This window comes from Luteococcus sanguinis (assembly GCF_039527675.1).
GTDB lineage: Bacteria > Actinomycetota > Actinomycetes > Propionibacteriales > Propionibacteriaceae > Luteococcus > Luteococcus sanguinis.
On sequence record NZ_BAAAKI010000004.1, the window covers coordinates 386,441 to 442,235 of the forward strand.

The following is a 55,795-nucleotide window of genomic DNA, read 5'->3' on the forward strand; positions in this document are numbered from 1 at the left end:
TCCAAACCATCCATCCCTGTCCGAACCGCGCCTGCCGCTGGGCAGGCAACGAGTGTGGGAGCATGCCACTGTGCCCAAGACCTCCAATTCCACGGCCACGTCGACGGTGACGACCTCCGGAGAGGGCCTCCAGCTCCGCGGGATCACGAAGCGGTTCGGGAGCCTCGTCGCCAACGACCACATCGACCTCGACATCCGTCCCGGCGAGATCCACTGCCTGCTCGGTGAGAATGGCGCGGGCAAGTCGACGCTGATGAACGTCCTCTACGGCCTGCTGCAGGCCGACGAGGGCGAGATCACCGTGGACGGCCACCCCCTGCACCTGACCAACCCGAAGCAGGCGATGGCCGCCGGCATCGGCATGGTGCACCAGCACTTCATGCTGGTGGAGGTCTTCACCGTCGCCGAGAACATCGCGCTGGGACGCGAGGCCGGGACGGCCGGCATGCTCGACATGAAGAGCGCCAAGCAGCACGTCCGGGAACTCTCCGACCGCTACCGAATGGCCGTCGACCCCGATGCCGTCGTCGAGTCTCTGCCGGTGGGCATCCAGCAGCGCGTGGAGATCCTAAAGGCGCTGGCCAACGACGCCAAGTACCTCATCTTTGACGAACCGACCGCGGTGCTGACGCCGCAGGAGATCGACGAGCTGATGGCCGTCATGCAGGCATTGCGCGACGAGGGCAAGGCCATCGTGTTCATCACCCACAAGCTGCGTGAGGTGCGCGCCGTCGCGGACCAGATCACCGTCATCCGTCGCGGAAAGGTGGTGGGCCAGGCCGATCCGACGATGACCGAGGCGCAGCTGGCCGAGATGATGGTCGGCCGCGCGGTCAGCCTCACCGTCGACAAGCAGGCTCCCCGGCTGGGCGAGACCCGGTTGTCGGTCAAGGACCTGGTCGTGGCCAACCCCGCCGGCGCCGTGATGGTCGACCACATCGACTTCGACGTGGCTGGGGGAGAGATCCTCTGCGTCGCCGGGGTGCAGGGCAATGGCCAGACCGAGCTCGCCGAGGCGATCCTGGGCACCACCCCGGTCAAGAGCGGCACGATCCTGGTGGACGGCCGTGACGTCTCGGGCATGAAGCCTGCCGACACCATCGAGGCCGGTCTCGGATTCGTGCCAGAGGACCGGCAGAAGGACGGTTTCGTTGGCTCCTTCAGCGTCGCCGAGAACTTGGTGCTGAACCACGTGGACGAGTACTCCAAGGGATTCGCGCTCGACCTCAAGCGCCTCCGCGAGAATGCCGAGAGCAGGGTCAAAGAGTTCGACATCCGTACCAATGGCATCGACCTGCCCGTCAGCAGCCTCTCCGGCGGCAACGCCCAGAAGGTGGTGCTGGCCCGCGAGCTCTCGCGCCCGCTGTCGCTGCTGGTCGCCAACCAGCCGACCCGCGGCGTGGACGTTGGGGCCATCGAGTTCCTGCACGAGCGCATCGTCGCGGAACGGGACCGTGGCACCGCCGTGGTCATCGTCTCCACCGAGCTGGACGAGGTGGAGTCGCTCGCCGACCGGATCGCCGTGATGTACCGCGGCAAGATCGTCGGCATCGTGCCGCAGGACACACCCCGCGAGGCGCTGGGCCTGATGATGGCCGGCGTCCCCACCGAAGAAGCGCTGGCTGCGGCCAGCACGTCCAGCGCCCAGGAGGGCGCACCGCAGACTGGCCAGCAGATCGACACCGAAGGAGCAGCTCGATGAGTGCGAGCCCGTCCCGCCGACCGGCGGTACGCATCAACTGGGGCGAGGTGACGACGATGGTCGCCGCCTTCGTGCTGGCCTTCCTGGTCGGCGCCCTGTTGATGGTTTTCAGCGACCCGGACGTCAGCTCGAAGTGGGCCTACTTCTTCTCCCGTCCCAGCGATGCCCTGAGCGCCTCGTGGGACAAGGTCAGCTCGGCCTACGGTGCCCTGCTGAGGGGTTCGCTGGGCAGCTGGAAGGCCTTCACCGACACCACGGCCTCCGCGGCCCCGTTGATCTGCGGCGGCCTCGGCCTCGCGGTCGCCTTCCGCTCCGGCCTGTTCAACATCGGTGCCCAGGGCCAGGCGATCTGGGGGGCCATCGCGGCGGCCTGGGTCGGCTTCCACTTCACGGGGCTGCCGATGCTCGTCCACCTTCCGATCGCCATCATCGCGGGCCTTCTCGCCGGTGCCATCTGGGGCGGCATCGCGGGTTGGCTGCGGGCAGCCACCGGCGCCCACGAGGTGATCGTGACGATCATGCTGAACTACGTCGCCAGCCTCACCCTGGCGTGGCTGCTCGGCACGCACTACTTCCTGCGCCCAGGCCGCAGCGACCCGATCGCGCCCGAGGTGCAGTGGACCGCCACCTTCCCCCGGGTGGAGGGTGGGCAGCTCCACCTCGGCTTCTTCCTCGCCCTGCTCGCGGCCGTGGCGGTGTGGTGGGTGATGGAACGCTCCAGCATCGGTTTCCGGCTGCGTGCCGTCGGCGCGAACCCCCACGCGGCAGCCACGGCCGGCATGAGCGTTTCACGCTCGACGGTCGTCGCCATGCTCATCTCGGGAGGTCTGGCGGGCCTGGCCGGTGTCCAGGCGGCACTCGGCCCCGGTGACTTCGGTCTGCCCACCCCGCTGTCCGCGGGTCTGGTCGGTTCGATCGGTTTCGACGCGATCACCGTCGCCCTGCTGGGGCGCTCCAAGCCGGGCGGCGTGGTGCTGGCCGGTCTCCTCTTCGGGGCCCTGCACGCCGGGGGCCTGGCGATGCAGTCGCAGGCCGGGACACCACTGACCCTGACGACCGTGCTCCAGGCGCTGATCGTCATGTTCGTCGCCGCACCGCGGCTCGTCCGCACGCTCGTGCCCTTCCTCAAGGCACGACGCAACCGGCCTGCTGAACTGGTGGGCGGCGCGTCCGCGCAGGGCGGTGTGTCGGCATGAGCACCACCCCCGACAAGGAAATCACCATGACCTCGGCGACCGAGCTGAACCGACTGGCGCAAGAGACCACCGGCGAGCACGGCGAGGTGGTGCTGCGCACCACCGAGAGCGCCGCCAACCGACGCAGCCGCATCACCACCGGCATCCTGATCACCGTCCTGGGCCTGCTGCTGCTCGGCTTGTCGTTGACGGCCAAGGGTTCGGCCCGGTTCGCGCTTTCGGACGCCTTCGATGCCGTCCAGCTGCCCACCTTCTCGCTGCCCGGCCTGGCCACTGTCCTGGTGTGCGGTGCGCTGGCCACCCTGGCCGGGGTGGGCTATCTGTCCGGACGACTGCATGGACGCCTGCCCGCGCTCGCCGGGACCGTCGCCGGGCTGGCCGTGATGATCGGCTTCCTGGCCTGGGCCGCAGCCGGACGCGACCTGCCCTTCCCGATCTCCAACCAGCTGAACGGCACCTTCGCCATCGCCACCCCGCTGGTGCTGGGCGCGCTGGCCGGCGTGTTGTGCGAGCGGGCTGGCGTGGTCAACGTCGCCATCGAGGGCCAGATGCTCGTCGGCGCCTTCGCCGCCGCCGTCGTGGGCTCCACCACGAAGTCGATCCCGGCTGCGGTCATCGCCGCCGTCATCGCCGGCGTCGCCATGGCCGCACTACTGGCGCTGTTTGCCATCACCTACCTGGTCGACCAGGTGGTGCTGGGCGTCGTGCTCAACCTCTTCGCCGTGGGCATCACCGGCTTCCTGTTCGACCAGCTGATCCAGCCCAAGAGCTCGACCCTGAATGCCGCGCCCCAGATGGAGACCCTCGCCATCCCCGGGTTGTCGGAACTGCCCTTCTTCGGCCCGGTGCTCTTCCGGCAGACCGCGCTGGCCTACATCGCCATCGCGTCGGTGGTGCTGGTGTGGTTCCTGCTCTACCGCACCAAGTGGGGCCTGCGGGTGCGCGCCGTCGGCGAGCACCCCAAGGCCGCCGACACCGTCGGCATCTCGGTGACCCGGATGCGCTGGTCGGCCGTGCTGGCTGGCGGCGTCTTCGCCGGACTCGGCGGTGCCTTCTTCACCGTCGGCTCCACCGGAGCCTTCAGCAAGGAGATCACGGTCGGCAACGGCTTCATCGCCCTGGCCGCGGTGATCATGGGTCGCTGGCACCCCGTGCTTGCCGCGATGATGGCGCTTTTCTTCGGTTTCGTGACGCAGATGGCCTCCCAGCTGTCGGCGCTCAACACGCCCGCTCCCAGCCAGTTGCTGCTGATGCTGCCCTACCTCGCCACGATCATCGCCGTCGCGGGTCTGGTCGGCCAGGTGCGCGCGCCGGCCGCCGATGGCGACCCCTACGTGAAGGAAGGGCACTGACCGTGGCGGACGCCGTGGTCAAGGTCGACTGGGACGCCCTGCGCGCCCGCGCCCGGGACATCGTTCAGCAGGCCTACGCGCCCTACTCGAACTATCGAGTCGGTGCCGCGGCACTGGTCGACGACGGACGTATCGTCGCCGGTTGCAATGTGGAGAATGCCGCCTACGGCGTCGTGCTCTGTGCCGAGTGTGGGCTGGTCAGCGAGCTGGTCGCAGGGGGCGGGGGGCGCCTGGTCGCGTTCACCTGCTGCAACTCCGAGGACGACGTGATCATGCCCTGTGGCCGCTGTCGCCAGCTGCTGTGGGAGCACGGCGGCGCCGAACTGTTGGTCGAGACGCCCCTGGGCATCCAGACCATGTCCCAAGTGCTCCCGCAGGCCTTCGGGCCCGAGGCGTTGGCCGCCGTCCGCGACTGAACCCGCCCTGCCGGGCTGGCACAATGACCCGGTGATCACCGCTGCAGCAGATGGCTCGTCCCTGTCGAACCCCGGCCCGGCCGGCTGGGCCTGGTACATCGACGACGACCGGTGGGCAGCCGGTGGCTGGCCCCGCGGCACCAACAACATGGGCGAACTGATGGCCGTGCTCAACCTGCTGCAGCAGACCGACCAGGTGCGCGACGAGCCACTGCACGTGTTGTGCGACTCCCAGTACGTCATCAACGCGGTCACCAAGTGGATGGGCGGCTGGAAGCGTCGGGGCTGGCGCAAGGCCGACGGCAAACCGGTGATGAATGTCGAACTGTTGCAGGAGATCGACCGCGCCATGGCCGGGCGTGTGGTTACCTTCGAGTGGGTCAAGGGCCATGCCGGCCACGCCATGAACGAGGCCGCCGACGAGCGCGCGCGCGCCGCTGCCACCGCCTACCAGCGGGGGACTGCCGTCGACCACGGCCCCGGCTTCGGCGGCCTGGACGCCTTCAACGCCGCCCAGTCATTGGACGTCGCGCCCACCCCTCCCCAACCGGTCGAGATCGACCTGTTCAGCTTCGACGAGCCCGTCTCGGTCGACGACGCGGACGACGTGGTGGCGCTGGAGCAGGCGCTGCTGAGCGACGAGGTGCGCTCTGACCACGCCCGGGTGGAGGCCCTCCTGCACCCCGACTTCACCGAGATTGGATCGTCCGGACGCCTGTGGAGCCGGGCCCGGATGCTCGCGACCATCGCGCCGCTGGAGAACCGGACCACCTTCGAGCTGGTGGGAACCGACCGTCTGGCCGATGACCTGCTTCTGGTGCGCTGGCGCTCCCGGGCCAAGGCGTCGGTGGTGTTGCGCTCATCCATTTGGCAGCGCACGCCAGCCGGTTGGCAGCTGCGCTTCCGTCAGGGCACGCCCGCCGACCTGTGACCCCACCGACCTGTGACCCCACCGACCTGTGACCCCACCGACCTGTGACCCCACCGACCTGTGACCCCACCGACCTGTGACCCCATCGACCTGTGACGCCGCCGACCTGTGACCCCGCCGACCTGTAGCGAAGCTCTCAGATCTCCTGGAGCCGCTTGCGGATCGCCTTGAAGGCGGTCTCGCCCATGTCCTCGCGCCCGCCCTCCAGCCAGGTGACCGTGTTCGCGTCCGTGCTCAGGACGACCTTGCCGTGGGCATCGCCGTTGCCGGCGGTCTGGTCGAACTGCACCCACTGGCTCTGCTTGACCGGGTTCGTGTACGTGTAGTCCTTGTCCTTGCAGCCCTGCAGGGTCTCGGCCAGTTTGGTGAAGGCCGCGGTGGCTGCCTCAGGGTTCTCGAAGCGCCAGGTCATCGCGCCCCAGCCCCGGTCGGTGCCCGCGACGACGATCTGCTGCGAGGCCTTGACCGCGGCGTTGGCCTGGTTCACGCAGTCGGTGTCACCCTGGAAGGAGTCCTGCCCAGCCTGTCCCTCCCCGGCCAACTGGTAGGCGCCCGCGCCCACCTGCAGCGCCGGGTCGTAGAGCTTGCTGACATCTCTCACTGAATCCGGGCCGAGCGGCGAACCGTGGCGCTTCATCAGGTAGACACCGCCACCCAGCACCAGCGCCAGCGCCAGGAGCGAGGCGATGATCGTCACCCACGGCACCCGACGGGTGCGGGTCGCCACCTGGGGCGCCACCGATCCGTGGTGCTCGTCGGGCAGCGTCTCGGTCACCGTCCGCTGGATGGCGACCCCGGAGGGCTGCCAGCACTCGGCCGGCGCCGGGGTGGGAAAGCCGTAGCCGTCGCGGTAGAACTGCCACTCGGCGGGGGCGGGCGGCCAGGTCGGGTCGGGACGCCAGCCGCGCGGGGGCAGGAAACCTGCCGGCGGCTGCGGCCAGCTCGGCGGTGTGTGGAAGGTGATGGGCCTCACGCGCTCTCTCCTCGTCGTCCCCTCGAGTGCCGAGGCTACCAGCGCGCGGCGATAGGCTGTCCCCCATGTGTGCACACGTCCTCGCCGCCGTCGCGTGGCCCTATGCCAATGGGCCCCGACACATCGGCCACGTCTCCGGTTTCGGTGTCCCTTCTGATGTCTTCGCGCGGTACATGCGAATGTCGGGCCACGACGTGCTGATGGTCTCCGGGACGGACGAGCACGGCACCGCGATCCAGGTGAAGGCCGACTCCGAGGGCCTGACCGCCGAGCAGACTGCCGACAAGTACCACCGGATCATCGCCGAAGACCTCCAGGGCCTCGGGCTGAGCTATGACCTCTACACCCGCACCACCACCGACAACCACCGCCAGGTGGTGCAGGAGATGTTCACCGTCCTGCACGACAACGGCTATGTCGTGGCCAAGAAGGAACTCGGCGCGATCAGCCCGTCCACCGGACGGACGCTGGCCGACCGCTACATCGAGGGCACCTGCCCCTTCTGCGCCTTCGACGGCGCGCGCGGCGACCAGTGCGACAACTGCGGCCGCCAGCTCGACCCGGCCGACCTGAAGAACCCGCACAGCCGGATCAACGGCGAGGTGCCCGAGTTCGTCGAGACCGAGCACTACTTCCTCGACCTGCCCGCCTTCGCCGAGGCGCTGGGCCAGTGGCTGCAGACCCGCCAGGAATGGCGTCCCAATGTGATGAACTTCTCGGCCAACTTCGCCAAGGAACTGCAGCCGCGCGCCATCACCCGCGACCTCGACTGGGGCATCCCGATCCCGCTCGAGGGCTGGTCGGACAATGCGATGAAGCGCATCTACGTCTGGTTCGACGCGGTCATCGGCTACCTCTCCGCGTCCATCGAGTGGGCCAAGCGCTCCGGCGACCCGGATGCCTGGCGCACCTGGTGGAACAACGAGGAGGCCCGCAGCTACTACTTCATGGGCAAGGACAACATCGTCTTCCACTCGGTGATCTGGCCGTCCATCCTGCTGGGCGTCAACGGCGAGGGCGACAAGGGCGGGCGGACGTCCGACTGGTTCGGCACCCTCGACCTGCCCACCGAGGTGGTCAGCTCCGAGTTCCTGACCATGCGCGGTTCCAAGGTCGCGAGCTCCCGCGGCGCGTCCATCTTCGTCGGTGACTTCCTGCGCGAGTTCGGCCCCGACGCGCTGCGCTACTTCATCGCCGTCGCCGGCCCGGAGAACCAGGACACCGACTTCACCTGGGACGAGTTCGTGCGCCGGGTGAACTTCGAGCTGGCCAATGAGTGGGGCAACCTGGTCAACCGCTCCATCTCGATGGCGCACAAGAATGTCGGCGCCATCCCGGCCGCCGGCGAGCTGACCGAGGCCGACACCGAGCTGCTGGCCGCCTCCAAGGGTGCCTTCGACACCGTCGGCGCGCTGCTGGACGCCTGCAAGTTCAAGGCAGCCATCACCGAGTCGATGCGCATCGTCTCCTTGGCCAACAAGTACCTCTCCGACCAGGAGCCGTGGAAGCTGAAGGACGACCCGACTCGCCGCGACACCGTGCTGCACGTCGCGCTGCAGGTGGTCAGCGACTGCAACACCCTGATGACGCCCTTCATGCCGCACGCGGCCCAGAAGGTGCACGAGGCGCTCGGCGGCACCGGGGTGTGGGCGGCGCAGCCGCAGCTGGTCGAGGTCACCGAGACCCGCGAGGACGGCTCCACCAAGACCTATCCGACGCTGCAGGGTGACTACGCCACCGAGGCCGCGCACTGGGCCAGCGAGCCCATCGAGGCCGGACGGGAACTGTCCAAGCCGTCCCCGATCTTCGCCAAGCTCGACGACAAGCTGGGCGAGACCGGTCCGGAATGGGCACCGATCACGACCGCCTGACCGCAGGGGAGGACGACCACCCACCGGCCGTGGCAACGGCGCGCGCCAGCTGGCGCCGGTGGTGGTGGTTGCCCGCGGTCGTGGCCGTCCAGAAGTTGCTCTTCTGGGGTGTTGCGGCGGACCTTGACCGGGGCCGCTGGTTCGACAACCTGTTCAACTGGGACGCCTGGTTCTACCTGGACATCGCCGAGAACGGTTACCGGACGACCGAGTTCATCGACGGACGTCTGGTGCGCACCACGATGGCCTTCTTCCCGCTCTACCCGATGCTGGGGCGCGCGCTGTCCTGGCTGCCCGGCGTGGGGCTCCGGCCCGCGATGGTTGCCATCGCCTTCGTCTCCTGCCTGGCGGCGGTGTGCGGCATCTTCCGGCTGGGGGAGGCACTGCACTCGGCGCGGTTGGGTGCTGTCTGGGCCTTGGGCTGGGCAGTGGTCCCACGCGGTTTCGTGGCTGCGATGCCCTACTCGGAGCCGATGTTCACGGCCTTGTCGGTGTGGGCCCTCGTCCAGCTTGCTCGCGGGCGCTGGTGGACGGCGGCGGTGCTCTGCGCGCTGGCTGGCGCCACCCGGTCGACGGGCATCTCGACCCTGGTCGCCGTGGGCGGCGCCATCCTGGTCGCCCTGCTGCAGGTGCTCTGGGCTCGTGTTCGTCGTCGTCCACCCGGCCTGGTGGGCTGGCTACCGGGAACAGTGCGGTTCCCCTCGGCGTGGACGCTGGTGGGTGCGGGTCTGCTCTCGGCGCTGGGGACGGCGGCCGTGCTCGCCCACGTGGCTGCCCTCACCGGGTCGTGGCAGGGCTACTTCGTCGCCCAGCGCGAGTGGGGAATGGTGATGGGCAACCCGATGGCAACCGTCCACCAGTGGTGGTTGGTCATCAACGGCCCGACCCTGCCCCAGCGCGAGACGGTGAAGGCGGTCGCCTATGCGCTGCCGGCGTGGACGGTCTTGATGGTGGCGGCCCTGGTGGGGGCCTGGCGACGTCCGTCCTGGCGTCCGGTGGTCGCGCAATCGCTGGTGCTGTTCGCGCTGATGGCCTGCGCCCAGGCCTACTTCAACTCCAAGGAGCGGTACCTGCTGCCCGGCGTCGGCCTGCTGCTGCCGCTGGCCTGGCTGCTGGCGGTGAGCATCGAGCGTGCTCCGGTGGGTGTCCGCCGCTGGTGGACGGGTTTCCTTGCGCTGGCCTGGTTCGTCGCGGCGGTCGCCTGGGCGGTCTTCGGCGGGACGATCGTCACCTGGTCGGTCACCTCCCCCTGAGCCGTCTGGACGACCTACGCGGGTATTGACCCGACCCGGCCGAGACCGACGTCGTCCACCCGTCGTGCGGTCGGTTTCGACCCGATCAGGCCGGTTCCTGCGCCCGACATAGAATCACCCGGTGACTCCCGCCCTGCAGCCCACCCGAGCGACCCGCGCCTGGGAACCGACCCGGGTGCTGCGCGGGGACGTCGACTCCGGTCGCCGTCTCTTGGAGGGTCTGGGCAGCGTCGTCGTCCTGACCGGTGCGGGGATGTCGACCGAGTCGGGCGTGCCCGACTACCGTGGCCCGCGGGCGCAGCGCGCCACCCCGATGATGTACTGCGAGTTCCTCGCCGACGTCGAGAACCGACGCCGCTACTGGGCTCGCAACTACCAGGGCTGGGCCCACCTCGGCCAGGCCCACCCGAATGCCGGGCACCGGGCCCTGGCCCGCTGGGAGGCAACCGGCGCCCCGACCCGAGTGGTGGGACTGGTCACGCAGAACGTCGACGGGCTGCACGAGGCAGCCGGGCAGCAGCGAATCGTCACCCTGCACGGGCGCGGCTCCGAGGTGGTCTGCCTCGACTGCGGCCAGGTCACCGCCCGTGCCGATCTCCAACCCCGGCTGGCGGCGCTGAACCCCGAGGTCCAACCGCGCATGGACATGGGGCACGCGGAACTTCGTCCCGACAATGACGCGGTCGTCGAGGACTGGCACGACTTCGCCATCCCCGAATGCCTCGCCTGCGGGGGAGTGTTGAAGCCGCACGTCGTCTTCTTCGGCGAACCGGTGCCCAAGGTTCGCGTCGCGCAGGCCTTCGACTGGTGTGACGAGGCGGACGGCCTGCTGGTCGCCGGCTCCTCGCTGACCGTGATGAGCGGGCTCAGGTTCGCGCGGTTCGTGCACAAGCAGGGAAAGCCGGTGGTCATCGTCAACCATGGCGCGACCCGCGCCGACGAGTTCGCGACGCTGCGCCTGGACGACTCGACGTCCGCGGTGCTCAGCCGGTGGGCTGTCTGAGTTCGCGGTTCCGGCGACGCCGCACCCAGAACGGGGGCACCACCAGCCGGTGCTGCAAGACCACCCGTAGCAGCACCGCTGAGAAGGCCAGCATCAGCACCACCGACAGGATGGAGGCCTCCAGCCCGAAGACGCCACCGGACAACAATTCAGGACCCTTCGCATAGGAGCGGACGAAGCCGTCCCCGTCCCGGGTGGCCCCCGAGATCGCCGACCCCAGGATCGGGCCCTGCATCACATTCCAGGCCGCGTGCACACCCATCACCACCCACAACGAGCGCGTGACAGCGTAGAGCAGGCCGAACATGATGCCGGCCTCCAGCGCGATCGCAACCGCGCCCCACACCGTCCCCTCGGGATTGCTGAGGTGGACCCCGCCGAAGACCGCTGCCGAGATGGCCAGCGCCACCCAGGTGCCCAGCCAGCCCTCGACGAGCCGGTACAAGATGCCGCGGAAGATGATCTCCTCCGCGATGCCGGCGCCCAGCCCGACCATGGCGAGCATCTCCCATGGCGAGTAGTGCGGGTTGAATCCTCGGACCTCCCGAGCGCCCAGGGCCACCGCGAGCCCGAAGACCAGCAGCATCGCCAGTGCCCCGATCGCCAGCCCGGTCAACACCCCGCCGACCCGCGATGGGGCCAGCTCGAGCGGGTGCCGGCGCCCCTCCAGCAGGCAGACCACCACGTAGGCGACCACGGCGGCGATGATCTGCGCGAAGGAGTAGAGCCAGCCGATCTGGTCGACGCCGGCCGCCGACATCAGACCCACCACCCCGAGCGAGGCGGCGACGAAACAGCCGGCGAAGACCAACAGCCGCACGATCCAGCTGCGATACCAGGGCAGCGGCGGTCGGGGCTGGTCGGCGGGAAGCCCGGTGACGTCGGGAACGATCACCTCGATGCCGGGCAGCGGACGCACGACGGGCGTGCTCATCTGGGACGCGCCGTTCACCGGGCCGTCACCGCCCGCACCATCAACTCCCGCACCATCAACTCCCGCACCATCAACTCCCGCACCAAGGCCTCCGCGCGATGCATCGAGCGGGGCTCGAACCCCAACGCACGTGCCCGGGCGCGCAGGGCCGGTTCGTCGCGCCACAGCATCATGCCGCGGCGAACCAGCACCGCTGGTGGCTTGCGGTGCTGCTTCAGGTCGCGGCGCAGCCTGCGGGAGAAGTTCAGGTTGCGCGGTCGGTCCAGCCAGACGGGCACGACGGGCAGCGCCGCCGTCTGGCAGTGCGCCAGCAGGTCCACCGCGAAGATGCCCTCCGCGATCACCACGGGACAGCCGCCCAGGTCAACGGTGTGGGTTCCGGTGCGCCGGCTCTGCGAGATGGAGTACTCGGGGACGATCGCGCGTCCGGTCGCGGCCAGCTGCTGCAACGCCCGCAGCGCCGCCTGGGCGTCCCAGGTCGCCGCGTCGTCCCAGTCGATTCGTCCCTCGCGGCGCGGCAGGTCTGGATGTTCCTCGTCCAGGTAGAAGTCGTCCAGCCTCAGCTGAGCGGCGCCGGTCACCCGCGCGAGCCGTGACTTTCCACTGCCCGAGGGGCCGGCGAGCAGGATGACGGTCGTGGGCATGGCCGACAGCATAGGGCGCCAGCGCTCCGGGCCGGGGCCGGGGCCGGGGGCAGGTCACCAGCCCCCGCCACCGCCGCCACCGAAGCCGCCACCGCCACCGAAGCCTGATCCGCCCGATTTGGCGCTGTCGGAGGCCGCTGCGCTGGCCGCCGACTGCATCGACTGCGTGATGACCTGATCGAAGCCTCCCATCGCCATGAAGCCGTAGTGATGGCCGATGTACCAGCCACCCTCGGGGAAGTCGTAGCGTCCCTGGGCCGCCAGGTCGCGGAAGATCTTCGTCCAACGGTCAGCGACGCCGAAGGTGATGGCCCAGGGCAGGTAGCGGCTGAAGATGTCCTCACCCTCCTCCCAGCGCAGCTGGTCAGCCTCGGCGGTCCGCAGGTACAGCTCGAAGCCGCGCGCCTGTTCCAGCACGGCCGAACCCTCCGGGGTGCGGTGCGGCAGCTGGGACGAGAAGGCGGCCAGGGCCAAGCCGGGAACCACCACTGCCAGGCCCAGCAGCCCCCACCCGAACTCCGCGAGAACCGCCCCGAGCACCAGACCGGCGAAAGCCAGTGCGAGGCCGAGCACCAGGCCCTTGGTGCGGACCGCCTGTGGGGACTGGGGGAACCAGCCACGCCCAGAGGTGACCTGCTCGTAGAGACGGTTGCGTGACTTGGGCATCGCCTTGGCCCACTTCGCGCTGGACAGGGTCTTGGTGTTCACCTCCTCCCGATTGCGCAGGAAGTCCTCGCGGACCTTCTTCTCCCACGGCTCCAGCGCGTCGCGCCCCGCGCCGCGGGTGCGTCGGAGGGTGAAGGTCTTCGCACCGGTGGCCTCGATCTGCAGGTGCCCGCGCACGGCGAGGTCCACCAGGGTGGCGGTGACATCGCGCTGGTCCGCGCGTTCGTCGATCAACGTCCCCACCTCACCGGGACGGGTGCCGGCCGGGGGAGCGAAGGCGACCGCCACCTCCTGGCGGCGGCCCGTCGTCGTCCCAACGGCCTGCCCGGCCACCGGCGCCAGACCAGGGGTGAGGCCCTCGTACACCTCGTCGCGGCTGTTGCGGCGCACCCGGAGTGCGACGAGCAGCGAACCCAACAGCGCACCGAGGGCGGTGACGCCAGCGGTCAGCGAGTTGACGGTGAAGGTGTTGCCGAGGTGGTACCGCTTGGACAACCGCGGTTCGGCGCCCACGAAGGTGCCGATCGGCGCGCCCGCCACGACCTGGACGCCCTGCTCCTTGGCCAGCGGCCCGGCGGTGTAGGTGACGGTGCGACCCGAGGCAGACGCGGTGCAGGGCGTCGTGTACTTCTTGCCGGAGAAGCAGGAGGTGCGAGTGGGGGTTGCTGGCAGGGTGATGGTCGCTTTCGCGGCGCGGATCGGCACCTGCCAGCCGCTGCCGACGACATTCCAGTTGACCTCGTCGAGGTTGCTGGTGGCATTGGCGGGGTCGACGACGCCATGGATCGTGTAGTCGACCAGATAGCTCTGGACGCCAGACACCTTTCGACGCTCGGAGCCGATCCGGAGCTTCAGCAGCCCGCTCTCGGACGAGGTCTCGAGGTCTGCTGGCGCCCCGGTGGGAGAGGTGACATTGGTGACGTCGATGTCGATCCGGCGCCAGTGGTCGTCGTCCCCGGGGACTCTCATCCGCGTCACGAAGTAGACGAAGGGCCCGTGGCCGGCGTCACTGGCGAAGTCGAAGTCGATCCGCGTGGTGGCCTTGCCGGTTCCGGACTGGTCGAAGGTGACGGTGGTCTCGTAGCGGTCGACCGCCCACGACGAGGGGACGTCGTCGTCCGCCCGTGCGACGCCCGGTGCCATCACCACGACCAGCGAGCCCAGTAGCGTGCTGACTAGGAACTTCCTGATGATCCCCATACCGCAAGGGTATGCGAGAACCGGCCCAGATCAGCCCTGCACGCCCAGTGCCTGTGCCATCTCGGCGCGCACCTGGGCCAGCATCTGCGTGGCGCGCGCCTTGGCGTCATTCAGGTCGGCGGCCGACTCCTCGGCGCTGACGCGGGCCTCGAGGTAGCACTTCAGCTTGGGTTCGGTGCCCGAGGGACGAGCCACGACGTGCACCCTCGCGCCGGTGAGCTCGATCGCGTCCGTCGCGGGCAGGTCACCGGTGGGCTGCGAGAGGTCGCGGACCTCGACGGGCTCACCCAGCAGCGTGGCCGGCGGGTTGCCGCGCAGCTTGGCCATCGCGTCCCGGATGATCTGCAGGTCGGCCACCCGGACGCTCAACTGCCCGGTCGCGTGCACGCCGTGGGTGCGGGAGATCTCGTCCAGTCGTTCGGGCACCGACGATCCGGCGGCCTTGAGCTCGGCGGCGATCCGCAGGATGTTCACCAAGGCGGTGATGCCGTCCTTGTCGGGCACGACCGTGGGGTCGCAGCAGTAGCCGATGGCCTCCTCGTAGCCGAAGCCGAGCCCGGGAACCCGTCCGATCCACTTGAAGCCGGTCAGGGTGGTGGTGAACGGACGTCCGGCGGCGCGGGCCATGGTGCCCAGCAACGTGGACGACACGATGGAGTTCGCGTAGACGCCCTCGACGCCACGGCGCAGCGCATCGTCCCCGAGCAGGGCGCCCAGTTCGTCGCCGGTCAGCATCCGCCAGCCCTCGCCGAACCTGGCCGCTGCGGCGCAGCGGTCGGCGTCGGGATCATTGGCGACCACGATGTCGGCGTCGGAGTCGGTGGCCAGCTGGATAGCCAGGTCGATCGCGCCGGGTTCTTCGGGGTTGGGGAAGGCAACGGTGGGGAAGGCCGGGTCGGGCTCCACCTGCTGCGCGACCGCGATGCCCTCGGTGAAGCCACAGGCCCGCACCACCTGGTCGACGACGCGGGCGCCGACGCCGTGCATGGCGGTGTAGACCCAGGTCAGCTCGCGCGGGGCGCCGACCGGCACCAGCTCGGTGGTGCGCGCGACATAGGCGTCGATGAGCTCCTGCCCGATCATCCGGTAGTCGCTGGTGCGGGCGATGTCGGCCAGCGGACGGGCGGCGACCTCGGCGATCTGCGCGGCGATCTCGACGTCGGCCGGTGGGACGATCTGCGAACCGTCACCCAGGTAGACCTTGTAGCCGTTGTCGGCGGGTGGGTTGTGCGAGGCGGTCACGACGACGGCGGCGACGCAGCCGAAGTGCTTGATGCCGAAGGCGACGACCGGGGTGGGGGTGGGGGCGTCGGTGAGGACGGCCTCGAAGCCCGCGGCGGCCATGATCTCGGCGGTGTCGGCGGCGAAGACGTCGGAGTTGTACCGAGCGTCGTAGCCGATCAACACCCGTCCGGACGTGTGACCCTGCGCCTTGAGCCAGTTCGCGAAACCGGCGGCGGCCTGGGAGACGACGACCCGGTTCATCCGTCCCGGGCCAGGGCCCAGGGCAGCGCGCAGACCGGCGGTGCCGAAGGTCAGCGGTCCGGCGAAGGCGCTGGTCAGCTCCTCGGCGGCATCCTGGTCACCAGCATCGGCGCGTTCCAGCAGATCGCGCAGGGCGGTGGCGGTGGCGGCATCGGGGTCGTCGTCGGCCCAGGCGAGGGCGCGGGAACGGAGGTCGTCGGTGATCATCTGGTTCTCCTGTGCAGGGTTGCCCGGCGTCAGCGCGCGGACATTCGTGGTGTGGTCCTGGTTGTGGTCAGGCCACCGTGACATGCGGTGGCTGCGCTGGCTCAGAGGCGGGCGAGCAGGGCGTTGAGCAATTCGGTGAGACGGGGTCCGGCGGCCTTGCCGGCGGCCAGCACCTCGGCGTGGTCCAGCAAATCGGCCTGGATGCCGGCCGCGAGGTTGGTGACCAGCGAGATGCCCAGCACGTCCATCCCGGCCTCCCGGGCGGCGATCGTCTCGATCGTGGTCGACATTCCGACCAGCGTCGCGCCGAGGATGCCTGCCATTCGCACCTCGGCGGGGGTCTCGTATTGCGGCCCACGGAACTGCGCGTAGACGCCGGTGGGCAGGCTCGGGTCGACCTCGCGCGCCAGCTCGACCAAGCGCGGTGTGTAGGCATTCGACATGTCGATGAAGGTGGCGCCCGCCAGCGGGGTCTCGCCGGTCAGGTTGAGGTGATCGGTGATCAGGACGGGCTGGCCGGGTGCCCAGCTCGTGTCGAGGCCGCCGCAGCCATTGGTCAGGACGATCATCTCGGCGCCGAGAGCGGCCGCGGTCCGCACGCCGTGGACGACGGGCGCGACGCCACGCCCCTCGTAGAGGTGGGTTCGCCCGGTGAGCACCATCGCCACCTTGCCGTTCGCGGTGCGGGCGATCCGCAGGGCGCCGCCGTGGCCGGAGACGACGGGCTTGCTGAAGCCCGGTACCGACGACAGGTCGACCGTGACGACCTCTTCGCCCAATGACTCGACGCCCTGGTTCCAGCCCGAACCCAGCACGAGGGCGACGTCGACCTTCTCGACCTGGGCGGGGCGCAGCAGGACGGAACGGATGTGCTGGGCGGCGCTGCCGGCCGCGGCCCGTGGATCACTGAAGTCGATGGTCACGGGCCCAACTGTACGCAGCACCAGCTGGCGACCGGCGCTCCCGGCTGCGGGGTCGGGCACCCAAAAGTCTGGAAGAATGAGCTTGTGACCAGAGTCGTGATCATTGGCGGAGGCCCCGGCGGCTATGAGGCTGCCCTTGTCGGTGCGCAGCTCGGGGTGGAGGTGACGCTCGTCGAGGCAACCGGGATGGGCGGTGCGGCCGTCCTGACCGACTGTGTCCCGTCCAAGACGCTCATCGCCACCGCCGAGGTGATGACGATGATCGAGAACTCCGCCGAGTTGGGCCTGAAGATCTTCAGCGGGGAGGACGAGAACGTCGCCTCCTCGGTACACGTCGATCTTGCTGCCCTGAACCAGCGCGTGCTGGCCCTGGCCAAGGCCCAGTCTGACTCGATCCGCGCCAAGCTGGACCGTTCCGGCGTCCGCGTCATCCATGGCTGGGCCCGGCTTGACGGGCCGCAGGCCGTCATCGTGGAGGCCGAGGGAACCTCCGAGCGCATCGAGGCCGACATCGTGCTGCTGGCCGTGGGGACGACGCCCCGGGAGCTGGACACCGCGAAGTGCGACGGCGAGCGCATCCTGAACTGGAAGCAGGTCTACAACCTGTGCGAGCTGCCCGAGAAGCTGATCGTGGTCGGCTCCGGTGTCACCGGCGCCGAGTTCGCCAGCGCCTATGACGCGCTGGGCGTCGACGTGGTGCTGATCAGCTCCCGCGACCAGGTGCTCCCGGGTGAGGACTCCGACGCCGCCGGCGTGCTGCAGGCCGTCTTCGAGCGCAAGGGCATGGAGATCTACTCCCGTTCCCGCGCCGTCGCCGCCCGCCGCGAGGGCGACGAGGTCGTCGTCAGCCTCGAGGACGGACGTGAGGTGCGCGGCTCGCACTGCCTGATGGCCGTCGGCTCGATCCCGAACACGGTTGGTATCGGTCTGGCGGAGGCGGGCATCGAGCTTGCCCCCAGCGGACACATCCAGGTCGATCGTGTCTCCCGCACCACCGCCCGCGGCGTCTACGCCGCGGGTGACTGCACGGGCGTCTTCGCCCTGGCGAGCGTCGCCGCCATGCAGGGACGCATCGCGATGTGGCACTCGCTCGGCGATGCCGTGCAGCCGCTCGAGCTCGGCTCGGTCAGCTCCAATGTCTTCACAGCCCCCGAAATCGCGACCGTCGGCATGACACAGAAGCAGATCGACGCCAGTGGCCTCAAGGTGGCCAAGGTGACCCTCCCGCTGGCCGGCAATGCCCGTGCGAAGATGAAGGGCTTCACCGACGGCTTCGTGAAGCTGTACTGCCTGCCGGTGACGGGGATCATCGTCGGCGGCGTGGTCGTCGCTCCCCAGGCCTCCGAGTTGATCCACTCAATCTCGCTGGCCGTTGCCGAGAAGATCACCGTGGACGACTTCAGCGACGACTTCACCGTCTACCCGTCCATGTCAGGGTCGATCGCCGAAGCGGCCCGGATGCTGCATCTGCACAGCCACCCCGAGGCCGAGAACGCGTCCAACACCCAGGTCTGAGCGGAAACTCCACTCATCAACGCAAGTACCCCCGGTCCACCCCCAGTGGACCGGGGGTTCCTACGTCCAAGGGGTCCTGGTGTCCCAGGGGTTCCCGCGTGTCAGGGGTTCCGGGTGTCAGGGGTTCCGGGCGTCAGGGGTTCCGGGCGTGTCAGAGGTCCTGGTGTCCCAGGGGTTCCCGCGTGTCAGGGGTTCTCGTCGCACGCGTCAGTCGAAGAGGTTGCCGAAACCCTCGCCGATGCCGCCGAGCATGTCACCGAAGCCGTCTCCGATGCTCTCGAAACCGTCGCCGATGGACTCGAAGCCGTCCCCGATGCCCTCGCCGAGCTCGGAGCCGAAACCGCCCCCGTAACCCATGCCGCCGCCCATCAGGTTTCCGATGCCATGGAAGATGACCGAGCCGACGACCATGTCGCGGATCATGTTCGATCCGGCCCAGCCGCTGTAGTAGCCGCGGGCATAGGGGGCGTAGGCGGGCCCGGCGTCGTAGTAGGGCACCCGGCGGCTGCCGTTCTGCACGGTGCGGATGACCGGGTCGGCGCCCACCTTCACGCGTTCCGCGTCGGCTGCGCAGGCCGGCACCGAGCGGGTGGCGCCACTGGCAGGAGCCCAGTCGACGTTCTCGGTCGAAGGTCCGTGCGCGGGGTTGAAGAAGCACGGTGGACGCTTCTGCGGCAGCGGACGTCCCTCGACGCGGGCGTTCACGCAGGCGATGGCGTAGCGACCGTCCTCGAGGATCTCGGTCACGTGGCTGACCTGCTCCGGCTTTGTGACGGCCTCCAAGGAGCGCTTGGCATCCTCGTAGGCGTCCAGCGCACGTTCGTAGTCCTGGCGCATCGCCGCGTCGAGCGGGTGCCCCGCGACGGCGGAGTCGAGGCGTTGGAGTTCCTCGCCGAACTTGGTCACGTCCTCGTCGGCCATCTTGCGGCTGGCGGCCACGGAGGCCTCGAGTTCAGCGGCCTGCTGGGTGGCGAGTGCCTGCTGCTGGCGTCGGTTGGCGAACCACGTGACGAGCCCCAGCGCCATGATGGCGAGGATGACGTATTCCATGTCTCCAGTGTGACGCGCCCCGAGGTCCGTTCCAACTCCTGCACCCCTGGACAGGCTCGGGGATCGCGGTGGGGCGGGCGCGCAGAGGGGCGGTGCCCGTAGGCACCGCCCCTTCGCGTTGGACTGTTTCGACTACCCGGCGTCCTTGATCTCGCACAGGACGGTGTTGGCGACCACGGTCTCGCCGACGACGGCGGTGATGCCGCTGACGACGCCCGACTTGTGGGCCGTCACCGGGTTCTCCATCTTCATGGCCTCGAGCACGACCACCAGATCACCCTCGGCCACCGTCTGGCCCTCCTCGACCGCCAGCTTGACGACGGTGCCCTGCATCGGGGCGGCGACCGAGTCACCCGAAGGAGCAGCGGCCTTCGCGCCACCACGGTCACGCTTGGTGGGGCGCTTGGCCTTCGAGGAAGCCGGACGTCCCGAAGCGACCAGACCGCCGGGGAGCTTGACCTCGAGGCGCTTGCCGTTGACCTCGACGACAACCGTCTGGGCCTCATCGACCTCCTCGCGCTCACCGATCACACCGGTGTAGGGGGAGATGTCGAGCGCGGCCTCGGTCTCGATCCAGTTGGTGTACACGCGGAACTTCTCGCCGTCACCCTTGAAGGCCGGGTCGTCCAGGACGGCCTGGTGGAAGGGGATCACGGTGGGCATGCCCTCGAGGACGGTCTCCTTGAGCGCGCGACGCGAGCGAGCCAGCGCATTGTCACGGTCGGTGCCGGTGACGATGATCTTGGCCACCAGCGAGTCGAAGGAACCGGGGACCGTCATGCCGGCGTGGTAGCCCTCGTCGACGCGGACGCCTGGGCCGGTCGGCGCCTGCCACTTGACCAGCGTGCCGGGGGCCGGCATGAAGTTGCGGCCAGCGTCCTCGGCGTTGATGCGGAACTCGATCGAGTGGCCGCGGATCTCGGGATCGTCGAAACCGAGCTGCTCGCCGTTGGCGATGCGGAACATCTGCTGCACGAGGTCGAGGCCGGTGACCTCCTCGGAGACGGGATGCTCCACCTGCAGACGGGTGTTCACCTCGAGGAAGGAGATCAGGCCGTCCTGCGCGACCAGGAACTCACAGGTGCCGGCGCCGACATAGCCGGCCTCCTTCAGGATGGCCTTGGACGAGCTGTACAGGCGATCCAGCTGCTCCTGGGTGAGGAAGGGCGCTGGGGCCTCCTCGACGAGCTTCTGGTGACGACGCTGGAGCGAGCAGTCACGGGTGGAGACCACCACGACATTGCCGTGCTGGTCGGCCAGGCACTGGGTCTCGACGTGGCGGGGCTTGTCGAGGTAGCGCTCGACGAAGCACTCGCCGCGGCCAAATGCGGTGACGGCCTCACGGGTGGCGGACTCGAACAGCTCCGGCACCTCCTCCATCGTGCGGGCGACCTTCAGGCCACGTCCACCGCCACCGAAGGCGGCCTTGATGGCGATCGGCAGGCCGTGCTCCTGGGCGAAGGCGACGACCTCGTCCGCGTTGGCGACGGGGTCCGGGGTACCGGGCACCAGGGGAGCGCCGACCTTGAGGGCGATGTGGCGGGCCTTGACCTTGTCGCCGAGGGAGTCGATGGCCTGGGGCGAAGGCCCGATCCAGATCAGGCCGGCGTCCATGACGGCCTGCGCGAAGGATGCGTTCTCGGCCAGGAATCCGTAGCCGGGGTGTACGGCGTTCGCGCCGCTGCGCTCGGCCACGCTGAGCAGCTTGTCGACATTCAGGTAGCTCTCTGCGGGAGTCGCACCGTTCAGGGCATAGGCCTCGTCGGCGAGCGAGACGAACAGAGCCTCGGCGTCGCTGTCGGCGTAGACCGCCACGCTGCCGATACCGGCGTCGCGTGCGGCGCGGATCACGCGCACGGCGATCTCACCACGGTTGGCAACCAAGACCTCGGTGATCTGGGCGCTGTTTACCACTTGTTCCTCCTTGAACGGGCTTTGAGCGGCCAACGTCTCGGGACTAGCCCCGGCAACGCCGATCCATGCTCGGATTGTATTGCCCTACGAGGGGTGCTGCGCCATCTCGTCCACGTCATCGGGCCGATTCATGGAGATTCGTTGACTTTGGTGGGGGATACGCTGCCCACATGCCCACTCCAGACTTCATCCTCGACCTACGCGCGAAGGTCGGATCCATGCCGTTGTGGCTTTCTGGTGCCACCGCCGTGGTGCTGCGCGAGGGCGCCGACGGCCCCGAGGTGTTGTGCGTCCAGCGCGCCGATAATGGTTCGTGGACAGCGATCTGCGGCGTCGTCGACCCCGGTGAGGACCCGCACGTGACCTGCGTGCGCGAGGCCGCCGAGGAGGCCGGGGTCGAGATCGAGGTCGAGCGCCTGGTGCTGATGGCGGTCACCGGGACGGTCACCTACCCCAACGCAGACCAGACGAACTATCTCGACCACACTTTCCGCGCCCGCTGGGTCTCCGGTGAGGCGCACGTCGCGGACGACGAGTCAGCCACCGTCGGCTGGTTCGCCGCGCACCGGCTGCCCGAGCCGATGAGCGAGCAGATGCGGACCCGGATCGCCGTCGCGCTGTACAACCCTGCCGACGTCGTGCTGGGGGCCGAGGCCGCCCAGCGCCTGACCTCAACCAGGGCCTGAACGGTGGGCCTGCACTCGCGCCGCTGGCAGGACGGGCAATTGGTCGAGACCGACTTCGCGCTGGAGAGGCTCGACGAGTACCTGGCCCAGGACGGATCGCTGGTCTGGCTGGACCTGTGCATGGCGAACGAGCGGCACCCCGCGGTGCTGGAGGAGCTGGCTCGCGAATTGCACCTGGACCCGCACGCCGTCGAGGATGCGGTCGCGCCTGGGGAGCGTCCCAAGGCCACTCGCCATGGAACCCACACTTTCGTCTCGGTCTATTCGGCGACGCTGGAAGGGGTCGGCCAGCAGGGATCGGGCAGGGGGCACGAGTCGCGGCTGGTGAACTCCCGCATCTCGGCCTTCGTGCTGCCACGCGGACTGGTCACCGTCCGTCGCGACGACCGCTTCGACATGGCGCCGGTGCTGCAGCGCTGGGACGACGACGAGCAACTCCTGCAGTCAGGTGTCGGGGCGCTGCTGCACGGGCTGTTGGACACCGTCGTGGACGGACTCTTCGAGACGATCCAACAACTCGACGACGCGATCGAGCGCTTGGAGGACGACCTGTTCGACGAGCAGGCCCAACGTGGGCAGGTGCAACAGGGCACCTACCGCCTGCGCAAGGAACTGGTGGAGCTGCGCCGGGTGGTGCTGCCGATGCGCGAGGTGGTCGCGGTCATCATGCGCGACGGCGACAAGGTGGTGCGGCGTGGTTCGAGCGTGCAGGGCCCCGGCGTGCTGGATGGCTACTTTGAGGACCTCTACGACCACGTGCTGCGCGCCGCGGAATGGACCGAGAGCCTGCGCGACATGGTGACCAGCGTCTTCGAGACCAACCTGTCACTGCAGGACGCGCGCCTGAACACGATCATGAAGAAGCTGGCCGGGTGGGCGGCCGTGATCGCCGTACCCACCGCCATCACCGGCTGGTTCGGGCAGAACATCCCCTATCCCGGCTTCTCGACGGTCTCCGGGCTGGTGCAGTCCAGCGTCCTGATCGTCGCGTGCACGCTCGGCCTGTACTTCTTCCTGCGTAGCCGGGACTGGATCTAGGCCGGACGGGGCATCCAAGCCAAACGGGGCAGCGCCACCGCCAACTCCTCGAAGCGTCGCTGCTGCGCCGTCGTGGGGGACACGAGCCAGGTAGGCTCCAGCCCACTGGGGTGGCGGCGCAGCGAGATGGCCCGGCGCCAGGTTCCGATGACCTGGCCGCCGTCCACGATCGTCGGCCGGAACATGCCGTTGTTGCCGGGCACGATCGCCCCTGCGAACTCGGGACGGACGATGAAGTCGCGGCACTTGTAGCCCAGCAGCAGTTCGTCGAAGCCGGGGAGCAGCATCATCCGTCCCGCTGCAGTGCGCTGGGCCGCCAGCCTGTCGGGCAGGTCGGGAGCCATCCAGTGTGTTTCCCCGCCTATCTCAATGCGGGCGAGAACGTCGCGCAGGTCTGCCAGGGCGGCGCGGGTGACGGTGAGCCCGAGCGTGGTCCAACGGGCGAAGTCGGCAACGGTCGCTGGGCCGTGCGAGGTGAAGTAGCTTCGCACCCACTCACGAATGGCGTCCTCCCCAGCCAGTTGACGGGGATGAGAGATCCATTCATCCGCGAGCGCCCACAACTGGTCCGGACGTCCCTTCTCGTCAGCAACGACCGGCCCCAGCACCAGCACCCCGGTGTGCGAGAGGTGCGCGAGCACGCGGGACGCGCCCTGGGGCAGCCCCTGCGCCGTCATGGCCGCCAACACCTGCTGTCGGGGGGCGGTGCGACCGCCGCGCAGCAGGCTCCGCGCCGCATCGGCCGCCCGGTCGAGCGCCCCCTCGTCCAGGCCCCAGCGCTCGTGCATTCGTGCCGACTGGGCGAGCATTTGGCGGGTGGTCAGCCGCGTCATCCAGCCGATGTCGGCGGCGGGGACGGTGTGCAGGGTGCCGCGCATCGGCCAACTGCGCACCACGTCCCCGGCGCAGAACGCGTCGGTCACCTCGGCCAGCGAACCTGCCGTCGTGCGCAGCGCCAGCGAGAGCAGACCGCCGGGGAGTTCCTGGGACTGCAGGCAGCCCAGCCGCTCGACGACCTGACGCGTCGTCCCCGACGGTTGGGCCAGCCCCTGCGCGACGATCCGTGCCAGCGACAGGTCCTCGCCCCTCACGCCTTGAACACCGGACGGATGGAAACCTGCTCGACCATCGCCTCGGGGGAGGCGTACACGGCCAGCGCGACGGCCTCGGCCACGGACTCCGGGCGCAGGTGCTCGGCGGCCACATAGGGACGTCCCAGCTGCGCCTGCAGGTCGACCTGCATGTCGGTGTCCACCCGTCCCGGATGCACCGAGCTGACCCGCACCTTCCCCCGCTCCTCCTCGCGCAGGGCGTCGGTCAGTGCCCGCAGCGCGAACTTGGACGCGGAGTAGGGCCCACCCCCGGGGCCGGAGTTGAACCCGGACCCGGAGTTGATCGTCACGACCTGTCCCCTGGCCGCACGCAGTGCCGGCAGCAGCAGCCGGGTGAGCCCCGCCACCGCGACCACATTGGTCTCGTAGACCCGACGCCAGGTGTCCCGTTCGGCCTCGTCAACGCGGCCCGAGGCGGCGATCCCGGCGGAGTGGACCAGCACGTCCAGGCTGGTGATGTCGGCGACGGCGGATGCGACCGCCTGCTCGTCGTCCAGGTCGCAGACGAAGGGCTCGGCGCTGGGCAGCTCGGCCACGACCGCTGCCACCGCAGCTTGGCCTCGGCCGCCGACCAGGATGTGGTGGGTGTCGGCCAGCCGCCGCGCGATGGCCAGCCCGATTCCGCGGGAGGCGCCGGTGACCAGGGCGCTGGGACGGGAACCGCCGGCGGGGCGGGAGATGTCTGAGGAGGTGTCGTCGCTCATGGGCCCAGCCTAGGGACCCACTACGGTGGGCCGGGTGATCGTGACCTCCCGGGCCAGTGCCTCCCGAGCTGCTGCCGCGGTTCTGACCTGCGCACTCCTGGCCGTGTCCGGGTGCTCGGCAGCTCCGTCGTCCGAGGCCACCTCGGCCTCTGCCGTCAGCGTGCGCACCCGTCCGGCCGACATGCGGACGCTGGCCGAACTGGGGCTGGTGAACGGGCCGGTGAACTTCTGGTTGCCCGGTGACAAGGCGATCCGTTCCCGGATCGACCAGCCCAATGTCGTCACCCTCACCTACTCGGTGGACAACGGCACAGCTCTGGCGAGCCACCTCTCGTCCCAGCTGGGCGCCATGGGCTGGACGATCGATGCCGACCGCAATGGCTCGCTGCTCTTCCACACCGATGGCTGGCGCGGCGCCTTCACGACGCCGACGCCGGGGGAGAAGGCGACTGTTGCGGCGTTGACCCTGCGGAAGGAGTGAACCCTCCCAACCACTATCCCCGAGCCTGTCGCGGGGTCGGGATCGTGGTGGGGTGACGCGGGACCGCGGTGGTCCGGGCGCGAGACGACGTCCCAGAATCTGGACGAGATTTCCCGTCCCGCCGGTCCCTCAATAACCTTGCCCCATGCCATGCAAGCGTTCCATCATGACCGGGCACACCATGCCCGTCATGCTGTGTGCTTGCATGATGCCGCGAATGCACGGCTGACAACGCCCTCCAAGCCTGCCCACGCAGGCGCCGGTCGAGCCCTGCTCCCGGCTGGTGTTGTCAGGACCTCCCCACCCGAACCCGGTAGTACCTCCTCGCTGCCCGCGCGCCGCGAACCCTTTGACCCACACGAAACAGGAGTTCTCATGACCACCCGCCGCACCTTCCTCGCCGCCTCGTTCGCGGCCGCCATCGTCCCCGCGCTTGCTGCCTGCGGTGGCAACTCCGGCGCCTCCACCTCCGACCCGCTGGTGATCATGGCCGACGCCACCCCGCACACGGAGCTGCTCGAATACGTCAAGAGCTCCGGCCAGCTGGGCGACGTCAAGCTGACCATCAAGGGCATCACCGGTGAGATCGACCCCAACCAGCTGCTGGAGGCCGGCGACATCGAGGCAAACTTCTTCCAGCACGTTCCGTACCTGACTTCCTGGCAGGCAGAGAAGAAGGTCAGCGACCTTGTCGTCGCGGCCACCACGCACGTCGAGCCGCTGGGCATCTACTCCAAGAAGGTGACCGACCTGGCTGACGTCCCCGCCAGTGCCACCATCGCACTGGCGGCCGATGCGACCAACTTCGGCCGCGCGCTGGTGCTGTTGCAGAGCGCCGGGCTGATCACCCTCAATGTCAAGGCCACGGACGCGAACCTCGACTACGCGCAGATCACCGAGAAGAACATCACCGCCAACGCGAAGAAGTTCTCCTTCCTGCCGATCGACCGCCCGCAGCTGCCGGCCACCCTGGATGACGCGAAGGTCACCATCAGCGTCATCAACGGCGCCAATGCCCTGGAGGCGGGCCTCAAGCCCGCCACCGACTCCCTGTTCAGCGAGTCGGCGACCGACAACCCCTTCGCCAACGTCGTCGCAGTCAAGAGCACGCTGAAGGACGACGCCCGCGTCGCGAAGCTGGCCGAGGCGCTGCAGAGCGAGACCACCCAGAAGTGGATCACCGACACCTACAAGGGCTCGGTGCTCCCGGCCAAGCAGTCGGCATGAGCCAGTTCGACGACATCCGCGGTGGCGGCCAGCAACCGATGATCGGCTTCGAGCAGGTGACCAAGACCTACCCCGGCGTGGGTGGGGCTGCGGCGGTCACCGCGCTGGATGGCGTGTCGCTGCGGGTCGAGAGGGGGCAGGTCTTCGGCATCCTGGGGCGATCCGGTGCCGGCAAGACCACCCTGCTGCGCTGCCTCAACCACCTCGAGCCGCTCACCCACGGCTCGATCAGCGTGGATGGCGTCGACTGGACCTCCTTGTCAGGGCGCGAACTGCGGGAAGCTCGTCGCCGGATGGGCACGATCTTCCAGCACTTCAACCTGCTCGGCTCGCGCACCGTCGCCGACAATGTCGGCTTCGGGCTCGAGCTGGCGGGGGAGAAGAAGTCCGTCATCGCGCCCCGCGTCGCCGAACTGCTGGAACTGGTCGGCATGCCCGACAAGGCAGGCGCCTTCCCCTCCCAGCTCTCCGGCGGCCAGAAGCAGCGAGTCGGGATCGCCCGTGCGCTGGCCACCCGTCCGTCCGTGCTGTTGATGGACGAGGCGACCAGCGCCCTCGACCCGACCACCACCGAGCAGATTCTCGACCTGGTCAAGCAGCTGCAGACCCAAATGGGCCTGACCGTCCTGCTGATCACCCACGAGTCGGAGGTGGTGCGCCGGGTCTGTGACGCCGCAGCGCTGATGGAGGACGGGCGGGTCGTGGAGCAGGGCAACCTGCTGGATCTGGTGGCAGACCCCGGCTCGCGGATCGGCGACCAGCTGATCCCGCTCGGGCGCGCCATCGACGGCCAGGGCACCCTGCTCAGCTTCGTCAACAGTGACGTCAGCGAACCGCTGCTGTCCCATTTCACCCGGGAGACGGGCATCGACGTGTCCATCCTCGGCGGCTCGGTGGAGCAGATTGCCGGTCACAAGGTTGGGCGACTGCGCGTCGCCTTCGACCACCCGCACGGCACGGTGGACGACCAACTCATCGAGCAGTACTTCACGACCAGGGGAGTGAGGGTCAGCCAGTGAAGAAGGCAACCGTCTGGGAGACCTTGCCCGAACTCGCCACCGCCTTGGGCGAGACGGCGTGGATGGTCATCCTCAGCTTCATCATCACCCTCGTGCTGGGCACGGCGATCGGCGTCCTGCTGCGCCTCACCGCACCCGACGGGCAGCGCCCGAATGCGGCCTTCTACCGCGTCTTCGGGGCGATCGTGAACATCGTGCGATCGCTGCCCTTCATCATTCTCCTGATCGCCGTGATCCCGCTGACGCGCCAGCTGGTCGGTACCGCCTATGGCGCCACCGCGGCGACCGTCCCGCTCTCGCTCGGCGCTGCGCCCTTCTTCGGACGTGTTGTCGAGGGTGCCCTGCGCGAGGTGGCCCCCGGCAAGGTGGAGGCCGCCCAGGTGATGGGCGCCAGTACTTGGCAGATCGTCCGCAAGGTGCTGCTCCCCGAGGCCCTGTCTCCGCTGGTGTCCGGCGCGACGCTGACCCTGGTCATGCTGATCGGCTACTCGGCGATGGCCGGTGCGATCGGTGGGGGCGGGGTCGGTGATTTCGCCATCCGTTACGGATACCAGCGCTTCAACACCCCGGTGTTGCTGGCCTCCGTGGTGGTGCTGGTGGTCATCGTCCAACTGGTGCAGTCGATCGGTGACCTGATCCTGCGTTCGCTGGCGCACCGCCGGGCCTGAGCGCATTCCAGAGAGTCCGGCCCACACGCAGAAAGCAGCGGCGCGCCCCACCGACTGGTGGAGCGCGCCGATCTGTTTGCTCTTGGTTCCTCCTGCCCGGTTGGCAGTTGGTGCGAGGTCAGGCGATCGAGCGCACCGCTGGATCTTGGTGCTCGACGCCGCGCATGGTGATCTCGACCGGCACGCCCAGGTGACGGGACAGCTGGGCAGCGGTGCCCTCCCACCAGGGCGCCACCTCGACGCGCAGCCCGTTCAGCTCCGGGTCGAAGAAGTCGCTGAAGACGCCGCGGGTGAGGTCGTCCGGCACGTGACCCCAGGCCAGCGCACTGACCTGCTCCACCTCGGCCTGGGTGCGGGTGACCTGCTCCAGTCGCACGCATTCCACCTCGGTGATCGCCGCGGGGACTGGATCCAGTGTTCCCACCACGTAGAGAGTGATCGTCCCGCACAGCGACACCTGGTGGCCGCCGCGCTGATGGGCGGGAACCAGTTCCTCGAGTTGGGTGGCCAGCTCACACAGTTGGCGGGTGCGGCTCTGCACGAAGCTGCCGGGCACGTCGTGGTGAGCCAGAGCGACCAGGCTCGCGCGATCAGCAGCACGACGGTGCTGGACGGGGCCCTGGACCTCTCGGCGGGCGCGTTGCATCACGGTCCCACTGGACTGCCCGGCCGGGTTCTGGCCGATCCGGGGGACATCAATTGGATTCCGGGTACGTACCATCTCGGTGCTCCATCCCCTATGGGGCCCTTGCCAGGGCCCTTTCACCCATGCTTCAGCACGGCGCGGCCAAAACCAAGGGTCTCCGCGGTGGTGACCAAGCTGTCACGTTCAAGTGTGAGGAAGATCACACCCACGCTCAGCCCATCTGATCAGTGCTCACCGTGCCGGGGCGCCACAGCGTGTGCCACGGGACACCCAGGTCGAGCAGCAACTGCCGCGCCGTGGGCAGCGAGATGCCGACCACACCATGCGGATCACCTGTGATGGAGGTGATGAAGGGCCCGCCGAGTGAGTCGATCGTGAACGCCCCTGCCACCTTCTCGGGCTCACCCGTGGCGGCATAGGCGTCGATCTCGGCGTCGGTCAAGTCCGCGAACTGCACCGACGTCGACGAGACGCGGTTGCCATCACGCTCACCGCGCGCGTCGCGGACGAAGACCTGGTGGCCCGTGTGCAGCGTCCCTTGTCGTCCGCGCATCAACCGCCATCTCGCGGCGGCGGCCTCCATCGAGCCGGGCTTGCCATGGCCAACCCCATCGAGTTCAAGCAGCGAGTCGCAGGCCACCAGGACGAAGGGGCCCGGGTCGTCGTCCATCAGGTTCAGGACGGCCTCGGCCTTCAACCGGGCCAGGGTGGAGACAAGAGAGGTGACCGACGGCGCGCTGACGCTGTCCTCGTCCACGCCGGGGACGACGACCTCCGCGTCAATGCCGGCACGCCGCAGGGTCTCGAGGCGGGCGGGGGACGAGGAGGCCAAGACGAAACGCACGCCCCCAGCCTAGGGCCGGGAGCGCGCGCTCGAAGGTGGTCCAGCAGGAAGTCAGTTCTTCTTGCCGAGCAGCCCGCCGAGGATCTGGGAGACGATGTCGCCGCCTTGCGCCGTGGTGGTGGTGCCGGTGGTCTGCGCCTGGGCCGGGTCGAAGGGGTTGCCCGCGCTGCCGGCTCCGAGCACCTGGCCGAGGACGTTCGACAACACGCCACCGAGGATGTTGTTGTTGCCTGCGGTCGCGGTATCGGTGGACTGGCCCGCGCTCTGGCTGAGAATCTGGCCGAGCACATTGCCCACGCCGCCCTGCCCCGAGAGCTGCTTGCCCAGGTATGAGAGCACGATGGGGGCGAGGATCGGGAGCAGCTTCTGCACGAGGCTGCTGCTCACGCCGGCCTGGGCGCCGAGTGCCTGGGCCACACCCTCGGTCTGGTTGCCGAAGACGTGGCCGAGGATCTTCTCGCCCTCGGAGGCGGCCGAGGTGACGTCGACGGCGCTGTCGGTGCTCAGCAGCGGGGTGGCGGCGTGGTCGGACAGTGCGGCCGCGAGGGAATGCGCACCCTCCTCGGTCTGGGCATTCTGCGTCAGACCACCCAGCAGGCTCGTCACGGCGGGGACGGCGGCCTTCTCGAGGGTGGCCTCGTCGGTGCCGAGGACGCTTGCGAGCTGGCCAAGCGGAAGCTGCTGCAGGATGTCGGTGACGGCGGTCATGGTGGTCCTTTCTTTGCGCAAGCACACGTGCGTCTCGCGATGGGTCAACGCTGGCATACACAGGTCTGCTGTGGGGCAGTTTCCCCCCACAGCAGACCTCTCGTCGCCAGCTCTTCAGACGCAGGGGGCCTCAGCGGGTCACGGACGACCGCTGTACCTCCACGCCTCGCGTCCCGGCGGGACCACCCGCCGCATCTGGCGCAGGTAGGACTTCCATCCGCCAGCGAGCGGACGGTCGTCGGTCTCCTCGGCAGCAGCACCGCCTGCTGACGCCGCGGCAAGCACCGCCGTGACCACGGCCGCCTCCTCGTCAGTCGGGTTGCCGGCGGTGATCCGGATGACGGGCGGCTCGGGCCTGTCGGCCGCTTCCATGACAGCCTCCTCGCTCACAGCGGGATGTTCCCGTGCTTCTTCGGCGGCAGCACCTCACGCTTGGTGCGCAGCAGGCGGAGCACACGGATGCACTCGGCGCGGGTCTCGTGGGGATAGATGATCTGGTCCACATATCCACGCTCGGATGCCACATAGGGGTTGGCCAGCTCGTCGTTGTACTCGTCGATGAGCTCCTTGCGACGGGCTGCCTTCTCCTCGTCCGCCTCGAGCGCACCCAGCTCCTTGCGGTACAGGATGTCCACCGCGCCCTCGGCGCCCATGACGGCGATCTGGGCCGTCGGCCAGGCCAGGTTCACGTCGGCACCCAGGTGCTTGGAACCCATGACGTCGTAGGCGCCGCCGTAGGCCTTGCGGGTGATGACCGTGAGCAGCGGCACGGTCGCCTCGGCGTAGGCGTAGATCAGTTTGGCGCCGCGACGGATGATGCCGGTGTGCTCCTGGGCGACGCCGGGCAGGAAGCCGGGGGTGTCGACGAAGGTGAGCACCGGGATGTTGAAGCAGTCGCAGGTCCGCACGAAGCGGGCTGCCTTCTCCGAGGCGTCGATGTCGAGACATCCGGCGAACTGCATCGGCTGGTTGGCCACGATGCCGATCGGGCGGCCCTCGATGCGTCCGAAGCCGCAGATGATGTTCGCCGCGAACAGCGCCTGGACCTCGAGGAACTCATCGTCGTCGAGGACGGTGCGGATGACCTCGCGCATGTCGTACGGCTGGTTCGGGGAATCCGGGATCAGCGTGTCGAGCTTGCGGTCGCGGTCGGTGATCGTGAGGTCGACCTCTTCGTCGTCGTAGACGGGCGGATCCTCGAGGTTGTTCTGCGGCATGAAGCTGAGCAGCTCACGCACGTACTCGAGGGCGTCGTTCTCATCGGCGGCCAGGTAGTGCGCGGCACCGGACTTCGTGTTGTGGGTGCGGGCGCCGCCCAGCTCCTCCAAGGTGACGTCCTCGCCGGTGACGGTCTTGATGACGGCCGGGCCGGTGATGAACATCTGCGAGGTCTGGTCGACCATGATCGTGAAGTCGGTGAGGGCGGGGGAGTAGACGTGACCACCGGCGGCGGCACCCATGATCAGGGAGATCTGGGGGATGACGCCCGAGGCGTGGGTATTGCGGCGGAAGATCTCGCCGTACAGGCCCAGCGAGACGACACCCTCCTGGATGCGCGCTCCGCCACCCTCGTTGATGCCGATCAGCGGGCAGCCGGTCTTGATGGCGAAGTCGATGATCTTCACGATCTTCTCGCCGTAGACCTGGCCGAGTGCGCCCCCGAAGATGGCGACGTCCTGGCTGAACACACAGACGGGGCGGCCGTGGATGGCACCCACGCCAATGATCACACCGTCGCCATAGGGGCGGTTCTTCTCCATGCCGAAAGCATGCGAGCGGTGTCGCGAGAACTGGTCGAGCTCGGCGAACGAGCCTTCGTCAAGCAGGGCAAGGACGCGCTCCCTTGCGGTCATCTTGCCCTTGGCATGCTGCTTCTCGACCGCCGCGGGAGAGGCGGCATTGACAGCGGCGTCAATGCGGCTACCCAGATCGGCGATCTTTCCAGCTGTGGTGTGGATGTCGATCTCCATGCGCTGACACTATCGCCGCACCGGGTGGCCTGCACTTCCAGATGGGCAGATTCCGCCGCTCGGACTAGCCTTCGGCTCGTGCCTGCCTGCGAACCAGTCGACCAAGAACTCCTGCGGGACCTGTTGGAGGGTGATCCCCCGTGGCGTCGCGTGGACGCCGTTGCATCCACCGGATCGACCAACAAGGACCTCTCGGACGCAGCGCGGGCCGGGGAAAGTGCTGGACGCCTGCTGGTCAGCGAGGAGCAAACCGCTGGTCGTGGGCGCTTTGAACGACGCTGGGCGTCCCCGGCCGGCAGCTGCGTGGCGATGTCGGCGCTGCTGGAGCCGACCCGTCCAGGGCCCGACTGGGGCTGGCTGTCGTTGCTGGCGGGGATGGCCGTCGCGACCGGCATCGAGAGGGCCACCGGTGCCCACCCCGGGCGCGTGCAGCTCAAGTGGCCGAACGACGTGCTGGTCGACGGCGGCAAGATCTGCGGCATTCTTTCCGAGCGCGTCGAGTCCCCCGAGGCCGGGAAGGCGATGGCGGTGGTCGGGATCGGTGTGAACATCTCGCTGTCGGCCGACGAGTTGCCCGTCCCCACAGCGACCTCGCTGGCGCTGGCTGGCCTTCCTACCGACAAGACCCGCATCGTGGCCGAGATCTGGCGGGAGTTCGCCCCTCTGTTCCGTGACTGGGAGGCCGCAGGGGAGTTGCACGACAGCTATTCGGCGCGGTGCGACTCGATCGGGGCGCCCCTGCGGGTGCTGGTCGACGAGCACACCTCCGTGCTGGGGGTCGGCGACCACGTCGACGAGTTCGGACGACTCGTCGTGCGCACCGACGAGGGCCTGCGCACCTTCAGCGCCGGCGACGTCTTCCACCTGCGCAAGCAGTAGGCCAGCGCGAGGCCAAGCGCCGGCTCAGTCAGTGGCCTCGCGCAGCGCCTCCGCCGGGTCGCCGAACAAGAGTTCGGTGACCAAAACATGGACCCGTTCGACGTCCGGGATGTCGTGCAGCAGGACGGGGTCCTCGGCGGCGGTGGTGAGCCTCAGCGTGCCGCATCCCAGCATCCGGTCCAGCAGCCCCCGCTCGGACGAGACGTCATTGATGCGTCCCAGCGGCAGGTCGTGGGCCGAGCGGGTGATGATGCCCTCGCGGTGGATGATCCGGCGCGTGGTGACCGTGTAGGTCTCGGCCCGCCAGCGCCAGAAGGGGACCACGACGCCCATCACCAGCGCCAGCGCGATCGCACCCAACAGCGCCCAGGTACCCCACGGCTGTGCCTGCGACGGCATCATCGCGAGACCGACGCCCAGCAGCACCGCCAGCACCAAGAACACGAAGGTGGGGCCCAACAGCACCTTCGCGTGGGTGCGCATGGACGTGATGATCTGCTCGTCCATGGCGAGGTGCTTGCGCTTGAGTGCCATGGTTCCATCATCCCAGCCGCTCAAGCGCACCCCCCGTGCGCCGATAGGCTGCGCACGTGACACGCAACTACACGATCGGCATCATCGGCGGCGGCCAGCTGGCCCGGATGATGCAGCAGGCCTCCATCGGGCTGGGCATCCGTACCCGGCTGCTGGCCGAAGGCCCTGACACCTCCGCCGCCCAGGTATTCGGCGACGTGACCGTCGGTGACTACACCGACGAGGCCACCCTGGTCGGCTTTGCGAAGGCGTGCGATGTCATCACCTTTGACCACGAGCATGTCCCGGTCGCCCTGCTGCGCGCCGTCGAGGCGGCCGGGACGGCCGTTCGTCCCGGCCCCGAGGCCCTGCAGTACGCCCAGGACAAGGCCCTGATGCGCGACCGGATGGCCGAGCTCGGGGCGCCCAACCCGGCCTACCGGATCTGCGGCGGGGTGGAGGACCTCATCGCCTTTGGTGCCGAGCAAGGGTGGCCGGTGATCGCCAAGACCTCCCGCGGCGGCTACGACGGCAAGGGCGTCTGGAAGATCGACGGTCCCGAACAGGCGTCCGGGCCCTTCGAGTCGATCGCCCAGGACACCACCACCGTCGACGGCGGGACGATCAGCCGCGAAGGCGTCGTCATCGTCGCCGAAGAGTTCGTCGACTTCTCCCGTGAGCTGTCGGCCGTGGTCTGCCGCGCTCCCAGCGGCCAGGCCGTCGCCTACCCGGTCACCGAGACGGTCCAGCGGGACGGGATCTGCGCCGAGACGACCTCCCCGGCACCGGGACTCTCGGACGAGCAGGCGAGCGAGCTGCAGCAGCTGGCACTGCGCATAGCGGGCGAACTGGGCGTCGTCGGCCTGCTGGCCGTGGAGCTGATGCAGCGTCGCGACGGGCAGGTGGTGGTCAACGAACTGGCCATGCGCCCACACAACACCGCCCACTGGACCATCGATGGCGCAGCGACCAGCCAGTTCGAGAACCACCTTCGCGCCGCCCTCGACCTGCCGTTGGGCGACCCTGGCCTGGTCGCCCCCCACGTCGTGATGGCCAATGTGCTGGGCGGAACCGAGGAGGACCTCACCGGAGCCCTGCTGCACTGTTTCGCGCGCGACCGTCGCCTGCGCGCGCACCTCTACGGCAAGGCCGTGAAGCCCCAGCGCAAGGTCGGCCACGTCACCACCGTCGGCGACGACCTCGATGACGTCCGCCGCCGTGCCCGGCACGCCGCCGGCTACCTGATGGGAGACCCCAATGCCTGACATCACCGACCTCGCCGAGTGGACCCACTCGAATGCCACCGGGCCAGCCCTGGTGGGCATCGTGATGGGTTCGGACTCCGACTGGCCCACGATGCAGGCTGCGACAGATGCGCTGGACGAGTTCGGCATCCCCTGGGAGGCCGACGTCATCTCCGCGCACCGGATGCCGGAACAGATGCTGGTCTACGGACGCGGGGCGCACACCCGTGGACTGCACGCGATCATCGCGGGCGCCGGGGGAGCGGCCCACCTGCCCGGCATGCTGGCCGCCCTCACCCCGCTGCCGGTGATCGGCGTCCCGGTTCCCCTCAAGTACCTCGACGGGCTGGACTCGCTGCTGTCGATCGTCCAGATGCCCGCCGGGGTTCCGGTCGCGACCGTCAGCATCGGCAATGCCCGCAATGCGGGGCTGCTGGCCGCACGGATGATCGCCGCCGGTGACCCTGCGCTGACCGCCCGGATGCTCGACTTCCAAGCCGCGCTGCGCGACCAGGCGATGGCCAAGGGCGAGGTCGTCCGCCAGAACAACCGCTGAACGGCACCGACGTGACCGACCTGTCGGACGTCGAGTGGGGCGACGTCGTGAGCGACTCAGGCGGAGTGCTCATCGCCGAGGGCGTGATCGGCGACCGCGACGTCGTCGTGAAGCGCTACCGCGACCCCGAGCAGGTGCGCGAGGTGGCGAACTATGCCCTGCTGGGGCGCCTCGGCGTCCCCACGCTCGAGGTAGTCGCTGCCGGCGAGGACTGGATCGCGCTGGAGGACCTCAGCTCATCATTCGACTGGCGAATCGCTACCCAGGACGACCTGCGCGACGACCAGGTGCTCGGGCTCCTGGCTGACTGGTACGAACAGCTGCACCGGGCCGGGATGGGGGTTGGCGAGCTGGACGGGCTGCTCGACGAGGTGGACGTGCTCACGCCCCAGACGCTGGCGCTGCTGGCGGAGCGTCGTCCTGAGTTGGCGGACGGGCTGTCGGCGCTCGCCCCACGGCTGGAGCAGTGGCTGGCGATCAACGCCGAACTGCCCTCGACGCTGGTGTTCAACGACTTCAGCTGGACCAACCTGGTGGTCGGGAACTGGCGACCCGCCGCGATGCCGATCGACCTCGGGATGTTGGGGCGCGGCAACCGCCACCGCGACCTGCGCCATGTCACCAGCCAGCTGCACCCGGAGGCGGCACGGGTCTTCCTGGCTGCCTATGACGACCGGCTGGCCGCTCGCGGTGAGCAGCTCGACCCGCGCGAGGCCGAGGTGGACGAACCCTTGGCGCACCTGGTGGCGCTGGTCAGCACCTTGGGCTTCGACCAGTTGCCCGTCTGGGCCGAAGCCTCGGCCGAGTGGGTCCGCACCCGGGCCTGACCAGCCCGTTCGTGCTGACGGCGCGACCTACTTGGCGTACTGCTCGAGACCATTGGTTGTTCCGCTCGCCATCGTCGCGAACATCTTCGCGGACTCCGTCTCGTCCCAGATCACCGAGGAACCGGCAGCCGTCGTCGTGTCGGTGCTGGACAACGGCACCGTCAAGGTCAGCCCGGAATCAGAAATGCCACGCATGGTGTTCAGCGCGCTGGCGACCTCGATCAGCGAGGTGTCCTGGCCGCGCGTCACGGCCTGTCCGCCGGTCATCGACAGCTTCCAGTAGCGCACCGGATTGATGAAGGTCATCGGGCTCAGTGCCTTCTTCGCCACGGCGCTGACCATCTCGCGCTGGCGCTTGGTCCGTCCGATGTCACCGGTCGGGTCGGCTTTGCGCATCCGGACATAGCCCAGGGCATTCACGCCGTCGAGATTCTGGCAGCCCGCTGGAAGGTCGATGTGGGAGTCCTTGTCCTTGATGGCGTTCGGCAGGCACATCCGGATGCCGCCCAGGGCGTCGATGACATTGGAGAAGCCGTCGAAGCCGATCTCCAGATAGTTGTCGATCCGCAGGCCGGTGTCCTGCTCGATGGTCTCGACCAGCAGGTCCGCGCCACCCAGGCTGTAGGCGGCATTGAGCTTGTTGTGGCCGTGCCCGGGGATGGCCACATAGGAGTCACGGGGCAGGCTGACCAGTGCCGGCTGGCCCGACTTGGGCTGGAAGAGCAGCATCATCGTGTCGGTGCGCTTGCCCTCCTCGCTTCCGGTGCCAAGTTGCTTCTTCTGCTCCGCCGTGAGGTTGTCGCGCTGGTCGGAACCGATCATCAAGGTCAAGGTGCCCGGCTGGTTGGCCGGACGGGTGCCGTCGGGAGCTTCCTGTGCACGTGGCATCCGCGACAGTCCGATCGCGGGCACCACCAGCAACCAGACGAGCCAGGCGGCGAGCAGTCCGAGCAGGATGCGGACGATCGGAGGACGGCCGTGGCGTCGGCGACGCCCCCCGGCAGCCAAGGGGCGTCGGCGACGCCCCCCACCAGCCAAGGCCGCCGCCGACCCGCCGATCTGCGGCGGAACAGTGGCGCTCCCGGTTCGCGTGGCCGCTGCGATCGTCCGCGCTGCGGGAGCAGCGCTGGGGGTCGGGCGGGGAGCCGGCCGCGGGGCCGCGGTCGGTTCTGGACGGGGAGCGGGTTGGGCATCGCGGACGGTGTGACGTACGGACGGGGCAGCGTCCGTTGTCTCGGTGTGGACGACGCGCTGAGGGGGCAGGTCGACGCTGGTCGCCGTGGGGTCGGCCGAGGGGTCCGCGCCGCTCTGGGCAGCCTGGGCGCCGGTGCGGGCCGCAGCCTCCTGCTGGGCGGCGATCTGGGACCGGCGGCGCAACAGTTCGGCCTGCTCGCTCTCGTCCAGCACCCGGGTGTGGTCCAGCTCCTCGTCGGTGCCGTACAACCACGCCAGGTCTGCCTTGCGTCGGCTCTCGTTGCGTCGATCCATGGGTTCGAGGTTACCGAGGCTGGCTGTGGTGCCCGGTTCACCCGTCCGGCGAGCCGGGAGACGGCGCCCGATCGACTGCGGAACAATGGCCCCCATGTGCGCAGCCGGTCTGACCCTCCCGCCCGTGAGCGTGGTGATGCCCGTCCTCAACGAGGAGCGCCACCTCGCCCGCTCCGTGCGGGGCGTCCTGGGCCAGGACTATCCCGGTGAGTTGGAACTCGTGCTGGCGATCGGCCCGAGTCGCGACCGCACCCACGAGATCGCCGAGCAGATCGCGGCCGTAGATCCTCGCGTTCGGATCGTCGACAACCCCGCGGGGACGACCCCCGCCGCGCTCAACCTGGCGATCTCCACGGCTCGTCACGACATCATCGTCCGGGTCGACGCCCACGGTGAACTCGCGGACGGTTACATCGCCACGGCGGTGGAACTGTTGCAGCGCACCGGCGCGGCGAATGTCGGCGGGCACATGGCAGCGGTCGGCACCACCGCCTTCGAGAAGGCGGTCGCGGCCGCCTACACCTCCCGAATCGGCCTGGGGGGCAGCACCTTCCACCTCGCCACCTCCCAGGAGGGTCCGGCGGACACGGTCTTCCTCGGCGTCTTCCGGCGCGATGCACTGGCCACGGTGGGTGGCTTCGACCCCTCGATGAAGCGCGCGCAGGACTGGGAGCTCAACTACCGGTTGCGCAAGTCGGGGGAGACGGTCTGGTTCAGCCCCGCTCTGCAGGTCACCTACCGACCTCGCAGCAGCGTGAAGGCGCTCGCGCAGCAGTTCTACAAGACCGGCCAGTGGCGCCGTGAGCTGATGAGCCGCAACCCCGAGACCGCCTCTGCGCGCTACCTGGCGCCTCCGGTCGCGGTGGCAGGCGTGGCCGGGGGGACGCTGCTCGGGCTGGCCGGGCTGGTCGGGCCGAAGTGGCTGCGACTCGGCTTCGCGGGTCCGCTGGGCTACCTGGCGGCCGTGCTGGCTGGATCGGCTGGCCTGCGTCGAGATCTGGAGCCCGAGGTGCGCGCGCAGCTTCCGCTGGTGCTGGTGGTGATGCACATGGCCTGGGGCGCTGGTTTCCTGGCCGGTCTGCCGGCCTCCGAGCGGGCCGCCGAACAACCGGACATGTGAGCCCGCTCAGGCGGTTGCGTGCTCCTCGGCGGCGATCCGTGCCAGCCAGGTGGGGTCGTCGCCACCGCTGACCAGCACCACCGAGCCACCGCCCAGCAGCGGCGCCAGCAGTGCGCCGCGGACGACTTCCACCGGGTCGTCGGAGGGGGTGAGCAGCAACCGCCCCGCCACGGGCTGGACCTCGCCCATGTCGGCCAGCGCCAGCTTCCGCTGCCCATCGTCCAGCAGCGTGGCCGGGGCGGGCGTCCGCCAGTGCACGTCCGGCTGGCTGAGCACCTCGGCGTAGTCGGTGACGCCAGGAACCGGAGTTGGTAGGCCAAGACCCAGGGGATGCAGGGAGCAGACGACCGTCTCCACCCCCGGTACCGGGTGCGAGTTGGTGGGCCCGAGCACCGCCACCTCGACGCGGTCCAGGTCATCGCGGGGCAGTGCCATGACGGTGCCACCCTGCTGCCAGGCGGCCATCGTCCAGACCAGGCTCACCCAGTGCAGGGGGTGCGACAGGAGCAGGGGCAAGCCGACCTCCGAGCCCTCGTCGAGACCCAGCGCGCCCATCAGGTTGGCCGTCTTGTCGACCCAATTTGCGAAGGTGCGGGCGCTGAACTCGACGCGTGAACCGTCACCCAGGTCGTAGCAGGTGAGCAGGGGGCGTGCCCCGTCCTCGCGGACGCGGGCCTCCAGAGCGTTGACCGGGTCGATGATCGGCATTGACCCATGCTAGAGGGGTCGGCGGACCACCAGCAGTCTGGGGGCGGGTGGATGCCAGCTGGGTCAACAGCCCCAGCCAGATCCACCGCGCGTCCCCTAGCCTTGAGGTCATGCGTTATGTCGTGATCATGGCCGGTGGATCCGGTACTCGTCTGTGGCCGCTCTCCCGCAAGGGGATGCCCAAGCAGCTCCTCAACCTGGTCGAGGGCAAGAGCCTGTTGCGGTTCGCCTACGAGCGGGTGGCGGGGCAGGTTCCCGACGCGAATGTCCTGGTGTGCGCGGGCGCCGCCTACACCGACGTGGTCGCCGAGCAACTCCCCGAACTGCCGGCCTCGAACCTGCTGGGCGAGCCAGTGGGTCGCGACTCCCTCAACGCCGTCGCGTGGCCAGCCGCCGTGCTCGCCAAGCGGGACCCCGAAGCCGTCGTCGCCGTCATCACCGCCGACCAGCTGATCACCCCCGTGGAGGAGTTCAGCCGCTCGCTGGACGAGGCCTTCCAGATCGCGGAGGCCGACCCGAGCGCCCTGGTGACCTTCGGTGTCGTCCCCGACCACGCACACACGGGCTACGGCTACCTCAAGCGCGGCGAGTCGCTGGTCGACTTCCCGGACGCCTCGGAGGTGGACGAGTTCAAGGAGAAGCCGAGCGCCGAGGTGGCGCAGCAGTACCTGGATTCGGGCCAGTACTGGTGGAACTCGGGGATGTTCGTGTGGCGTGCCGCCACCGTGCTGGCCGAGCTGGAGCACCTGATGCCCCAGACCCATGCTGCCTGCCTGGAGCTTGCCGAGCACCCGGAGCGGCTGGAGGAGATCTACCCGGCCCTGGAGAAGACCTCGGTCGACTACGCGATCATGGAGCCCGTCAGTCAGGGCAAGGGCAATGCGCACGTGGTCGCCGTGCCGTTGGACATCAACTGGGTCGACCTGGGTGGTTTCGCGACGCTGGCCGAACAGCTCACCCAGGACGAGCAGGGCAATGCCCGCGAGGGCGTCACGGTGTGCCTCGACGCGTCCGGCAACCTGCTGGTCAACCGCGGCCGGCCGGGGACGGTCGTGGCCGTAGCGGGCATCTCCAACATGGTCGTCTGCGTCACCGAGACGGCCACACTGGTGGTGCCGATCGACCAGAGCCAGCGGGTGAAGGAACTGGTCGCGCTGGTCGCCGACCAGGTTGGACCCGAACTGGCCTGATGCGCGCGGGCCCCGGTGACGCTTTTTGTCTCAATGCCCACCTACTCTGTGGAGGTGCGGGCCTGCACATGGCCCAGGGGACGAATGGAGTGGGAATGGTCGAGAAGGCAAAGCGGTTTCGCGAACCCTTCGCATGGTTCCTGGTGGCGTGCGCCGTGGTGCAGTTGCTGGTCTCGCTGGGGCGCTGGTACTACCTGCACGACCGCAACCAGTCCGGCTGGGCCGATGCCGCCCGCACGTTGAGCGGTTCGCCCACCACCTTGACCTTGGTCATCGCCCTCACCCTGGCCGTCCTGGCCTGCTCCTTGTGGTCACCGGCGACCGAGAAGGCGAGGGGTGTCGGAGTTGCCGCTGTCACGGTGCTCGGGCTGTCGTCGGTGGTCTCCTTGGCGATGCTGATCGCCGGGCTCCAGTCCCACGCGTCCACGTTCGTGTTGCGCGTGCTCGATCTTGTCGGCGGTCTGGTCGATCTGGCCATCAAAGTGGCCTGCGTCGTGGTGATCTGGCGGTTCAGCCGCACCGCGGCGCAATCAGCCGACGAGGTGGTCCCGGGGCTGCCAAGGGTTCCCGAACGATCCCTGCAACCGGCCAGCTGGACTGCGGACCAGGCCGTCGGTGCCGCTTGGTCCCGAGCCGGGGACGCGGCATCCGGTGCTCGCGCCGACGCCATGGGCGCGACCGCACACGGATGGCAGCCCGCCAGCCGGGCACCGGCCCTGCCTGAGCTGCCAGTAGCACCGCAACGCCGTGACGTCCCGTGGGCCACCGCGGGCCAACAGGCGGCAGGGGAGACCGGGGTCCGTCCCTGGGAACCGGAAGCCGACCCCACGCACACCACCGCTCCTGTGCCCCGACAGTGGCGCCCCCTCGGCACGGACGACCCCACTTCCTGATCCATGCGCTCGAGCCATCCGCACCCCGCTGTCCGGATTTGACATCCTGCGGGCTTGACGCAGCGCAATTACAGGCCTGTAATTCATTGCGTAGGGATTGGGCACGGCGCGTCCCACCAGCGTTGTGAAGGGTCGAGAGGACAAGGGCGATGGGCGAACTGCTGACATTGGTGCCGGTGGAGGACGAGGGCCTGCTCGGCTGGCAGGAGCGTGCGCTGTGCGCCCAGACCGACCCCGAGGCCTTCTTCCCCGAGAAGGGTGGCTCGACCCGCGAGGCCAAGCGTGTCTGCCAGACCTGCGAGGTCAAGAGCGACTGCCTCGAGTACGCGCTCGGCAACGATGAGCGCTTCGGCATCTGGGGCGGACTGTCGGAGCGTGAGCGTCGCAAGCTGAAGAAGCGCGCCTGAGTCATCCGCACGGACCACAATCGCTTCTGAGCACAATCGCTTCCGGGCACAATCGCTTCTGGGCACAATCGCAACTGACCAAAATCACTGGGCCAAAATCACTGGGCCAAAATCGCTGGGCCAAGATCGCTGGGCCAAGATCGCAACGGGCGCCGCACCCCGCATGGGCGCGGCTCTTCTGCGTCCTCCTCGCGCCACGCCGTGGCTCTGTTGGAACCACGCCGTGGCTCACCAGTCGTCGTCCAGGCTCGGGTCGATGTCGGTGATGCTGCGCGCGGTCAGTGCCGCGAGCTGCTCGGCCAGCGTGCGGTGCACGAGGTCGCGCAGTTCCGTGCGGGAGCCGGCCCGGTGTTCCAAGGGGCGCTGGTACACGACGATCTGGGCGGCCTGCACGGTCGTCGCCTCCACGGCGGCGGCCAGGGGGATCCGGTCGTCGGTCCACAGCCGGTCGACCGGCGGCACCTCCTCGATCCCGATGTCCACCCCGTCCAGACCGCCGGGGCAGGTCTCCCGGATCCGCACCACAGCGTCGGTGACGCACTCGGTGAAGAAGGCTTGGCGCCCACGGTTGAGCCGCACCGGTGCGGGACGTCGGGTGTAGGGGTTCGGCAGCGACATGGGCCCGCGCAGGCCCCGGTCGTGACGGTCGCGGCGGCGTGGCATGAGGGCAATTCTAGGCGCCGCGACTAGCCTGTGGCCCGTGGTTGGCAGGGGATGCACCCGAGCGGGGTGCCAGGGCAGGGCCGTGGCGACGTTGACCTATGCCTATGACGACGAGACGGCCGTGCTGGGGGCGCTCGCGCCATCGCGTACTCCGGGTGCCTACGACCTGTGCCGGGCCCACGCCGACGGCTTGTCCGTCCCGCAGGGCTGGGAAGTAGTCCGACTTCCGGATGCCTCAGACCCTGCTCCTGCGCCAGCTGTGGACGATCTGTTGGCGTTGGCCGATGCGGTGCGTGAAGTGGGGCTGCGTCACGACGAGTTGCCGCCGCCGGGACTTGCGGCACCGGTGGAAGATCGGGCCGGTGAGGTGGTGGTCCTGGCCGAGCGGAGGCACCTTCGCGTGATCGCCGACGCTCAGCGGGGTCTCAGCGCCGAGTAGGCACCAATTGGGGATGTTCGGAACTCCGGTCGATAGTGTGGGCCGGTGATCACTCGGGGAATGTTCAAGGCCAATGACATCCGAGGCATCGTCGGGGGCGACGCTGCCGAATGGGACGAGACAGGGGCCCGCGCCATCGGCGCCGCCTACGTCGAGCTGATGAACCTGGCGGGGGAGGGCTTCGTGCTGGGGCGAGACATGAGGGTCTCCGGGCCCCAGATGTCGGCCGCCTTCGCAGACGGGGCCCGTGGCGCGGGGGCCGACGTCATCGACGCCGGGCTGTCCAGCACCGACCAGCTGTGGTTCGACTCGGGCTCGATGGACCTTCCCGGTGTGCAGTTCACCGCCAGCCACAACCCCCCGGAGTACAACGGCATCAAGTTCTGCCTGCCCGGTGCGCAGCCGGTCACCTCTGACTTCATCACCCGTCTGGCCGACCGTGCCGAGGAGATACTCGCCTCCGGCGCCCTGCCGGAGGCCGACCGCCAGGGGACCCTGTCCCAGGTCGACACCCTGGACGAGTACGCCCAGTACCTGCGCTCGTTGGTCGACACAGCGAACCTGCGCCCGTTGAAGGTCGTCGTCGACGCCGGCAACGGCATGGCCGGGCACACCACCCGCGCCGTGCTGGAGCCGCTGGGCGTCGAGATCGTGGGCCTCTACCTCGACCTGGACGGCAACTTCCCGAACCACCAGCCCAACCCGCTGATCCCCGAGAACCTGGTGGACGCAAGCAAGGCCGTCGTCGAGCACGGCGCCGACCTGGCGCTGGTATTCGACGGTGACGCCGACCGTTGCTTCATCATCGACGAGCGCGGTGAGGTCGTCACGCCGTCCGTCGTGACAGCCCTGATCGCCAAGGCCGAGCTCACCCGCGAGCCTGGTTCCACCATCGTCCGCAACCTCATCACCAGCGATACCGTCGCCGAGGTCGTCGAGGAGAACGGCGGCAAGCTGGTCACCTCGAAGGTGGGCCACACCATGATCAAGGCCCTGATGGCCGAGCACGACGCCATCTTCGGCGGCGAGCACAGCGCCCACTACTACTTCCGCGATTTCTGGGGTGCCGACACCGGCATGCTGGCCGCGCTGCACGTGCTGGCACTGCTCGGCCACCAGGATCGTCCGCTGTCGGAGTTGGTGACCGAGTTCGACCGCTACGCCGCCTCCGGCGAGATCAATTTCACCGTGGCCGACAAGCCGGCGGCGATGGAGGCCGTGGCCTCCGCGCTGCGCGCCAAGGCCGCCGAGGAGCAGTGGGTTGACGGCCTGAAGCTACTGGGCGAGGGCCCGCGCGGCACCTGGTGGGTCAGCGTGCGTCCGTCCAACACGGAGCCGCTGCTGCGGCTCAACGTCGAGGCCAAGGACCCGCAGATGATGGCGGCCCTGCGCGACGACGTGAGTGACATCCTGGCCGGCTTCAGCAGCTGAACCGCTGCCGGCCCTACCTGCCCGGGCGGCGGATAGCATGACGACCATGCCCGACACCATGGAACTGTCCGCCGCCTTCCTCGAGATCGCTGCCTGCCCGGCCTGTCACGCGCGCTTCGCCGTCGACTATGACCGCTCCGAGCTGGGGTGCACGAACACCGAGTGTGGCCTGGCCTACCCGGTGCGCAACGGCATCCCCGTGCTGCTGGTCGACGAGGCCCGCAAGCCCGCCGCAGAGTGAGCTGGGTGGGCGAGATGGAGTTCGACGACACCCGTCTGGACGACCCGACCGCCTTGGCCGGGATCGACAGCCACCTGCGCCAGCTCGCCACGGCGGGCGCTCGGATCCGGGTTGCGGCCGGGTCGACCCAGCTGGACGGCCTGGCCGACTCGGAGCTCGGACGACGCCCGCGAGGCCTGATCGCCCTGGGCGCCGAGGCACGCCTGTTGCGCGCGGTGCTGGAGCCGCAGTGCCCGGTTCCCTTCGTCGCATGGACCATCGACGGGCTGCCCGGCTGGGTCGGACCCCTCGACACTGTCGTGGTGCTGGCCAGCGAGGGTTCGGATCCCGACCTGATGAGCGCGGTCGCGGAGGCGACCCGCCGCGGCGCGAACCTGCTGGTGGCGGCCCAGCCGGGGTCGCCGATCGCGGAGCAGGCCGCGAGCCGATCCACCGTGTTGTTGCCCGTCCCGCTGGCCGATCCCTTGGCCACCGTCGTCGTGACCCTGTCGGCGCTGAATCGGATGGGTCTTGGCCCCCAGGTGCACCCAGAGGTCGTTGCCGAGCGTGCCGACATGGTGGCCGAGGAGTGTTCGCCGCACCGCAACCTGGCCGAGAACCCCGCCAAGGACCTCGCCGTGGCGCTGGCCGAAGCCCAGCCCCTGGTCTGGGGCGGCACCGTGCTGGCCGCGCGCGCCGCGCGCCGCGTCGCGGAATCCCTGCGCCGAGCCAGCGGACGTCCCGCCCTGGCCGCCGACGCGTCCGCTCTGCTGCCTGTCCTGCGGGGCGCGAGCAGCCGGGATCTCTTCGCGGACCCCGCCGACGGCCTGCGTCCGGTGCTGGTCGTCCTCGACGACGGTTCGGACGACGAGCGGGTGCGCCGAGAACGCAGCGAACTGCTCGCGCTGGCCGAGCGCCAGCAGGTGCGCGTGTGCACCGTGGCGGCCACGGCTGCAGCCGGTGACGTGGAGCGCTATGTGGAACTGCTGCAGCGCGGGTTGTTCGGCGCCGCCTACCTGGGTCTGGGCCTGGTCGACGAGGTGGCAGGGTGACCACCATGCGCAGCGTCCTGGTACTCAACGGCGTCAACCTCGGGCGGCTCGGCAGGCGCCAGCCGGAGATCTATGGGTCGACGACCCACCAGCAGCTCGCCGAGCACTTGGTCGTGACGGGGCGCGGTCTGGGCTTGGACGTCGAGGTGCGCCAGACTGATTCCGAGGCTGAACTGGTGGGCTGGCTGCACGAGGCCGCCGATGCCCAGCAGGCGGTGGTGCTGAACCCTGCGGCCTGGAGCCACTACTCGATCGCGATCGCGGACGCGGTCGTTCAGGTGCCGGTTGTCGTAGAGGTACACATCAGCAACATCCACACCCGCGAGGAGTTCCGGAGCCACTCGGTGGTCTCACCCTATGTGCAGGGCGTCATCGCCGGTCTGGGCTTGGGCGGCTACGACCTGGCACTGGCCCACATCGCGGGTCTCTGACCCTTTCAGCCCATCGCCTCGAAGAGGCGTCTCTCATTTGATCGCCGCGAAGAGGCGTCTCTCATCCCATCGCCGCGAAGAGGCGTCTCTCATCCCATCGCCGCGAAGAGGTTGGGCAGCAGGGACGACAGCTCCTCGGTCTCCAGATCCTTGGACACCACGGCGACGGTCACGTCCCCGGTCTTGCGGACGCAGGCGCTGACGCGCTCCCGCTGGCCGCAGTAGCCCGATCCGAACTTGGTGCCGGTGCTGCCGACGATCGACTTCAGCACGGTCTGGAGGTCATTGGGCGTGCGCGCAGCGCGCACCTGCACGACGGTCGATCCCTCGGCGTAGCCAGCGACGTCCCAGCGTCCCTCATTGGACGACTCGACCTTGGTGAAGCCTGCGAACTCGTCCGGCAAGCCGATCGGGGCCGCGGTCGCGGTGACCGAACGGGTTGCGGTCGAGCTGGCCTCGGCGGACGAGGGCTGGGTGGTGGCGGCCGAGGCGGATCGTGTCGCCTGACTGGTGGAAGCAGCGGGGGTCGAGGCGCTGCTCGTCGCTGAGGTGGCGCTGGCGCTCGGGGTCACGGCCGGCAGCGAGCTTGCAGGCACAGCGATGGTGCTGGAGGAGACGGCGGCAGGTTGTGAGGTCGACGCGTCCGAGGCGCAGGCCGTCAGGGCCAAGGGCAGGGCCAGGAACAGCCCGAGGGCGGCGTGGACGCGGATTGTCTGCTGTTGCTGGGTCACGCATCCATTCAACCGCGTTGCGCAGCCCTGCGTCGCGCGCCGTGCATCGCGGACGGTTGCGCGCCCGGTGCGGACGGCGATGTTGGCGCCGAACCTGGACAAGTGTTTCACTTGCGCGGTGTTGATCTCCCGACGCCATGTCCTCACCGGTGCCGCCTCCGGGCTACTGCTCTGCTCGCCGCTGCTGGCCGATGCAGCGACGGCGCCCCGGGCCTCACGGCTCGCTCGCTGGAGCGGGAAGGATTTCGGGGCCGGCCGCCACGCCGGCACGGCCACCACCAGCGCGGGGCTGGTCTTCGTCCGGCCCAGTTCCAGCTGGGCCTGGACCGACCCGCACGGAGGCCACAAGTGGACCTTCGACGTCGCGACGTGGACCTCCCCGGTGGTCAGCACGAGGATCGCTGCCACCAGCCTCGTCCCCTCCTGGATTGCCTCCACGCCCGTCCGAACCGCCATCCGGGTGCGCGTACGGGCCCGCAACCAGTCCGGCACCTGGTCACAGTGGACGACCCTGGCGCTGTGGGCCTCCAGCGGTGAGGGTCCGGTGCGCAGCTCCCAGCCCGCCACCGCGGACGCCGTTGCGAAGACTGCGACCGACACGCTGAAGGCCGCCGCAGGAGTCATCTTCTCCGCCTGGCAGGTGGCCGTCGACCTGTTGCGGCCGCGGGGGACGACGATCGCCCCGGTCGTGCGTCAGGTGGCCGGGGTCAGCGCGACCCCGATCCAGTCCGCCACGCCGGTGAGTCGCTTCGGCCCCGGTGGTGCGGTGCAGTTGGCGGTGCCCGCCTACTCCCAGATGCTGCACAAGTCCCACTACCCGTCCCTGGATGGCGGAGGGGCGGCCTGGTGCTCGGCGACCTCGATGGCGATGCTGCTCGACTACTGGAAGAAGGGTCCCACGAGCACCGAGACGGCCTGGGTGCGCCCCACCCCACACCAGAACCCTCAGGTCGACCACGTCGCCCGGGGCGTCTACGACATTGGCTACCACGGCACCGGCAACTGGCCGTTCAACGTCGCCTATGCCGGCGCGCGCGGCCTGACGGGCTTCGTCACCCGCCTGCGTTCACTGGTCGACGCCGAGAGGTTCGTCCGCGCCGGGATCCCGCTCGCGGTGTCCACTGCCTTCACCAGCTCCCAACTGGCCGGCGCCGGGTTCGCCACCCCCGGCCACCTGATGGTGCTGCGCGGATTCGATGCCGCAGGAGATGTGCGCGTCAACGATCCGGCGTCGGCGCTGAGGGCTAGCAATGCGCTGGTCTCGAAGACCTACGCGCGGGCCCAGTTCGAGTCGGCGTGGGGACGCAGCGGCGGCCTGGCCTATGTGGTGCTGCCCATCGGACGTGCGCTCCCGTCGAGGACCACGGGCGCTGCCTGGTGACGGCCGTCAGGCCTGGGGCTGACCTTCCTCGCTCCTGATGCCGGGCGGGGACCCGGCAGCCTGGAAGGCCATCAGCCCGTCGATCAGGTCTGCACTGTTCGCGAATCGGGTCTCCCGCGTGACGCACGTGACCGGCAAGGCGCCCCCGTACACGTGCGGGAAGTTCTCGGCGCCGGGGTCATTGGGGGAGAAGGGCTCGAAGACCACGCTCAGCCCTGCGGCGGCCATGGCCTCCCGGTCGAGGTCGAGCAGCACGAGCTCGCTGTTGACCTCGTCGAACAGATAGCTCGCCACGCGCCAGGCCTGCTCGTAGCTGTCGGAGGCGTGCAGGTAGCCGACTTCCTTGATCGAGTGCTCCAGCGTCGACCAGTGGTACTCGCCGCTGGTCTGGGCCTGGTCCCACAGCGCCCCGAGCGCGATGTGGCAGATCACTGCTCTCCGCCCGGTCCGCCCTGGTCGCCACCGTGCTTGAAGGACGCCCAGATGTCCTTGCACTCGGGGCAGATCGGAAAGCGGTCGGGGTTGCGCGAGGGCACCCACACCTTTCCGCACAGCGCCACGACGGGCGTGCCGTTCACCATCGCCTCGGTGAGCTTGGCCTTGGGGACGTAGTGCGAGAAGCGCTCGTGGTCCCCGTCCTCGGCCTGCTGGGTCCGCTCATCGAGGACGGTCTGCGAACCGGGTGCCAGGTGCTGGGTCATGGCGGCCATTGTAGGACGGCGCGTCCCCTCGGTCGTCGAAGACCCGCACCTTTCCCGGGCCGGTGATCTTCGTGGCACCATGGCGCGGTGACCTCCCCGACTCCCGCCCCGGTGCGGGCAGCCATGTCGGGGGACCAACGGCGGTCGTTGCTGGTCGGGCTGCTGACCGGTGTGGTCGCGATCGCCTTCGAGAACATCGCCGTGTCGACCGCGATGCCAGCTGCCGCGTCCGACCTGCAGGGGACCCGGCTCTATGCCTGGGTGTTCACCCTCTTCGTCCTCGGCATGACCTTCGCGACCGTGGTTGCGGGGCGCCTTGCCGACCGGATGGGCCCGGTGAAGCCGCTGGTGGGAGGAGGAGCGCTCTTCCTCGCGGGGCTCTTGGTGGCTGGCGCGGCGCCCTCGATGGAGGTGCTGGTCGCAGCCCGCTTCCTGCAGGGCCTGGGTGGTGGCGCGATGAACCTGTGTCTGATGGTGGTGATCGGCACCGTCTTCGAGGAGTCGGCCCGGGCCACGATCATGACCTGGTTCAGCGTCTGTTGGGTGATGCCTGCCTTCATCGGGCCGCCGATCAGTGCGCTGGTCACGCGCCACTTCGGGTGGCACTGGGTCTTCTGGGCCATCGTCCCGGTCGTGCTGGCCGCGGGCCTGTTGTCGGCGCGTCCGCTGGCCCTGGTCAACGCGTCCAGGCAGGCCGATCCGGAGTCTGACGAGCAGGCCGTCCCGCTGTGGGCGGCTGGTGGTGCCGCGGCAGGTGTCGCGCTGTTGCAGGGAGCCGGGCAGATGCTGGACTGGCGGGGTGCCCTGCTCGCTGGACTGGCGCTGGTCGTGCTGGCGGTGAGCGTGCCTCGGCTCATGCCGCCGGGCTTTTGGGGTGTTCGTCCCGGACTGCCCGCGGTGATGTGGACGCGCGCCGCACAAGCCGGCGCCTTCTTCGCCGCCGAGACCTTCCTGCCCTTGTCGTGGGTCGAGCAGCGCCACCTGGAACTGTGGCAGGCAGGCCTGGTGCTCACGATCGGGTCCCTTGGCTGGACCTTCGGTTCCTGGCTCCAGTCCCGCACCTGGCTGGGCTGGGAACGCCAACAGGTGATCGTCGCCGGGCTGGTCGCCACCGGCGTGGGCGTGGCTGGGGTGGCCCTGTCCAGCTGGCACCCCCGCGGGACCTTGTGGCTGGGGGTCGTCGGCTGGACGGTCGCCGGGCTGGGCATGGGTCTGGCTGTGGCCAGCACCTCACTGGCCGTGATGAGCCTTTCCGCGGTGCGATCGCTGGGGCGCAACACCTCCTCCCTGCAGGTCGCCGAAGGTCTGGGCAACTCGTTGGTCGGAGGTCTGGCGGGGACCGTTTTCTACTCCCTGCACGGACGCTCGGGGCATGCCTTCGTGCTGCTCTTCGTCGTCGCGCTGGTCTCGGCGGGCGTGGGCCTGATGGCGGCGCTCCGGGTCGGGCCCGTCAGCTCTCCAGCCAACCCTTCGTGAGCAGCGCCACGAGCACCGTCAGCGCCAACAGTGCGACCCCCACGAAGGCATACCAGGACGCAGGATGGCGCTCGACGGGTCGAGCCACCTCGTAGCGCCCGGGGCCGAGATAGTTCTGCAGCATGGATGCGGGGGTCTCGTTCGGGTGCACCAGGGGTGCGCTGGCGGCGGGGACGGTCTGGGGCATGCCAGCCGACGTCGTGGGCGACTGGCCAGCGGCAGGGGCCAAGGGTCGGGGGCGGTGGCTCTGCCCGCCCGGCAGGACGTCCGCGATCTGGTCGAGGGCCGTGGCGAGATCGACCGCACGCTGTGGACGCAGGTCCGGCTCAGGGGAGAGTGCCCGTGTCAACAGGGAGTCCAGAGCGGGTGGGGCCCCCACCAGCGCCGACACGGGGGAAGGTCCGATCGCGAGGTCGCGTGCGATCACGTCGTCCAGGCTGCGGACGTCGAACGGAGGCCGACCCACCAGCAGGGCGTAGGCCACCGACGCGATGGAGTAGACATCACTGCGCTGGTCGACCCCTCGTCCGGTGGCCTGTTCGGGGGCCATGTATGCGGGGGTGCCGGCCGTCATGGCGTCCCCCTCGCCGATGATCCGGGAGGCGACCCCCAGGTCGGCCAGCATCACCCGCACACCGTGCGGGGTGTGGGCCAACAGGATGTTGCCGGGGGTGACGTCACGGTGCACCATTCCTTCCCGGTGGAGCACCTCGAGGCCGCGAGCAGCCTCCGCGACCAGTCGCAGCGCGCGTCCGGGCTCCACGAGGTTGCCGCGCAGGCTCTCCAACGTCCCGCCGTCGGCGTAGTCCATGACGAAGTAGGGGCGGCCGCCGTCGGTGGTGCCCACGTCGTAGACGCGCACGATCCGCTCATCCTGAATGCGGCGCAACAGCCGGGCCTCTGCCAGGAATCTGCTGCGCACGTCCTCGTCCGCGGCCCATGCCTCGGACAGCACCTTCACCGCGACCGGCACGTCCAGTTGGTCGTCATGGGCCTTGTAGACCGTGGCAAAGGCGCCGGCGCCGATGCGCGAGGTGATGCGATAACGGCCGATTGATTCCATGGTTTGTCCAGTCTCGCACGGGGGGCGTGGAAAACTGGGTGGGTGAACCAAGCACTGCCTGCCATGGACTGGTACCCCGACCCGGCCGACCCGACCCGCGAACGGTATTGGGACGGCCAGCAATGGACGCACAACACACGCGCCCAGAAGACCCTGCCCACCCCGCAACCCCAGCCGTTGCCGCAGCAGTCCCCGTGGCAGCCACAACCACAGGGCGCCTGGCAGCAGCAGCCCCAGTGGACGGCGGCTGAGTCGCAGACGCCGGACGGCATGCCGCTGGCCTCCTGGTGGCAGCGGGTGGCGGCCCATGTGCTCGACACGATGATGATCACCTTCCTGCTCAACCTGCTGTTGGGCCACTGGTCGCAGCGCTTCTCGAATGCCTACGCGCAGTTCATGGACGACTATCTGCTAGCCATCGAGCAGGGCACGGCGGCGCCGAGCGTGGGCGGCTACGACCTGGTGGGTCCCGCGTCCGTGGTGGTGGCCGCACAGGCAGTGCTGACACTGGTCTACGTGGTGGCCATGCTGCGTTGGCGGGGGGCCACCGTCGGCAAGATGATCGTGGGCCTGCGCGTGGTCCCGCAGGACCACGTGCTGGCCACCCACCTCTCGTGGCGGGTCGCGATCGTGCGGGGGCTCGTCTTCGTCGCCTGCCTGATGACCTCGATCTTCTTCGTGCTGAGCGCCCTGGTGGCCCTGGGCACGCGGCGGCGCCAGACCTTGCACGACATGGCAGCCCGCACCGTGGTCGTGCGCGGCCGCCGATGACCCTGGCGCCGATGCCCCCGAGGGTGGTGGGCCTCGCCTCCCCGGCGCGCCGCACCGCGGCCTACCTCCTGGACGGCGCGGCGCTGGTTCTGCTGAGCCGCATCCTGCTGCCTGGTTGGCATGCCCGGGTGCAAGCGGAGCTGCTCAGCCTGCTGCAGACCTCTGTCTCCGCCAGCCAGACGATGCCCGGGCCCATGGAGCTGTGGGCACGGGGTTCCATCCAGATGTGGTTGCTGGGCTCGATCATCGCGCTGGGCCTGAGTGTTTGCTGGGACTTCGCATGGCTCGCGACGGTCGGTGCGACGCCCGGACAACTGCTCTGCGGGATCCGCCTCGTCCAAGCAGGGCAGGAACTTCCGGGCCGTCTCCCGCGATCCGTGGCCTGGCGTCGGACGGTCTGCCGGCGACTGCTGACCAGCTTCGTGAGGCCACTTTTCTGGCTCAGTTCGGCCATGCTGGTGCAGTCGGACGGCCGCCAGGACTGGCCTGACAGGTGGGCGGGCACCCAGGTGGTGGACGTCTCCTGACAGCATTCTGGACGAATGTCTGTAACCTGTTTGTGGATCGGCCAACTCGATATTTCGCCAATTGACATGGCTGGGGCGCCGGGTTGTAGAACTGAACTGCCCTCGTACGTGCGCCGAAGAGGGTTGTGTACTTTCGCACACGTCGCGCGCATTCGGGGGGATGCACAGTGGGGGACGGACTCATGCGTACGACTCTGGACGAACTGGTGGGACGCAAGGTGCTGCTGGTGGCGAGCACCGGCGGGCACCTGCACCAGCTGAACCGGCTGGCGCCGCGCCTCGGGGTCTCGCCCGACAGTGAGTGGCTCACCTTCGACACGCCGCAGAGCCGAAGCCTGTTGGAGGGCAAGACCGTCCACTACGTCCCCTATGTCGCGCCGCGCGACTGGCGCAACATCGTGCGCGCCTGGTGGCGGACCCGCCAGCTGCGCCGCCAGTTCGACATGGCCGTGTCCACCGGCGCAGGGCTGGCGTTGTCCGTGCTGCCGGCGATGCTTCTGCACCGCCGCAAGGCGGTCTTCATCGAGTCGATCTCGCGTGTCCAGGGGCCCTCGGTGGCCGGACGAGTGTTGGCGAAACTGCCGGGCATCGGCCTGTTCGCCCAGCACCCCTGGGCCAGTGGTCCTTGGCAGCAGGGGCCATCGGTGCTGTCGACCTATGCCGCCGAGCCGCCCGCGCTCCGCGCGCAACTGCCTGAGCCACGGCGAATCTTCGTCACCCTCGGCACCATCAAGCCCTACCGCTTCGACCGCATGGTCGACCTGGTGAAGGACTACGCCAGTGCACGTCCCGGCGTCGAGGTCCGCTGGCAGCTCGGTGTGACCGAGCGCGACGACCTGCCCGGCGAGGTCTTCCCCGAGATGGGGTCTGCTGACTTCCGCGAAGCCATCGACTGGGCTGATGTCGTGGTCGCACACTCCGGCGTCGGTGTCGCGATGGGCATCCTCGAGGCCGGCAAGGTGCCCGTCCTGCTGGCCCGCGAACTCGAGCTGGGAGAGCACGTCGACGGCCACCAGCGCCAGATCTTCGGCTACCTGCTCGAGCGCGGTCTTGCCGCCGATGCCCAGCAGGTCTTCCGCTCCCCTCAGGAGCTGGCCCGTGTGGCTGCCACCACGGTGCGGTGCGCTGACCAGCTGGAGGACGCAGACGAGGTGGCCGAGGTGGCCGACACCACCGTCCGCTCCATGGGCTGAAGGTCCCCGAGTTCGAGGCCCGAGAAGACTCCCCACAACCGAGAACAGGAGACGCGATGATCGCCGAGCACGTACGACACATCCACATCGGCGCCCGCGCCGGACGGGTCAGCCGGACCCAGACGGAAGCTGCCCAGGGGCGTCGCTCCGTGGCTCTGCTCACCCGGGTGACCGAGCCGGTGCGCGAGACCTTGCGTCCGCTGCACCGCAGCCTGGCCGCCTCGCTGCCCATCTACTGGCGGCGCAAGTACCTCTACGCCGTCTCGATCCAACGATGGGGCAACTTCATCGACCCGAAGGGCTTCGGCGAGAAGATCAACTGGCGCATCCTGAACGACCGTCGCCCGATCATCGTCCGAGCCTGTGACAAGACGCAGATGAAGCTGATGGCGCGCGAGCGGATCACCGACACCGAGCGGCTGCGGATCGCCCGCACCCTGTGGACCGGCACCGATGTGGACCAGATCCCTGATGAACTGCTGGCCTCGAGGGCGGTGCTCAAGCCCAACGATGGCAGCGGTGAGGTGCTCTTCCTGCCGGCCACCCGGGAGGTGGTCCGCGAGAAGACCCGCGGCTGGTTGACCGGCGAACAGGCCGACCGGCTCGGCGAATGGGGCTACTCGAGGGCCGAGCATGTGATGCTCGTCGAGGAGCAGGTGCCGCACGACAAGGACCTGCCCGACTACAAGTTCTACGTCTTCAATGGCCGGGTGCGTGCGCTCGAGGTGCACCACAACCGCTTCAGCGAGCACCGCTGTTCCTTCTTCGACGGGCACGGCAATTCGATGCCGGTCGAGTCGACCTTCCTGCCCTCCAGTCCGGACATCACGCTGCCGGCGCAGAGCGGAGAACTCTATGCCCTGGCTGCCGAACTGGGTGCTGGCTGGGACTTCATCAGGATCGACCTCTACCTCGATGCGGAGGGCCATGTCTGGTTCGGTGAGTACTCGCCCTACCCCCATGGGGGGTTGAACCACTTCGTCCCATTCTCGTTCGACAAGTTCCTGGGCGAGCCGTGGCAGTTGCCCTCCCTGGAAGAGGTGCGCGGCTGATGCAGTCCCAGCGTCCAAAGGTGTTGATGGTCGGCCCCGACGTCGGTGCGATCGGCGGAATGGGTTCGGTCGCCATGACACTCGCCGACGGTTGTGAGCGCAGTGGGCGTTTCGACGTCCAGTTGCTCAACTCCGGCGGCGGAAACGGACGCAAGGGCTGGCGCGACTGGCCGGCGGCGCTGCGCACAGCCGCCACCGCTGAGGCCGACCTCGTCCACCTGCACGTGGCCAGCCAGGGCAGCACCTGGCGCAAGATGAGCTTTGCCGCGGTCGCCCGGCGTCGTGGCATCCCCTACGTGATCCATTTGCACGGTGCCGGCTACGCCACCTTTTTGGCCGGGCTTGCGCCTGTGCGTAAGCGTCTGGTGGCACAGTTCTTCCAACAGGCCGCCCGGATCGTCACGCTCGGTGACTCCTGGCGTTTGATCGTGATGCGCGAACTGCACACCCACCCGGCCAAGACCCTGGTCGTCGCCAATGGCGTCGACCCGGTGCCGGTGA

Annotated in this window: 58 protein-coding genes (1 of these 58 only partly in view); 35 read left to right on the forward strand and 23 right to left on the reverse strand. The window is 69.1% G+C overall.

The features are described from left to right. Positions 1–70 precede the first annotated feature (70 nt). Genes ABD089_RS05560 through ABD089_RS05580 form a run of 5 tightly spaced genes read left to right on the forward strand, consistent with a single transcriptional unit; the run spans position 71 to position 5,597 of the window. A complete protein-coding gene (locus ABD089_RS05560) occupies positions 71–1,702 on the forward strand; it encodes an ABC transporter ATP-binding protein (protein ID WP_343885239.1) in 1,632 nt (543 codons plus the stop codon). Beyond that, the gene (locus tag ABD089_RS05565) at positions 1,699–2,898 is read left to right on the forward strand and encodes an ABC transporter permease (protein ID WP_386769107.1); all 1,200 of its coding nucleotides are present in this window, start codon (positions 1,699–1,701) and stop codon (positions 2,896–2,898) included. The genes ABD089_RS05560 and ABD089_RS05565 overlap by 4 nt, the downstream gene beginning before the upstream one ends. After that, positions 2,895–4,250: an ABC transporter permease gene (locus tag ABD089_RS05570; RefSeq protein ID WP_343885240.1), complete on the forward strand. Its 1,356-nt coding sequence runs from the start codon at positions 2,895–2,897 to the stop codon at positions 4,248–4,250. Before ABD089_RS05565 ends, ABD089_RS05570 begins: the two co-directional genes overlap by 4 nt. Positions 4,251–4,252: 2 nt before the next feature. After that, entirely contained in the window at positions 4,253–4,666 is a 414-nt protein-coding gene (locus tag ABD089_RS05575; RefSeq protein WP_343885241.1) for a cytidine deaminase, read from the forward strand. A gap of 31 nt (positions 4,667–4,697) precedes the next feature. After that, positions 4,698–5,597 carry an RNase H family protein gene (locus ABD089_RS05580; RefSeq protein ID WP_343885242.1) on the forward strand — a complete coding sequence of 300 codons (900 nt, stop codon included), beginning with the start codon at positions 4,698–4,700 and terminating at the stop codon, positions 5,595–5,597. Positions 5,598–5,733: 136 nt separating this feature from the next. On the opposite strand, the gene ABD089_RS05585 is transcribed toward ABD089_RS05580, so the two are convergent. After that, positions 5,734–6,570, reverse strand: coding sequence for a hypothetical protein (locus ABD089_RS05585; RefSeq protein ID WP_343885243.1), 837 nt, complete (start codon positions 6,568–6,570; stop codon positions 5,734–5,736). Between the two features lie 65 nt (positions 6,571–6,635). On the opposite strand from ABD089_RS05585, the gene metG reads away from it, so the two are divergent. The 3 genes from metG to ABD089_RS05600 all read left to right on the forward strand — a co-directional run bounded on the left by metG (position 6,636) and on the right by ABD089_RS05600 (position 10,697). Next, positions 6,636–8,441: a methionine--tRNA ligase gene (metG, locus tag ABD089_RS05590; RefSeq protein ID WP_343885244.1), complete on the forward strand. Its 1,806-nt coding sequence runs from the start codon at positions 6,636–6,638 to the stop codon at positions 8,439–8,441. Further along, positions 8,417–9,694, forward strand: coding sequence for a mannosyltransferase family protein (locus ABD089_RS05595; protein ID WP_343885245.1), 1,278 nt, complete (start codon positions 8,417–8,419; stop codon positions 9,692–9,694). Before metG ends, ABD089_RS05595 begins: the two co-directional genes overlap by 25 nt. Positions 9,695–9,815: 121 nt before the next feature. After that, the gene (locus tag ABD089_RS05600) at positions 9,816–10,697 is read left to right on the forward strand and encodes a Sir2 family NAD-dependent protein deacetylase (RefSeq protein ID WP_343885246.1); all 882 of its coding nucleotides are present in this window, start codon (positions 9,816–9,818) and stop codon (positions 10,695–10,697) included. Here ABD089_RS05600 and ABD089_RS05605 read toward each other — a convergent pair. The 5 genes from ABD089_RS05605 to ABD089_RS05625 all read right to left on the reverse strand — a co-directional run bounded on the left by ABD089_RS05605 (position 10,678) and on the right by ABD089_RS05625 (position 16,756). Next, complete coding sequence (locus tag ABD089_RS05605; protein WP_343885247.1) at positions 10,678–11,631, reverse strand: CPBP family intramembrane glutamic endopeptidase; 954 nt, start codon at positions 11,629–11,631, stop codon at positions 10,678–10,680. The genes ABD089_RS05600 and ABD089_RS05605 overlap by 20 nt on opposite strands. A gap of 14 nt (positions 11,632–11,645) precedes the next feature. Further along, entirely contained in the window at positions 11,646–12,275 is a 630-nt protein-coding gene (locus ABD089_RS05610; protein ID WP_343885249.1) for a uridine kinase family protein, read from the reverse strand. A gap of 54 nt (positions 12,276–12,329) precedes the next feature. Then, positions 12,330–14,141: a DUF2207 domain-containing protein gene (locus ABD089_RS05615; RefSeq protein ID WP_343885250.1), complete on the reverse strand. Its 1,812-nt coding sequence runs from the start codon at positions 14,139–14,141 to the stop codon at positions 12,330–12,332. Positions 14,142–14,171: 30 nt separating this feature from the next. After that, positions 14,172–15,833 (reverse strand): phospho-sugar mutase, encoded by a 1,662-nt coding sequence (locus ABD089_RS05620; RefSeq protein WP_343885396.1) that lies wholly within the window; start codon positions 15,831–15,833, stop codon positions 14,172–14,174. 101 nt (positions 15,834–15,934) lie between these two features. Then, positions 15,935–16,756, reverse strand: a complete 822-nt coding sequence (locus ABD089_RS05625) for a purine-nucleoside phosphorylase (RefSeq protein ID WP_343885252.1) — start codon at positions 16,754–16,756, stop codon at positions 15,935–15,937. An 84-nt stretch (positions 16,757–16,840) separates the two neighbouring features. Between ABD089_RS05625 and ABD089_RS05630 the strand changes: the two genes are divergently transcribed. Next, complete coding sequence (locus ABD089_RS05630) at positions 16,841–18,271, forward strand: NAD(P)H-quinone dehydrogenase (RefSeq protein ID WP_343885253.1); 1,431 nt, start codon at positions 16,841–16,843, stop codon at positions 18,269–18,271. Positions 18,272–18,478: 207 nt separating this feature from the next. On the opposite strand, the gene ABD089_RS05635 is transcribed toward ABD089_RS05630, so the two are convergent. Both ABD089_RS05635 and ABD089_RS05640 read right to left on the reverse strand, forming a co-directional pair. Then, positions 18,479–19,321, reverse strand: a complete 843-nt coding sequence (locus ABD089_RS05635) for a hypothetical protein (protein ID WP_343885254.1) — start codon at positions 19,319–19,321, stop codon at positions 18,479–18,481. 132 nt (positions 19,322–19,453) lie between these two features. Then, on the reverse strand, positions 19,454–21,235 hold the full coding sequence (locus tag ABD089_RS05640; RefSeq protein ID WP_343885255.1) for an acetyl/propionyl/methylcrotonyl-CoA carboxylase subunit alpha: 1,782 nt from the start codon (positions 21,233–21,235) through the stop codon (positions 19,454–19,456). A 170-nt stretch (positions 21,236–21,405) separates the two neighbouring features. Between ABD089_RS05640 and ABD089_RS05645 the strand changes: the two genes are divergently transcribed. Beyond that, the gene (locus tag ABD089_RS05645) at positions 21,406–21,921 is read left to right on the forward strand and encodes an NUDIX hydrolase (RefSeq protein ID WP_343885256.1); all 516 of its coding nucleotides are present in this window, start codon (positions 21,406–21,408) and stop codon (positions 21,919–21,921) included. A gap of 3 nt (positions 21,922–21,924) precedes the next feature. After that, the gene (locus ABD089_RS05650; protein WP_343885257.1) at positions 21,925–22,959 is read left to right on the forward strand and encodes a magnesium transporter CorA family protein; all 1,035 of its coding nucleotides are present in this window, start codon (positions 21,925–21,927) and stop codon (positions 22,957–22,959) included. On the opposite strand, the gene ABD089_RS05655 is transcribed toward ABD089_RS05650, so the two are convergent. Together ABD089_RS05655 and ABD089_RS05660 are read right to left on the reverse strand one after the other, a co-directional pair. Beyond that, positions 22,956–24,050, reverse strand: coding sequence for a winged helix DNA-binding domain-containing protein (locus tag ABD089_RS05655; protein WP_343885258.1), 1,095 nt, complete (start codon positions 24,048–24,050; stop codon positions 22,956–22,958). The genes ABD089_RS05650 and ABD089_RS05655 overlap by 4 nt on opposite strands. After that, positions 24,047–24,775: an SDR family oxidoreductase gene (locus tag ABD089_RS05660; RefSeq protein WP_343885259.1), complete on the reverse strand. Its 729-nt coding sequence runs from the start codon at positions 24,773–24,775 to the stop codon at positions 24,047–24,049. The genes ABD089_RS05655 and ABD089_RS05660 overlap by 4 nt, the downstream gene beginning before the upstream one ends. Positions 24,776–24,809: 34 nt before the next feature. On the opposite strand from ABD089_RS05660, the gene ABD089_RS05665 reads away from it, so the two are divergent. From ABD089_RS05665 to ABD089_RS05680, 4 genes are all read left to right on the forward strand, one after another. Next, positions 24,810–25,256, forward strand: a complete 447-nt coding sequence (locus tag ABD089_RS05665) for a hypothetical protein (RefSeq protein WP_343885260.1) — start codon at positions 24,810–24,812, stop codon at positions 25,254–25,256. 375 nt (positions 25,257–25,631) lie between these two features. Further along, on the forward strand, positions 25,632–26,483 hold the full coding sequence (locus tag ABD089_RS05670; protein WP_343885261.1) for a MetQ/NlpA family ABC transporter substrate-binding protein: 852 nt from the start codon (positions 25,632–25,634) through the stop codon (positions 26,481–26,483). Then, positions 26,480–27,502, forward strand: a complete 1,023-nt coding sequence (locus ABD089_RS05675) for a methionine ABC transporter ATP-binding protein (protein WP_343885262.1) — start codon at positions 26,480–26,482, stop codon at positions 27,500–27,502. Before ABD089_RS05670 ends, ABD089_RS05675 begins: the two co-directional genes overlap by 4 nt. Beyond that, positions 27,499–28,170, forward strand: a complete 672-nt coding sequence (locus ABD089_RS05680) for a methionine ABC transporter permease (RefSeq protein WP_343885263.1) — start codon at positions 27,499–27,501, stop codon at positions 28,168–28,170. Before ABD089_RS05675 ends, ABD089_RS05680 begins: the two co-directional genes overlap by 4 nt. A 118-nt stretch (positions 28,171–28,288) precedes the next feature. On the opposite strand, the gene ABD089_RS05685 is transcribed toward ABD089_RS05680, so the two are convergent. The 5 genes from ABD089_RS05685 to ABD089_RS05705 form a co-directional block, all read right to left on the reverse strand. After that, positions 28,289–28,819, reverse strand: a complete 531-nt coding sequence (locus tag ABD089_RS05685; RefSeq protein WP_343885265.1) for a hypothetical protein — start codon at positions 28,817–28,819, stop codon at positions 28,289–28,291. 208 nt (positions 28,820–29,027) lie between these two features. Next, positions 29,028–29,660, reverse strand: coding sequence for a Maf family protein (locus ABD089_RS05690; protein WP_343885266.1), 633 nt, complete (start codon positions 29,658–29,660; stop codon positions 29,028–29,030). A gap of 51 nt (positions 29,661–29,711) precedes the next feature. Beyond that, positions 29,712–30,368 (reverse strand): DUF937 domain-containing protein, encoded by a 657-nt coding sequence (locus ABD089_RS05695; protein ID WP_343885267.1) that lies wholly within the window; start codon positions 30,366–30,368, stop codon positions 29,712–29,714. Positions 30,369–30,506: 138 nt separating this feature from the next. After that, entirely contained in the window at positions 30,507–30,740 is a 234-nt protein-coding gene (locus ABD089_RS05700; RefSeq protein ID WP_343885269.1) for an acyl-CoA carboxylase epsilon subunit, read from the reverse strand. Positions 30,741–30,754: 14 nt separating this feature from the next. Next, positions 30,755–32,338, reverse strand: coding sequence for an acyl-CoA carboxylase subunit beta (locus tag ABD089_RS05705; RefSeq protein ID WP_343885270.1), 1,584 nt, complete (start codon positions 32,336–32,338; stop codon positions 30,755–30,757). A gap of 150 nt (positions 32,339–32,488) precedes the next feature. On the opposite strand from ABD089_RS05705, the gene ABD089_RS05710 reads away from it, so the two are divergent. Continuing rightward, complete coding sequence (locus ABD089_RS05710) at positions 32,489–33,217, forward strand: biotin--[acetyl-CoA-carboxylase] ligase (RefSeq protein ID WP_386769129.1); 729 nt, start codon at positions 32,489–32,491, stop codon at positions 33,215–33,217. A gap of 24 nt (positions 33,218–33,241) precedes the next feature. Here ABD089_RS05710 and ABD089_RS05715 read toward each other — a convergent pair whose 3' ends face one another. Further along, entirely contained in the window at positions 33,242–33,751 is a 510-nt protein-coding gene (locus ABD089_RS05715; RefSeq protein WP_343885272.1) for a PH domain-containing protein, read from the reverse strand. A gap of 107 nt (positions 33,752–33,858) precedes the next feature. Here ABD089_RS05715 and ABD089_RS05720 point away from each other — a divergent pair, with 107 nt between their 5' ends. Genes ABD089_RS05720 through ABD089_RS05730 form a run of 3 tightly spaced genes read left to right on the forward strand, consistent with a single transcriptional unit; the run spans position 33,859 to position 36,357 of the window. Continuing rightward, on the forward strand, positions 33,859–34,995 hold the full coding sequence (locus ABD089_RS05720; protein WP_386769127.1) for a 5-(carboxyamino)imidazole ribonucleotide synthase: 1,137 nt from the start codon (positions 33,859–33,861) through the stop codon (positions 34,993–34,995). Then, on the forward strand, positions 34,988–35,530 hold the full coding sequence (purE, locus tag ABD089_RS05725; RefSeq protein WP_343885275.1) for a 5-(carboxyamino)imidazole ribonucleotide mutase: 543 nt from the start codon (positions 34,988–34,990) through the stop codon (positions 35,528–35,530). Before ABD089_RS05720 ends, purE begins: the two co-directional genes overlap by 8 nt. Positions 35,531–35,541: 11 nt before the next feature. Further along, complete coding sequence (locus ABD089_RS05730) at positions 35,542–36,357, forward strand: phosphotransferase (protein WP_343885276.1); 816 nt, start codon at positions 35,542–35,544, stop codon at positions 36,355–36,357. Positions 36,358–36,384: 27 nt separating this feature from the next. On the opposite strand, the gene ABD089_RS05735 is transcribed toward ABD089_RS05730, so the two are convergent. Continuing rightward, positions 36,385–37,845 (reverse strand): LCP family protein, encoded by a 1,461-nt coding sequence (locus ABD089_RS05735; RefSeq protein ID WP_343885278.1) that lies wholly within the window; start codon positions 37,843–37,845, stop codon positions 36,385–36,387. Between the two features lie 94 nt (positions 37,846–37,939). Between ABD089_RS05735 and ABD089_RS05740 the strand changes: the two genes are divergently transcribed. Then, complete coding sequence (locus ABD089_RS05740) at positions 37,940–38,965, forward strand: glycosyltransferase family 2 protein (RefSeq protein ID WP_343885279.1); 1,026 nt, start codon at positions 37,940–37,942, stop codon at positions 38,963–38,965. Between the two features lie 6 nt (positions 38,966–38,971). Here the strand turns inward: ABD089_RS05740 and ABD089_RS05745 are convergent, their stop codons facing one another. Next, positions 38,972–39,673, reverse strand: coding sequence for a TIGR03089 family protein (locus tag ABD089_RS05745; RefSeq protein ID WP_343885281.1), 702 nt, complete (start codon positions 39,671–39,673; stop codon positions 38,972–38,974). 110 nt (positions 39,674–39,783) lie between these two features. On the opposite strand from ABD089_RS05745, the gene ABD089_RS05750 reads away from it, so the two are divergent. The 3 genes from ABD089_RS05750 to ABD089_RS05760 all read left to right on the forward strand — a co-directional run bounded on the left by ABD089_RS05750 (position 39,784) and on the right by ABD089_RS05760 (position 42,163). Further along, positions 39,784–40,863 (forward strand): mannose-1-phosphate guanylyltransferase, encoded by a 1,080-nt coding sequence (locus tag ABD089_RS05750; RefSeq protein ID WP_343885283.1) that lies wholly within the window; start codon positions 39,784–39,786, stop codon positions 40,861–40,863. 95 nt (positions 40,864–40,958) lie between these two features. Then, positions 40,959–41,756, forward strand: a complete 798-nt coding sequence (locus ABD089_RS05755) for a hypothetical protein (protein WP_343885284.1) — start codon at positions 40,959–40,961, stop codon at positions 41,754–41,756. A 149-nt stretch (positions 41,757–41,905) separates the two neighbouring features. Next, positions 41,906–42,163: a WhiB family transcriptional regulator gene (locus ABD089_RS05760; protein ID WP_343885285.1), complete on the forward strand. Its 258-nt coding sequence runs from the start codon at positions 41,906–41,908 to the stop codon at positions 42,161–42,163. A gap of 228 nt (positions 42,164–42,391) precedes the next feature. On the opposite strand, the gene ABD089_RS05765 is transcribed toward ABD089_RS05760, so the two are convergent. After that, positions 42,392–42,826 (reverse strand): metallopeptidase family protein, encoded by a 435-nt coding sequence (locus ABD089_RS05765; protein ID WP_343885286.1) that lies wholly within the window; start codon positions 42,824–42,826, stop codon positions 42,392–42,394. Here ABD089_RS05765 and ABD089_RS05770 point away from each other — a divergent pair. The 5 genes from ABD089_RS05770 to ABD089_RS05790 are packed head-to-tail and all read left to right on the forward strand — an operon-like array spanning position 42,825 to position 46,399. Further along, on the forward strand, positions 42,825–43,265 hold the full coding sequence (locus ABD089_RS05770) for a DUF3499 domain-containing protein (RefSeq protein WP_343885287.1): 441 nt from the start codon (positions 42,825–42,827) through the stop codon (positions 43,263–43,265). The genes ABD089_RS05765 and ABD089_RS05770 overlap by 2 nt on opposite strands. A gap of 45 nt (positions 43,266–43,310) precedes the next feature. Next, entirely contained in the window at positions 43,311–44,696 is a 1,386-nt protein-coding gene (locus tag ABD089_RS05775; RefSeq protein ID WP_343885288.1) for a phosphohexomutase domain-containing protein, read from the forward strand. A 37-nt stretch (positions 44,697–44,733) separates the two neighbouring features. Then, complete coding sequence (locus tag ABD089_RS05780) at positions 44,734–44,937, forward strand: Trm112 family protein (RefSeq protein ID WP_386769106.1); 204 nt, start codon at positions 44,734–44,736, stop codon at positions 44,935–44,937. A 14-nt stretch (positions 44,938–44,951) separates the two neighbouring features. Beyond that, a complete protein-coding gene (locus ABD089_RS05785; protein ID WP_343885397.1) occupies positions 44,952–45,968 on the forward strand; it encodes an SIS domain-containing protein in 1,017 nt (338 codons plus the stop codon). 5 nt (positions 45,969–45,973) lie between these two features. Next, positions 45,974–46,399 carry a type II 3-dehydroquinate dehydratase gene (locus ABD089_RS05790; protein WP_343885398.1) on the forward strand — a complete coding sequence of 142 codons (426 nt, stop codon included), beginning with the start codon at positions 45,974–45,976 and terminating at the stop codon, positions 46,397–46,399. Between the two features lie 89 nt (positions 46,400–46,488). Here the strand turns inward: ABD089_RS05790 and ABD089_RS05795 are convergent, their stop codons facing one another. Further along, positions 46,489–47,130, reverse strand: coding sequence for a hypothetical protein (locus ABD089_RS05795; protein WP_343885291.1), 642 nt, complete (start codon positions 47,128–47,130; stop codon positions 46,489–46,491). 118 nt (positions 47,131–47,248) lie between these two features. Here ABD089_RS05795 and ABD089_RS05800 point away from each other — a divergent pair, with 118 nt between their 5' ends. Beyond that, positions 47,249–48,511, forward strand: a complete 1,263-nt coding sequence (locus tag ABD089_RS05800; protein ID WP_343885292.1) for a C39 family peptidase — start codon at positions 47,249–47,251, stop codon at positions 48,509–48,511. A gap of 6 nt (positions 48,512–48,517) precedes the next feature. Here ABD089_RS05800 and ABD089_RS05805 read toward each other — a convergent pair whose 3' ends face one another. Both ABD089_RS05805 and ABD089_RS05810 read right to left on the reverse strand, forming a co-directional pair. After that, on the reverse strand, positions 48,518–48,943 hold the full coding sequence (locus ABD089_RS05805; protein WP_343885293.1) for a DUF952 domain-containing protein: 426 nt from the start codon (positions 48,941–48,943) through the stop codon (positions 48,518–48,520). After that, positions 48,940–49,212, reverse strand: a complete 273-nt coding sequence (locus ABD089_RS05810) for a DUF3039 domain-containing protein (protein WP_343885294.1) — start codon at positions 49,210–49,212, stop codon at positions 48,940–48,942. Before ABD089_RS05810 ends, ABD089_RS05805 begins: the two co-directional genes overlap by 4 nt. A gap of 87 nt (positions 49,213–49,299) precedes the next feature. On the opposite strand from ABD089_RS05810, the gene ABD089_RS05815 reads away from it, so the two are divergent. Next, positions 49,300–50,688 (forward strand): MFS transporter, encoded by a 1,389-nt coding sequence (locus tag ABD089_RS05815; protein WP_343885295.1) that lies wholly within the window; start codon positions 49,300–49,302, stop codon positions 50,686–50,688. On the opposite strand, the gene ABD089_RS05820 is transcribed toward ABD089_RS05815, so the two are convergent. Then, positions 50,663–51,751 carry a serine/threonine-protein kinase gene (locus ABD089_RS05820; protein WP_343885296.1) on the reverse strand — a complete coding sequence of 363 codons (1,089 nt, stop codon included), beginning with the start codon at positions 51,749–51,751 and terminating at the stop codon, positions 50,663–50,665. The two genes, ABD089_RS05815 and ABD089_RS05820, sit on opposite strands and share 26 nt — an antisense overlap. 42 nt (positions 51,752–51,793) lie before the next feature. Between ABD089_RS05820 and ABD089_RS05825 the strand changes: the two genes are divergently transcribed. From ABD089_RS05825 to ABD089_RS05845, 5 genes are all read left to right on the forward strand, one after another. Then, entirely contained in the window at positions 51,794–52,522 is a 729-nt protein-coding gene (locus ABD089_RS05825) for an RDD family protein (RefSeq protein ID WP_343885297.1), read from the forward strand. An 11-nt stretch (positions 52,523–52,533) separates the two neighbouring features. Beyond that, the gene (locus ABD089_RS05830) at positions 52,534–53,049 is read left to right on the forward strand and encodes an RDD family protein (RefSeq protein ID WP_343885298.1); all 516 of its coding nucleotides are present in this window, start codon (positions 52,534–52,536) and stop codon (positions 53,047–53,049) included. Positions 53,050–53,231: 182 nt separating this feature from the next. Further along, a complete protein-coding gene (locus ABD089_RS05835; RefSeq protein ID WP_343885299.1) occupies positions 53,232–54,242 on the forward strand; it encodes a hypothetical protein in 1,011 nt (336 codons plus the stop codon). 56 nt (positions 54,243–54,298) lie between these two features. Further along, positions 54,299–55,294 (forward strand): ATP-grasp fold amidoligase family protein, encoded by a 996-nt coding sequence (locus ABD089_RS05840; RefSeq protein ID WP_343885300.1) that lies wholly within the window; start codon positions 54,299–54,301, stop codon positions 55,292–55,294. After that, positions 55,294–55,795, forward strand: the 5' portion of a protein-coding gene (locus ABD089_RS05845) for a glycosyltransferase family 4 protein (protein ID WP_343885301.1). The gene runs 1,463 nt beyond the window's last position; 502 of the gene's 1,965 nt are visible here — the first part of the coding sequence; its start codon is at positions 55,294–55,296; its stop codon lies beyond the right edge, outside the window. The genes ABD089_RS05840 and ABD089_RS05845 overlap by 1 nt, the downstream gene beginning before the upstream one ends.

Bases quoted from the DNA above. Each gene is read 5' to 3' on its own strand.
- ABD089_RS05620 (WP_343885396.1), bottom strand. From the start codon at position 15,833: ATGATCACCGACGACCTCCGTTCCCGCGCCCTCGCCTGGGCCGACGAC.
- ABD089_RS05720 (WP_386769127.1), top strand. From the start codon at position 33,859: ATGATGCAGCAGGCCTCCATCGGGCTGGGCATCCGTACCCGGCTGCTG.
- ABD089_RS05705 (WP_343885270.1), bottom strand. From the start codon at position 32,338: ATGGAGATCGACATCCACACCACAGCTGGAAAGATCGCCGATCTGGGT.
- ABD089_RS05810 (WP_343885294.1), bottom strand. From the start codon at position 49,212: ATGACCCAGCACCTGGCACCCGGTTCGCAGACCGTCCTCGATGAGCGG.
- ABD089_RS05695 (WP_343885267.1), bottom strand. From the start codon at position 30,368: ATGACCGCCGTCACCGACATCCTGCAGCAGCTTCCGCTTGGCCAGCTC.
- ABD089_RS05780 (WP_386769106.1), top strand. From the start codon at position 44,734: ATGACGACCATGCCCGACACCATGGAACTGTCCGCCGCCTTCCTCGAG.
- ABD089_RS05635 (WP_343885254.1), bottom strand. From the start codon at position 19,321: ATGGAATACGTCATCCTCGCCATCATGGCGCTGGGGCTCGTCACGTGG.
- ABD089_RS05570 (WP_343885240.1), top strand. From the start codon at position 2,895: ATGAGCACCACCCCCGACAAGGAAATCACCATGACCTCGGCGACCGAG.
- ABD089_RS05820 (WP_343885296.1), bottom strand. From the start codon at position 51,751: ATGGAATCAATCGGCCGTTATCGCATCACCTCGCGCATCGGCGCCGGC.
- ABD089_RS05615 (WP_343885250.1), bottom strand. From the start codon at position 14,141: ATGGGGATCATCAGGAAGTTCCTAGTCAGCACGCTACTGGGCTCGCTG.
- ABD089_RS05660 (WP_343885259.1), bottom strand. From the start codon at position 24,775: ATGAGCGACGACACCTCCTCAGACATCTCCCGCCCCGCCGGCGGTTCC.
- ABD089_RS05740 (WP_343885279.1), top strand. From the start codon at position 37,940: ATGTGCGCAGCCGGTCTGACCCTCCCGCCCGTGAGCGTGGTGATGCCC.
- metG (WP_343885244.1), top strand. From the start codon at position 6,636: ATGTGTGCACACGTCCTCGCCGCCGTCGCGTGGCCCTATGCCAATGGG.
- ABD089_RS05715 (WP_343885272.1), bottom strand. From the start codon at position 33,751: ATGGCACTCAAGCGCAAGCACCTCGCCATGGACGAGCAGATCATCACG.
- ABD089_RS05785 (WP_343885397.1), top strand. From the start codon at position 44,952: ATGGAGTTCGACGACACCCGTCTGGACGACCCGACCGCCTTGGCCGGG.
- ABD089_RS05565 (WP_386769107.1), top strand. From the start codon at position 1,699: ATGAGTGCGAGCCCGTCCCGCCGACCGGCGGTACGCATCAACTGGGGC.
- ABD089_RS05670 (WP_343885261.1), top strand. From the start codon at position 25,632: ATGACCACCCGCCGCACCTTCCTCGCCGCCTCGTTCGCGGCCGCCATC.
- ABD089_RS05760 (WP_343885285.1), top strand. From the start codon at position 41,906: ATGGGCGAACTGCTGACATTGGTGCCGGTGGAGGACGAGGGCCTGCTC.
- ABD089_RS05830 (WP_343885298.1), top strand. From the start codon at position 52,534: ATGCCCCCGAGGGTGGTGGGCCTCGCCTCCCCGGCGCGCCGCACCGCG.
- ABD089_RS05835 (WP_343885299.1), top strand. From the start codon at position 53,232: ATGCGTACGACTCTGGACGAACTGGTGGGACGCAAGGTGCTGCTGGTG.
- ABD089_RS05745 (WP_343885281.1), bottom strand. From the start codon at position 39,673: ATGCCGATCATCGACCCGGTCAACGCTCTGGAGGCCCGCGTCCGCGAG.
- ABD089_RS05840 (WP_343885300.1), top strand. From the start codon at position 54,299: ATGATCGCCGAGCACGTACGACACATCCACATCGGCGCCCGCGCCGGA.
- ABD089_RS05645 (WP_343885256.1), top strand. From the start codon at position 21,406: ATGCCCACTCCAGACTTCATCCTCGACCTACGCGCGAAGGTCGGATCC.
- ABD089_RS05675 (WP_343885262.1), top strand. From the start codon at position 26,480: ATGAGCCAGTTCGACGACATCCGCGGTGGCGGCCAGCAACCGATGATC.
- ABD089_RS05595 (WP_343885245.1), top strand. From the start codon at position 8,417: ATGGGCACCGATCACGACCGCCTGACCGCAGGGGAGGACGACCACCCA.
- ABD089_RS05790 (WP_343885398.1), top strand. From the start codon at position 45,974: ATGCGCAGCGTCCTGGTACTCAACGGCGTCAACCTCGGGCGGCTCGGC.
- ABD089_RS05765 (WP_343885286.1), bottom strand. From the start codon at position 42,826: ATGCCACGCCGCCGCGACCGTCACGACCGGGGCCTGCGCGGGCCCATG.
- ABD089_RS05750 (WP_343885283.1), top strand. From the start codon at position 39,784: ATGCGTTATGTCGTGATCATGGCCGGTGGATCCGGTACTCGTCTGTGG.
- ABD089_RS05735 (WP_343885278.1), bottom strand. From the start codon at position 37,845: ATGGATCGACGCAACGAGAGCCGACGCAAGGCAGACCTGGCGTGGTTG.
- ABD089_RS05700 (WP_343885269.1), bottom strand. From the start codon at position 30,740: ATGGAAGCGGCCGACAGGCCCGAGCCGCCCGTCATCCGGATCACCGCC.
- purE (WP_343885275.1), top strand. From the start codon at position 34,988: ATGCCTGACATCACCGACCTCGCCGAGTGGACCCACTCGAATGCCACC.
- ABD089_RS05610 (WP_343885249.1), bottom strand. From the start codon at position 12,275: ATGCCCACGACCGTCATCCTGCTCGCCGGCCCCTCGGGCAGTGGAAAG.
- ABD089_RS05605 (WP_343885247.1), bottom strand. From the start codon at position 11,631: ATGAGCACGCCCGTCGTGCGTCCGCTGCCCGGCATCGAGGTGATCGTT.
- ABD089_RS05755 (WP_343885284.1), top strand. From the start codon at position 40,959: ATGGTCGAGAAGGCAAAGCGGTTTCGCGAACCCTTCGCATGGTTCCTG.
- ABD089_RS05770 (WP_343885287.1), top strand. From the start codon at position 42,825: ATGAGGGCAATTCTAGGCGCCGCGACTAGCCTGTGGCCCGTGGTTGGC.